This is a genomic window from Ursidibacter sp. B-7004-1, from assembly GCF_053654055.1.
In genome coordinates this window covers 1-57,671 of the sequence record NZ_JBSIUP010000007.1, presented here as the reverse complement: position 1 = coordinate 57,671, position 57,671 = coordinate 1, and the positions used below count along the sequence as shown (strand labels likewise).

60 protein-coding genes (1 of these 60 running past the window's edge) are annotated in these 57,671 nt (G+C 39.6%); 24 read left to right on the top strand and 36 right to left on the bottom strand.

The window, feature by feature from the left end; all coding sequences use genetic code 11:
• The 15 genes from ACWIW0_RS03710 to mpl form a co-directional block, all read right to left on the bottom strand.
• Positions 1–219, bottom strand: the beginning of a protein-coding gene (locus tag ACWIW0_RS03710) for a hypothetical protein (RefSeq protein WP_454452246.1). It extends 378 nt beyond the left edge of the window; only the first 219 of its 597 coding nucleotides appear in the window; it begins with the start codon at positions 217–219; the stop codon falls past the left edge of the window.
• A gap of 42 nt (positions 220–261) precedes the next feature.
• Positions 262–966, bottom strand: coding sequence for a hypothetical protein (locus tag ACWIW0_RS03705; RefSeq protein WP_454452245.1), 705 nt, complete (start codon positions 964–966; stop codon positions 262–264).
• A gap of 66 nt (positions 967–1,032) precedes the next feature.
• Entirely contained in the window at positions 1,033–1,605 is a 573-nt protein-coding gene (locus ACWIW0_RS03700) for a hypothetical protein (RefSeq protein ID WP_454452244.1), read from the bottom strand.
• A gap of 302 nt (positions 1,606–1,907) precedes the next feature.
• Positions 1,908–2,165: a 30S ribosomal protein S17 gene (gene rpsQ, locus ACWIW0_RS03695; RefSeq protein ID WP_157394311.1), complete on the bottom strand. Its 258-nt coding sequence runs from the start codon at positions 2,163–2,165 to the stop codon at positions 1,908–1,910.
• Positions 2,165–2,356 carry a 50S ribosomal protein L29 gene (gene rpmC, locus ACWIW0_RS03690; protein WP_157394310.1) on the bottom strand — a complete coding sequence of 64 codons (192 nt, stop codon included), beginning with the start codon at positions 2,354–2,356 and terminating at the stop codon, positions 2,165–2,167. Before rpmC ends, rpsQ begins: the two co-directional genes overlap by 1 nt.
• Positions 2,356–2,766 (bottom strand): 50S ribosomal protein L16, encoded by a 411-nt coding sequence (gene rplP / locus ACWIW0_RS03685; protein ID WP_157394309.1) that lies wholly within the window; start codon positions 2,764–2,766, stop codon positions 2,356–2,358. The genes rpmC and rplP overlap by 1 nt, the downstream gene beginning before the upstream one ends.
• A 12-nt stretch (positions 2,767–2,778) precedes the next feature.
• Positions 2,779–3,486, bottom strand: a complete 708-nt coding sequence (gene rpsC / locus ACWIW0_RS03680) for a 30S ribosomal protein S3 (protein ID WP_157394308.1) — start codon at positions 3,484–3,486, stop codon at positions 2,779–2,781.
• A gap of 18 nt (positions 3,487–3,504) precedes the next feature.
• Entirely contained in the window at positions 3,505–3,837 is a 333-nt protein-coding gene (gene rplV, locus ACWIW0_RS03675) for a 50S ribosomal protein L22 (protein WP_005599292.1), read from the bottom strand.
• Between the two features lie 10 nt (positions 3,838–3,847).
• Complete coding sequence (rpsS, locus tag ACWIW0_RS03670; RefSeq protein ID WP_005539416.1) at positions 3,848–4,123, bottom strand: 30S ribosomal protein S19; 276 nt, start codon at positions 4,121–4,123, stop codon at positions 3,848–3,850.
• A 26-nt stretch (positions 4,124–4,149) separates the two neighbouring features.
• On the bottom strand, positions 4,150–4,971 hold the full coding sequence (gene rplB / locus ACWIW0_RS03665; protein ID WP_157394307.1) for a 50S ribosomal protein L2: 822 nt from the start codon (positions 4,969–4,971) through the stop codon (positions 4,150–4,152).
• 19 nt (positions 4,972–4,990) lie between these two features.
• Positions 4,991–5,296 (bottom strand): 50S ribosomal protein L23, encoded by a 306-nt coding sequence (rplW, locus tag ACWIW0_RS03660; protein ID WP_005599290.1) that lies wholly within the window; start codon positions 5,294–5,296, stop codon positions 4,991–4,993.
• Entirely contained in the window at positions 5,293–5,895 is a 603-nt protein-coding gene (rplD, locus tag ACWIW0_RS03655) for a 50S ribosomal protein L4 (RefSeq protein WP_157394306.1), read from the bottom strand. Before rplD ends, rplW begins: the two co-directional genes overlap by 4 nt.
• Positions 5,896–5,910: 15 nt before the next feature.
• Positions 5,911–6,537: a 50S ribosomal protein L3 gene (gene rplC, locus ACWIW0_RS03650; RefSeq protein WP_157394305.1), complete on the bottom strand. Its 627-nt coding sequence runs from the start codon at positions 6,535–6,537 to the stop codon at positions 5,911–5,913.
• 16 nt (positions 6,538–6,553) lie between these two features.
• Positions 6,554–6,865 (bottom strand): 30S ribosomal protein S10, encoded by a 312-nt coding sequence (gene rpsJ / locus ACWIW0_RS03645; protein ID WP_001181005.1) that lies wholly within the window; start codon positions 6,863–6,865, stop codon positions 6,554–6,556.
• Positions 6,866–7,151: 286 nt separating this feature from the next.
• Positions 7,152–8,513: a UDP-N-acetylmuramate:L-alanyl-gamma-D-glutamyl-meso-diaminopimelate ligase gene (gene mpl / locus ACWIW0_RS03640; RefSeq protein WP_454452243.1), complete on the bottom strand. Its 1,362-nt coding sequence runs from the start codon at positions 8,511–8,513 to the stop codon at positions 7,152–7,154.
• Positions 8,514–8,633: 120 nt separating this feature from the next.
• Between mpl and fbp the strand changes: the two genes are divergently transcribed.
• A complete protein-coding gene (gene fbp / locus ACWIW0_RS03635; protein ID WP_454452242.1) occupies positions 8,634–9,638 on the top strand; it encodes a class 1 fructose-bisphosphatase in 1,005 nt (334 codons plus the stop codon).
• Positions 9,639–9,750: 112 nt separating this feature from the next.
• Here fbp and asnA read toward each other — a convergent pair whose 3' ends face one another.
• Entirely contained in the window at positions 9,751–10,743 is a 993-nt protein-coding gene (gene asnA / locus ACWIW0_RS03630) for an aspartate--ammonia ligase (RefSeq protein WP_454452241.1), read from the bottom strand.
• Positions 10,744–10,910: 167 nt separating this feature from the next.
• Here asnA and asnC point away from each other — a divergent pair, with 167 nt between their 5' ends.
• On the top strand, positions 10,911–11,384 hold the full coding sequence (gene asnC / locus ACWIW0_RS03625) for a transcriptional regulator AsnC (protein WP_454446177.1): 474 nt from the start codon (positions 10,911–10,913) through the stop codon (positions 11,382–11,384).
• Positions 11,385–11,507: 123 nt separating this feature from the next.
• Positions 11,508–12,272, top strand: coding sequence for a uridine phosphorylase (gene udp / locus ACWIW0_RS03620; protein ID WP_454446178.1), 765 nt, complete (start codon positions 11,508–11,510; stop codon positions 12,270–12,272).
• 57 nt (positions 12,273–12,329) lie between these two features.
• Here the strand turns inward: udp and ACWIW0_RS03615 are convergent, their stop codons facing one another.
• From ACWIW0_RS03615 to ACWIW0_RS03565, 11 genes are all read right to left on the bottom strand, one after another.
• Positions 12,330–12,620: a DUF5377 family protein gene (locus ACWIW0_RS03615; RefSeq protein WP_454452240.1), complete on the bottom strand. Its 291-nt coding sequence runs from the start codon at positions 12,618–12,620 to the stop codon at positions 12,330–12,332.
• Between the two features lie 84 nt (positions 12,621–12,704).
• A complete protein-coding gene (glyS, locus tag ACWIW0_RS03610) occupies positions 12,705–14,771 on the bottom strand; it encodes a glycine--tRNA ligase subunit beta (protein ID WP_454452239.1) in 2,067 nt (688 codons plus the stop codon).
• Between the two features lie 364 nt (positions 14,772–15,135).
• Positions 15,136–15,507: an endonuclease domain-containing protein gene (locus ACWIW0_RS03605; protein ID WP_454452238.1), complete on the bottom strand. Its 372-nt coding sequence runs from the start codon at positions 15,505–15,507 to the stop codon at positions 15,136–15,138.
• A gap of 50 nt (positions 15,508–15,557) precedes the next feature.
• Complete coding sequence (locus tag ACWIW0_RS03600; RefSeq protein ID WP_454452237.1) at positions 15,558–15,821, bottom strand: hypothetical protein; 264 nt, start codon at positions 15,819–15,821, stop codon at positions 15,558–15,560.
• A 124-nt stretch (positions 15,822–15,945) separates the two neighbouring features.
• A complete protein-coding gene (locus ACWIW0_RS03595) occupies positions 15,946–18,612 on the bottom strand; it encodes a DEAD/DEAH box helicase family protein (protein ID WP_454452236.1) in 2,667 nt (888 codons plus the stop codon).
• Complete coding sequence (locus ACWIW0_RS03590) at positions 18,609–19,652, bottom strand: virulence RhuM family protein (RefSeq protein ID WP_454452235.1); 1,044 nt, start codon at positions 19,650–19,652, stop codon at positions 18,609–18,611. Before ACWIW0_RS03590 ends, ACWIW0_RS03595 begins: the two co-directional genes overlap by 4 nt.
• On the bottom strand, positions 19,645–21,348 hold the full coding sequence (locus tag ACWIW0_RS03585; protein ID WP_454452234.1) for a site-specific DNA-methyltransferase: 1,704 nt from the start codon (positions 21,346–21,348) through the stop codon (positions 19,645–19,647). The genes ACWIW0_RS03590 and ACWIW0_RS03585 overlap by 8 nt, the downstream gene beginning before the upstream one ends.
• A 5-nt stretch (positions 21,349–21,353) precedes the next feature.
• Positions 21,354–23,366, bottom strand: a complete 2,013-nt coding sequence (locus ACWIW0_RS03580; protein WP_454452233.1) for an ATP-binding protein — start codon at positions 23,364–23,366, stop codon at positions 21,354–21,356.
• The gene (locus tag ACWIW0_RS03575) at positions 23,363–26,242 is read right to left on the bottom strand and encodes an SNF2-related protein (protein ID WP_454452232.1); all 2,880 of its coding nucleotides are present in this window, start codon (positions 26,240–26,242) and stop codon (positions 23,363–23,365) included. The genes ACWIW0_RS03580 and ACWIW0_RS03575 overlap by 4 nt, the downstream gene beginning before the upstream one ends.
• A 28-nt stretch (positions 26,243–26,270) precedes the next feature.
• Positions 26,271–27,179 carry a glycine--tRNA ligase subunit alpha gene (glyQ, locus tag ACWIW0_RS03570; protein ID WP_454452231.1) on the bottom strand — a complete coding sequence of 303 codons (909 nt, stop codon included), beginning with the start codon at positions 27,177–27,179 and terminating at the stop codon, positions 26,271–26,273.
• Between the two features lie 144 nt (positions 27,180–27,323).
• Positions 27,324–27,890 carry a biotin transporter BioY gene (locus ACWIW0_RS03565; RefSeq protein WP_454452230.1) on the bottom strand — a complete coding sequence of 189 codons (567 nt, stop codon included), beginning with the start codon at positions 27,888–27,890 and terminating at the stop codon, positions 27,324–27,326.
• A 77-nt stretch (positions 27,891–27,967) separates the two neighbouring features.
• Between ACWIW0_RS03565 and ACWIW0_RS03560 the strand changes: the two genes are divergently transcribed.
• On the top strand, positions 27,968–28,723 hold the full coding sequence (locus tag ACWIW0_RS03560; RefSeq protein WP_454452229.1) for a BPL-N domain-containing protein: 756 nt from the start codon (positions 27,968–27,970) through the stop codon (positions 28,721–28,723).
• Positions 28,724–28,767: 44 nt separating this feature from the next.
• On the opposite strand, the gene ACWIW0_RS03555 is transcribed toward ACWIW0_RS03560, so the two are convergent.
• Complete coding sequence (locus ACWIW0_RS03555) at positions 28,768–30,327, bottom strand: AbgT family transporter (protein ID WP_454452228.1); 1,560 nt, start codon at positions 30,325–30,327, stop codon at positions 28,768–28,770.
• 168 nt (positions 30,328–30,495) lie between these two features.
• On the opposite strand from ACWIW0_RS03555, the gene ACWIW0_RS03550 reads away from it, so the two are divergent.
• The 5 genes from ACWIW0_RS03550 to ACWIW0_RS03530 all read left to right on the top strand — a co-directional run bounded on the left by ACWIW0_RS03550 (position 30,496) and on the right by ACWIW0_RS03530 (position 36,186).
• On the top strand, positions 30,496–31,701 hold the full coding sequence (locus tag ACWIW0_RS03550; RefSeq protein WP_454452227.1) for a ribosomal protein uL16 3-hydroxylase: 1,206 nt from the start codon (positions 30,496–30,498) through the stop codon (positions 31,699–31,701).
• Positions 31,702–31,960: 259 nt separating this feature from the next.
• Positions 31,961–32,629: a 7-cyano-7-deazaguanine/7-aminomethyl-7-deazaguanine transporter gene (locus tag ACWIW0_RS03545; RefSeq protein ID WP_454452226.1), complete on the top strand. Its 669-nt coding sequence runs from the start codon at positions 31,961–31,963 to the stop codon at positions 32,627–32,629.
• Between the two features lie 280 nt (positions 32,630–32,909).
• Entirely contained in the window at positions 32,910–33,746 is an 837-nt protein-coding gene (locus ACWIW0_RS03540; protein ID WP_454452225.1) for a siderophore ABC transporter substrate-binding protein, read from the top strand.
• A gap of 11 nt (positions 33,747–33,757) precedes the next feature.
• Positions 33,758–34,078, top strand: coding sequence for a cupin domain-containing protein (locus ACWIW0_RS03535; protein WP_454452224.1), 321 nt, complete (start codon positions 33,758–33,760; stop codon positions 34,076–34,078).
• Positions 34,075–36,186: a TonB-dependent siderophore receptor gene (locus ACWIW0_RS03530; RefSeq protein WP_454452223.1), complete on the top strand. Its 2,112-nt coding sequence runs from the start codon at positions 34,075–34,077 to the stop codon at positions 36,184–36,186. The genes ACWIW0_RS03535 and ACWIW0_RS03530 overlap by 4 nt, the downstream gene beginning before the upstream one ends.
• 45 nt (positions 36,187–36,231) lie before the next feature.
• Here the strand turns inward: ACWIW0_RS03530 and ACWIW0_RS03525 are convergent, their stop codons facing one another.
• Genes ACWIW0_RS03525 through ftsY form a run of 4 tightly spaced genes read right to left on the bottom strand, consistent with a single transcriptional unit; the run spans position 36,232 to position 40,338 of the window.
• Complete coding sequence (locus ACWIW0_RS03525; protein WP_454452222.1) at positions 36,232–37,149, bottom strand: helix-turn-helix domain-containing protein; 918 nt, start codon at positions 37,147–37,149, stop codon at positions 36,232–36,234.
• A gap of 17 nt (positions 37,150–37,166) precedes the next feature.
• Entirely contained in the window at positions 37,167–38,096 is a 930-nt protein-coding gene (gene ftsX / locus ACWIW0_RS03520) for a permease-like cell division protein FtsX (protein WP_454447250.1), read from the bottom strand.
• A gap of 26 nt (positions 38,097–38,122) precedes the next feature.
• Complete coding sequence (gene ftsE / locus ACWIW0_RS03515) at positions 38,123–38,779, bottom strand: cell division ATP-binding protein FtsE (RefSeq protein WP_454447249.1); 657 nt, start codon at positions 38,777–38,779, stop codon at positions 38,123–38,125.
• Complete coding sequence (gene ftsY / locus ACWIW0_RS03510; RefSeq protein ID WP_454452221.1) at positions 38,779–40,338, bottom strand: signal recognition particle-docking protein FtsY; 1,560 nt, start codon at positions 40,336–40,338, stop codon at positions 38,779–38,781. Before ftsY ends, ftsE begins: the two co-directional genes overlap by 1 nt.
• 83 nt (positions 40,339–40,421) lie before the next feature.
• Here ftsY and rsmD point away from each other — a divergent pair, with 83 nt between their 5' ends.
• From rsmD to cgtA, 10 genes are all read left to right on the top strand, one after another.
• A complete protein-coding gene (rsmD, locus tag ACWIW0_RS03505; protein ID WP_454452220.1) occupies positions 40,422–41,018 on the top strand; it encodes a 16S rRNA (guanine(966)-N(2))-methyltransferase RsmD in 597 nt (198 codons plus the stop codon).
• A gap of 83 nt (positions 41,019–41,101) precedes the next feature.
• Entirely contained in the window at positions 41,102–41,275 is a 174-nt protein-coding gene (locus ACWIW0_RS03500; RefSeq protein ID WP_162853279.1) for a hypothetical protein, read from the top strand.
• On the top strand, positions 41,268–41,552 hold the full coding sequence (locus tag ACWIW0_RS03495; RefSeq protein WP_454452219.1) for a type II toxin-antitoxin system RelE/ParE family toxin: 285 nt from the start codon (positions 41,268–41,270) through the stop codon (positions 41,550–41,552). The genes ACWIW0_RS03500 and ACWIW0_RS03495 overlap by 8 nt, the downstream gene beginning before the upstream one ends.
• 269 nt (positions 41,553–41,821) lie before the next feature.
• Complete coding sequence (gene nagB / locus ACWIW0_RS03490) at positions 41,822–42,616, top strand: glucosamine-6-phosphate deaminase (RefSeq protein WP_454447245.1); 795 nt, start codon at positions 41,822–41,824, stop codon at positions 42,614–42,616.
• Between the two features lie 8 nt (positions 42,617–42,624).
• Positions 42,625–43,767, top strand: coding sequence for an N-acetylglucosamine-6-phosphate deacetylase (nagA, locus tag ACWIW0_RS03485; RefSeq protein WP_454452218.1), 1,143 nt, complete (start codon positions 42,625–42,627; stop codon positions 43,765–43,767).
• Positions 43,768–44,034: 267 nt separating this feature from the next.
• Complete coding sequence (gene rplU, locus ACWIW0_RS03480) at positions 44,035–44,346, top strand: 50S ribosomal protein L21 (RefSeq protein ID WP_157395256.1); 312 nt, start codon at positions 44,035–44,037, stop codon at positions 44,344–44,346.
• Between the two features lie 20 nt (positions 44,347–44,366).
• The gene (gene rpmA / locus ACWIW0_RS03475) at positions 44,367–44,624 is read left to right on the top strand and encodes a 50S ribosomal protein L27 (protein ID WP_157395255.1); all 258 of its coding nucleotides are present in this window, start codon (positions 44,367–44,369) and stop codon (positions 44,622–44,624) included.
• A gap of 63 nt (positions 44,625–44,687) precedes the next feature.
• The gene (locus tag ACWIW0_RS03470) at positions 44,688–45,626 is read left to right on the top strand and encodes a DMT family transporter (RefSeq protein ID WP_454452217.1); all 939 of its coding nucleotides are present in this window, start codon (positions 44,688–44,690) and stop codon (positions 45,624–45,626) included.
• Entirely contained in the window at positions 45,623–46,543 is a 921-nt protein-coding gene (locus ACWIW0_RS03465; RefSeq protein ID WP_454452216.1) for a DMT family transporter, read from the top strand. Before ACWIW0_RS03470 ends, ACWIW0_RS03465 begins: the two co-directional genes overlap by 4 nt.
• Before the next feature lie 58 nt (positions 46,544–46,601).
• The gene (cgtA, locus tag ACWIW0_RS03460) at positions 46,602–47,777 is read left to right on the top strand and encodes an Obg family GTPase CgtA (RefSeq protein WP_454452215.1); all 1,176 of its coding nucleotides are present in this window, start codon (positions 46,602–46,604) and stop codon (positions 47,775–47,777) included.
• A gap of 88 nt (positions 47,778–47,865) precedes the next feature.
• Here cgtA and xerC read toward each other — a convergent pair whose 3' ends face one another.
• The 4 genes from xerC to fhuF all read right to left on the bottom strand — a co-directional run bounded on the left by xerC (position 47,866) and on the right by fhuF (position 50,855).
• Positions 47,866–48,768 (bottom strand): tyrosine recombinase XerC, encoded by a 903-nt coding sequence (xerC, locus tag ACWIW0_RS03455; protein WP_454452214.1) that lies wholly within the window; start codon positions 48,766–48,768, stop codon positions 47,866–47,868.
• A 130-nt stretch (positions 48,769–48,898) separates the two neighbouring features.
• The gene (gene hutZ / locus ACWIW0_RS03450) at positions 48,899–49,429 is read right to left on the bottom strand and encodes a heme utilization protein HutZ (RefSeq protein WP_454452213.1); all 531 of its coding nucleotides are present in this window, start codon (positions 49,427–49,429) and stop codon (positions 48,899–48,901) included.
• An 11-nt stretch (positions 49,430–49,440) separates the two neighbouring features.
• Complete coding sequence (gene hutX / locus ACWIW0_RS03445; protein ID WP_157395078.1) at positions 49,441–49,935, bottom strand: heme utilization cystosolic carrier protein HutX; 495 nt, start codon at positions 49,933–49,935, stop codon at positions 49,441–49,443.
• Between the two features lie 125 nt (positions 49,936–50,060).
• A complete protein-coding gene (gene fhuF, locus ACWIW0_RS03440) occupies positions 50,061–50,855 on the bottom strand; it encodes a siderophore-iron reductase FhuF (protein WP_454452212.1) in 795 nt (264 codons plus the stop codon).
• An 88-nt stretch (positions 50,856–50,943) separates the two neighbouring features.
• Between fhuF and ACWIW0_RS03435 the strand changes: the two genes are divergently transcribed.
• From ACWIW0_RS03435 to ACWIW0_RS03415, 5 genes are all read left to right on the top strand, one after another.
• A complete protein-coding gene (locus ACWIW0_RS03435) occupies positions 50,944–51,708 on the top strand; it encodes an ABC transporter ATP-binding protein (RefSeq protein WP_454452211.1) in 765 nt (254 codons plus the stop codon).
• Between the two features lie 9 nt (positions 51,709–51,717).
• Positions 51,718–52,611, top strand: a complete 894-nt coding sequence (locus tag ACWIW0_RS03430) for an iron-siderophore ABC transporter substrate-binding protein (protein ID WP_454452210.1) — start codon at positions 51,718–51,720, stop codon at positions 52,609–52,611.
• Positions 52,605–54,566 (top strand): Fe(3+)-hydroxamate ABC transporter permease FhuB, encoded by a 1,962-nt coding sequence (gene fhuB / locus ACWIW0_RS03425; RefSeq protein ID WP_454452209.1) that lies wholly within the window; start codon positions 52,605–52,607, stop codon positions 54,564–54,566. Before ACWIW0_RS03430 ends, fhuB begins: the two co-directional genes overlap by 7 nt.
• 29 nt (positions 54,567–54,595) lie before the next feature.
• Entirely contained in the window at positions 54,596–56,707 is a 2,112-nt protein-coding gene (locus tag ACWIW0_RS03420; RefSeq protein ID WP_454452208.1) for a TonB-dependent siderophore receptor, read from the top strand.
• Between the two features lie 73 nt (positions 56,708–56,780).
• Positions 56,781–57,671, top strand: an 891-nt coding sequence (locus tag ACWIW0_RS03415) for an IS256 family transposase, variant Zn-binding type (RefSeq protein WP_454452272.1), incomplete at its 3' end; no start/stop codon positions are given.

Below are 57,671 nucleotides of genomic sequence, written 5' to 3'. Positions count from 1 at the left end.
CACAGAAAAAATGTTGGTGCTATAAAAGTCATTTAGCGTTGATGCTTTTAATAAAACATCGCTTAACAGCTCATTTTTAGGCATAAGCTGACCAAAAAGTTTATTTAACGCTTCCTCTTGGGCAGTATAATTTTCAAGTGTTTTCCAGTAGTTAAGATATTTTTCTACTTCCACGACACTTGGTTTAGGAAGATTTTTTTCGCTGGAAATGGTTTTCATATAGTACCTCTGATTTTTTGTACTCTAATCTGTTCCCCAAAATTAAACATTTGACTCTTCCTCATCATTAACCAAAACATCATTTTTCACCTGTTTTACTACTTTTGCTGGCATCGAAAAACCTGGATACTTAATACAAAATCTCATTAGGCCACAAATGACAAATATTGTACCGCCCACGGGTGCAATAGCCGTTCTAACTTGATTTCTTTTATGTGTTTCTCTACGCTGATATTTTTCTCTTTTCATCACCGTTGCGAGAGCAATAGCCAACATCGTTACTAATATACCGACAATTAAAATGACACCTAGAACAAATATGAACAATATTTTTCCTAAAAACATAAAAAATGTAGAAAAAAACTCTCCTCCATTAGCTCTATAGGTTATGACCCACATTAACAAAAATAATATCGTGAGTAATAAAATATTTAACCAAAACTGAACATCTGCACTGATATATTTTTTATCATTTAAAATATTAGTCACAATGGGAATAATAACTACCATTAAAGTAATTAACATATCCAAACTATTAAAAAAGAATGCTCTTTTTTCAGAGTTCACATTAACTACACCGCAAATAATAACATAGCTCAATGCGACACCCACAACAATATAAGGCATATTAGGGGTTAATAAATATGCTTTAACCTCTTCTACATACATAGAAGGAACATTAAGATAAGAAAATATATCCAAAATCAAAGATATATAATTTCTTAATGAATTTTCTAATTGAACCATGAAATTTAATTCCTTAACTTTACAAATCTAAATAAAATAATGACTTCTTATGCAATGCAAATAATACTACTCGCTAACTTTCTTATTAAACCGGCCTTCCTTATTGAGTTTTTCAAATCTAGGTGTCACATTCTCCATAAGGTGTTTTTGTATTTTAATAGGTCGAGAATCTTTAGGATCAACTACACTATTATGGTTACAAGCCATTATTTTAGGTGATATTCCTGCTATTATTGCCATTTGAGCAGCTTGAAATAATTTTAAAACTGACATAGGCTCTTCTAATTTTTCCATTGTTAAATTTTTGTCTTTTTCAAGAATATCCACGAGAAACTCAATCCCTAAAGCCTTATCTAAAAGTCCCCAAACTAAAATATAGTCCTCACAAACTGCATTTGGAATATCTAAGTCCAATTTAGCCATTTGTGTTTCATAACGATCCATAGTTATCTTGACATCCTTTTCTAAATCACGAGAAAGATAAGGAGCTATATGTACTTCTGCAATAGAATGCAAATAAGGAAGCAATTCTGCGTCTTTACTAAGCCTTTGATATGCATTAGCAGAGCTGCCAAATACACCTAGAATAATTGAACTAACAGCAAGTAAAGAAAATTTCATAGAGTTGAGTGATTTCATTTATTCTCCTAAGTAATATTATTTATCAAGTAGTTTCCATTAGATTATTCACCAAAATACTTTTACTTGTTATGTCAATAACAAGTAAAAGGAGTATACTCCTTTGAAAATTTAAAGACCGCTAAGATAGCCAAAGGATAAAAGACATTAAAAATGATAGGAAAAATAAAAATCGCTGACAATTGCTATAGCTAGCCCTAAATGAGATATAACTTTGAAAAATAAGCGGTGAGATTTTAGGAAAATTTTACAAAAAAATCCCTAACATTTCTGCTAGGGATTTCTTATTTGAACTGAGTTAATTAAGCAACGATTGCTTTTTCAACTACACGAACTAAAGTCCAAGATTTAGTTTTTGAAACAGGACGACATTCCTTAATTTCAACAACATCACCTAATTTAGCTTCGTTATTTTCATCGTGTACATGAAGTTTAGTAGTACGACGGATAAACTTACCATAGATTGGGTGTTTAACTGTACGTTCGATAGCAACTACGAAAGATTTTTCCATTTTGTCGCTAACTACTTTACCTTGTACTGTACGAATTTTATCAGTCATTACTCACCCGCCTTCTCGGTTAATACAGTTTTTACTTGTGCAATACTACGACGCACTTGTTTTAACTGATGGGTTTGTTGAAGCTGACCGGTGGCTGCTTGCATACGCAACTTGAACTGTTCACCTAAAAGGTTTACTAATTCACCATTCAGCTCTTCAATACTTTTTGCACGTAATTCTTGAGCTTTCATTACATCACCGTCTTAGTTACAAATGTGGTTTTAAACGGAAGTTTAGCTGCTGCTAATGCAAATGCATTGCGTGCAACTTCTTCTGAAACACCATCCATTTCATAGAGAACTTTACCCGGTTGGATTAAGGCTACCCAGTACTCAACGTTACCTTTACCTTTACCCATACGGACTTCTAATGGTTTTTCTGTGATTGGTTTGTCTGGGAATACACGAATCCAGATTTTACCTTGACGTTTTACCGCACGGCTCATCGCACGACGAGCAGCTTCAATTTGACGCGCAGTTAAACGGCCACGACCAACCGCTTTTAAACCGAATGAACCGAAGCTCACTTCTGTACCGCCAGCTAAACCGCGGTTACGACCTTTGTGAACTTTACGGAATTTTGTACGTTTTGGTTGTAACATTCAGTGATCTCCTTATTTACGACCTTTGCCACGTGGCGCCTTTTTAGGCTGTGCCGCTGGTTCTTTCTCAGATTCAATCACTGCAGCCATACCACCAAGAATTTCACCTTTGAAGATCCACACTTTAATACCGATTACACCGTATGTAGTGTGTGCTTCTGCAGTGTTATAATCGATGTCAGCACGAAGAGTATGTAGAGGTACACGACCTTCACGATACCATTCTGAACGTGCGATTTCTGCACCACCTAAACGACCGCTAACTTCAACTTTGATACCTTTAGCACCTAAACGCATTGCGTTTTGTACTGCACGTTTCATTGCGCGACGGAACATTACACGACGCTCAAGTTGAGACGCGATGCTATCTGCAACTAATTTTGCATCTAGCTCTGGTTTTTTCACTTCAGCAATGTTGATTTGAGCAGGAACACCAGCAATTTTAGATACTGCGTTTCTTAATTTTTCAACATCTTCGCCTTTTTTACCAATTACGATACCTGGACGAGCTGTGTGAATAGTTACACGAATACTTTTTGCTGGACGCTCAATAGTGATGCGCGAAACAGAAGCACTCGCTAACTCTTTGTTTAAAAATTGACGTACTTTGAAATCGCCTTCTAAATTGTCAGCGAAATCTTGTGTATTCGCGAACCAAGTAGAGCTCCAAGGCTTAACAATACCAAGGCGAATACCATGTGGATGTACTTTTTGACCCATTTGTTATTCTCCTACTGATTAACGATCTGACACAACCACTGTGATGTGGCTTGTACGTTTTAAAATACGATCTGCGCGACCTTTAGCACGTGGCATTACACGTTTCATGCTTGGACCTTCATCAACGAAAATCTTCGCAACTTTAAGATCATCGACATCTGCACCGTCATTGTGCTCTGCGTTTGCAATAGCTGACTCTAAAACTTTCTTAACTAAAGCTGCTGCTTTTTTGTTTGTAAAAGTTAAGATTTCTAATGCTTGCGCAACTTTTTTACCGCGAATTAAGTCAGCAACTAAGCGAGCCTTTTGTGCAGAAGTACGAGCGTAACGATGTTTTGCAATAGTTTCCATCTTTTACCTCTTATTTCTTAGCTTTCTTATCTGCGGCGTGACCGCGGTATGTACGAGTCGGTGCAAATTCACCTAATTTATGACCGATCATTTCATCAGAAACATAAACTGGAACATGCTGACGACCATTATGGACTGCGATGGTCAATCCGATCATTGATGGAATGATCATTGAACGACGGGACCAAGTTTTGATTGGTTTTTTATCCCCGCTTTCCACCGCCTTCTCTACCTTCTTCAACAAGTGTAGGTCAAGGAAAGGACCTTTCTTGAGAGAACGTGGCATGGCTTACCTCTTTTTAATGAATAAAATTATTTACCACGACGACGTACGATGAATTTATCAGTACGTTTGTTATGGCGAGTTTTCTTACCTTTGGTTTGAACGCCCCAAGGTGTAACAGGGTGTTTACCGAAGTTACGACCTTCACCACCACCGTGTGGGTGGTCAACTGGGTTCATCGCAGTACCACGAACAGTTGGACGAATACCTCTCCAACGGTTTGCACCTGCTTTACCAAGAACGCGAAGCATATGCTCTGAGTTACCTACTTCACCAATGGTTGCAGAACACTCAGCTAATACTTTACGCATTTCGCCTGAGCGAAGACGTAAAGTTACATAGTTACCTTCACGAGCAATAATTTGCACATATGCACCAGCAGAACGAGCGATTTGACCGCCTTTACCTGGTTTTAATTCAACGTTATGAATTGTTGAACCAACTGGGATATTGCGCATTGGTAATGAGTTACCTACTTTAATTGGAGATGAAGCACCTGCTTGAATTTGATCACCAACAGATAAACCTTTTGGTGCAAGAATGTAGCGACGCTCACCATCTTTATAAAGTACTAATGCAATGTTTGCAGAACGATTTGGATCGTATTCTAAACGCTCAACAACAGCTGGAATGTCTAATTTGTTACGTTTGAAATCAATTAAACGATAGTGTTGTTTATGACCGCCACCGATGTGACGAGTAGTAATACGACCTAAGTTGTTACGACCACCAGTTCTAGATTTAGTATCTAAAAGTGCTGCAAAAGGTTTACCTTTGTGAAGCTCTGGATTAACAACTTTAACTACATGACGACGACCAGCGGAGGTCGGCTTACATTTAACGATAGCCATAGTTTTCTATTCCTCCGAATTACTCTGCCGCACCTTCAACGAAGTCAAGAGATTGACCTTCTTGAAGTGTCACGTACGCTTTTTTCCAATCACTACGACGACCTGATTTAGCACCGTGACGTTTAGTTTTACCTTTAACAACCACTGTACGAACAGAATCTACTTTAACTTCGAAAAGTTGCTCTACCGCATTTGCAATTTCTACTTTATTTGCATCTAAAGCGACTTTGAAAACGATAGTATTGCCTTTTTCTGCGTTATTTGTTGCTTTCTCAGAGATATGAGGTGCTTTAAGCACTTTTAGCAAACGTTCTTGTTGAATCATGCTAACATCTCCTCAATTTGTTTTACTGCATCTACAGTAACAACCACTTTATCGAAAGCGATTAAACTTACTGGATCAATTCCTTGAACATCACGTACATCTACTTTGTATAAGTTACGTGCTGCTAAGAATAGATTTTCATCTAAGCTCGCAGTAATGATAAGTGCGTCAGTTAACGCCATATCTTTTAATTTTTGTACTAAAACTTTAGTTTTTGGTGCATCAATTTCAAATTTATCAACAACAACTAAACGATCTTGACGAACAAGCTCAGAAAGAATGCTTTTGATTGCACCACGGTACATTTTCTTGTTCACTTTTTGGCTGTGATCTTGTGGTTTAGCTGCGAAAGTTACACCACCAGAACGCCAGATTGGTGATTTAACATCACCTGAACGAGCACGACCAGTACCTTTTTGACGCCAAGGTTTTTTACCTGAACCAGACACTTCAGCACGAGTTTTTTGAGCACGACTTCCTTGACGAGCACCTGCTGCATACGCAACAACTACTTGGTGGATTAACGCTTCGTTAAACTCACGTCCGAAGGTAGTTTCAGAAACAGTTAGTGCGTTTGCACCTACAACTTGTAATTCCATCTCTATCTCCTAGACTTATGCTTTAACAGCTGGTTTTACGATAACATCACTATTAGTTGCACCAGGCACAGAACCTTTAACTAATAATAATTTACGCTCAGCATCTACACGAACAACTTCAAGTGATTGAACGGTTACACGCTCTGCACCTAAGTGTCCAGCCATTTTTTTACCTTTAAACACACGACCTGGAGTTTGGTTTTGACCAATAGAACCAAGTACACGGTGTGATAAAGAGTTACCGTGAGTAGCATCTTGAGTACGGAAGTTCCAGCGTTTAACACCGCCAGCAAAACCTTTACCTTTAGAAGTACCAGTAACATCTACTTTTTTAACATCTGTGAAGATGTCTACGTTGATTTCTTGACCTAAAGTGAATTCTTCACCTTCAGTACGAAATTCCCATAAACCGCGACCAGCTTCAACACCTGCTTTAACGAAATGACCTGCTTCAGGCTTAGTTACACGATTCGCTTTTTTCGAACCAGTTGTAACTTGAACTGCAGTATAGCCATCGTTTTCAAGAGTTTTAACTTGAGTCACACGGTTGGCTTCGATTTCGATTACGGTAACTGGAACTGACACGCCATCTTCTGTGAAGATACGGGTCATACCAACTTTACGACCGACTAAACCAATCATTGTAATAACCTCTTAATTAACCTAGGCTGATCTGCACGTCAACGCCGGCAGCCAAATCTAAACGCATTAATGCATCAACAGTTTTTTCTGTTGGCTCAACAATATCAACTAAACGTTTGTGAGTACGAATTTCATATTGGTCACGCGCATCTTTATTAACGTGTGGTGAAATCAATACTGTAAAACGCTCTTTACGCGTTGGTAAAGGAATTGGACCACGAACTTGTGCACCAGTACGTTTAGCTGTTTCTACGATCTCCGCAGTTGATTGATCGATCAAACGATGATCGAACGCTTTTAAGCGGATACGGATTCTTTGGTTCTGCATTAGACCAGAGCTCCATTAAAATTTAGCTAATAAAAAAACCGAACCACCAAACTTAATAAATTACATTAAGGGGGCACAGTCATACCTTGTTATAGTTTCCAAATCGGAAACATTTTATGTATTACAATATCTGCAATACCACCTAGTAAATGATTACACTAAGTGACGCTATCTATACATCAGTGAAAGCGTTTCGACATTATAAGAAAATTTGTAGCCAATAACAAGCTCTAAATTTAATATTTAGATAAATAATTTACTTAGATGAACGAATATAAAAGTGAATTTACTTCATCAATCTATCTAACAGCTTCTGGTGAATACCGCCAAAAGCACCATTACTCATCACTAAAATATGATCTGTAGGTTTAGCGTGTTTTACGATTTCATCGACTAAGTGATCCAAATCAGATGAATGGTAAGCTGGCTGATTTAATGCCTCAGTAATAACGCTAACTTGCCAAGGAATTGTCTCAGGTTGATAAACAAAGACACTATCTGCATTGTGTAATGACGGAGCAATATCATCTTTATGTACTCCCATTTTCATTGTATTTGAGCGAGGCTCAAGAACGGCTAAAATACGTTCAGTTCCAACTTTACTACGCAAAGCGTTGATGGTGGCATTGATGGCAGTTGGGTGGTGAGCAAAATCATCATAAACAGTTACTCCATTCACCGTTCCTTTAACTTCTAAACGGCGATTGGCATTAATGAATGAACCCAGAGCTTGGCACGCAGTAGCAATCTCTACACCTGCGTGATGTGCGGCCGCGATTGCCATTAAACCATTATGCATATTATGTTCGCCTAAAATTGCCCATTGTACTTCACCCGCTTTTTGTCCTTGATAATAGACTGCAAAATGTGAGCAATCTTGTGCAATCGCTTCGGCATACCACTCATTCTCTTTACCTATAAATTGTAAGGCACTGTAATACCCCATTGCTAAGGTTTGTTGTACATTATCATCAGCTTTGGCTGATAAAATACAACCGTTCTGTGGCATTGCTCGTACAAGGTGGTGGAATTGGCGTTGAATAGCTTTTAAGTCATCAAAAATATCTGCATGATCGAAATCAATATTGTTGATAATTAAGGTTTTTGGATTGTAATGTACAAACTTAGAGCGTTTGTCAAAGAAAGCAGAATCGTATTCATCAGCTTCAATGACAAAATAGCGGCTGCTACCTGCACGAGCAGAAATACCAAAATTGCCTGCTACGCCACCAATTAAAAAACCTGTATCAATACCCGCTTGTTCTAAAATCCAGGCTAACATTCCTGTGGTCGTGGTTTTACCGTGTGTGCCTGATACGGCTAATACCCAACGATCTTTGAGTAGATGATCGTGTAGCCATTGTGGGCCAGAGGTGAAATTTAATTGATTGTTTAATACATATTCGATACAAGGGTTACCGCGACTCATTGCATTACCAATAATAACCATATCAGGAGCGGGTTCTAACTGGGCAATATCATAATTCGGGATAATTTCAATACCGCTTTTTTCTAAAAAAGTACTCATCGGCGGATATACATTCGTATCCGACCCCGTTACTTTGTAGCCTAATTCGCGTGCGATAATCGCAACGCCTCCCATAAATGTGCCACAAATCCCTAAAATGTGGACGTGTTGTTGTTTCATTGGATTCCTTAATACGAAAAAGTGTGATTCAGCTCACAAAATAAGACTTTGTTTCCAAAGCAAAGTTTAATGAACGCTATAATAAAACAAAGCGTTATGAATAGCTAATAGGAGATGAAAATGAAAACGTTAGGGGAATTTATTGTAGAAAGACAAGCAGAATACCCAGGTGCAACGGGGGAATTAAGTGGTATTCTTTCATCTATTCGCTTGTCTGCCAAAATTATTCATCGAGATATTAACCGAGCAGGGCTAACTCAAGATATTTTAGGGGTATCGGGTGATGAAAACATTCAAGGCGAAACGCAGATGAAGTTAGATGTGTTTGCTAATGAAACAATGAAAAAGGCCTTAATTGCTCGTGGTGATGTGGCTGGTTTTGCTTCTGAAGAAGATGATACTTTTGTTGCTTTTGATACGGAACGAGGGCGTAATGCAAAATATATTTTAATGACCGATCCGCTAGATGGCTCATCAAATATTGATGTCAATGTTTCTGTTGGTACAATCTTCTCTATTTATAAACGTGTTTCACCTATTGGTACGCCTGTAACAATGGAAGATTTTCTTCAACCTGGGCGTAAACAAGTTGCCGCAGGTTATGTTACCTATGGTTCATCGACAATGTTGGTTTATACCACAGGAAATGGTGTGAATGGCTTTACTTATGATCCATCTTTAGGGTTATTTATTCTTTCTCACCCCAATATGAAAATGCCTTATGAGGGTAAATATTACTCAATTAACGAAGGACAATACCTTAAATTTCCAGATGGCGTGAAAAAATTTATTAAATTCTGCCAAGAAGAAGATAAACCAACAGGTCGTCCGTACTCTTCTCGTTATATCGGCTCTTTAGTGTCAGACTTTCACCGTAATTTACTCAAAGGCGGTATCTATATTTACCCAACAACCAAAAGCCACCCGAATGGCAAATTGCGTTTGCTTTATGAAGGAAATCCAATGGCATTTTTAGCAGAACAAGCGGGTGGAATGGCAACAGATGGTGTGAATACGATTTTGGATATAAAACCAACTGAATTGCATCAACGAGTGCCGTTCTTTGTGGGTTCAACAGCAATGGTGAAAAAAGCAGGGGAATTGATTGAGGCGTTTGGAGGGTGATTCGATATTATAAAAAAATACAACATCAGTATTCAAAACTAAAACTGATGTTGTATTTTTATAATGATTTGTCAGATCAAGTCTAATCTTCTACATTTTTATTAAAATTCCACTACAAAATATTCTCAAATTTCGCTAGCATCTCTTTTGGCCATACGCTTGATTGTACTTCACCGATATGTTTTTTGCGAAGTAAGAACATAGCAAGGCGAGATTGACCAATACCACCGCCAATTGAAAGTGGTAAACGGCCAGCTAATAAATCTTTATGCCAATCCATTTCTAAACGAGCTTCATCGCCTGTTAGTGCAACTTGTAAGCGTAATGCCTTCTCATCTACACGAATACCCATTGATGATAATTCAAATGCGGTACCAAGTTCTTCATTCCAAACTAAAATATCGCCATTTAAACCTTTATAACCATTTTCTGATTCTGTTGTCCAGTCATCGTAGTCTGGAGCACGTCCATCGTGAGCCTTTCCATCAGATAATTTACCGCCAATTCCGATTAAAAATACCGCTCCAAATTCTTTACAAATCGCATTTTCACGTTCTTTGCCTGTCATATTTGGATAACGTTGTACTAAATCTTCACTATGCACGAAAGTAATCTGTTTTGGCAAAATAGAAGGGATATCAAAACGAGCTTCCACCGCTAACTCAGTTAAACGAATTGCTTTATAAATTGAGCGAACAGTCTCTTTGAGATATTCAAAGTTGCGGCGACCTTCAGGAATGACCTTTTCCCAGTCCCATTGATCGACAAATACAGAGTGAGTTGGATCCAGTGAATCTTCATCTGGACGTAACGCTTTCATATGTACAAATAACCCTTCACCTTCTTGGAAACCAAAGCGAGCAAGCGTGTGGCGTTTCCACTTAGCAAGAGAGTGAACAACTTCATAAACCGCATTTGGAATACATTTCACATTAACTTGTACTGCTTTTTCAATACCCGATAAGTTATCTTGCATACCATTACCCACTTCACTTAGAATCGGTCCTTGCACTTCAATAATATCTAGTTGCTCAATTAAGTTTTGGGTAAACGTGTTTTTTACAAAGCTAATTTCTTGTTGCTGTAAGATAAATGACTTTTTCATATAATTTCCTTTATTTAAGAATTTCTCAAAGTTGATGAATGTAATTTAAATCAAATATCAAATAATTCAATACAAATCCAATAAAATACCTTTTGTGTTAGATAATTCATAAAAATATATGCTATATTTTATATAAATTCTAATGAAAGTTAAAAAAGGAGCAAATTTTGCATACGAATCATCATTCAACAATCCAAATCGATCAGCTTGATCAACAAATTTTGCGAGTATTAACCCAAGATGCACGCACACCTTATGCAGAAATGGCGAAAAATTTTGGGGTAAGCGCTGGGACTATTCATGTTCGTGTCGAGAAAATGCGTCAAGCAGGTATTATTGAAGGTACAAAAATTCGGATCAACGAACGTAAACTTGGCTACGATGTATGTTGTTTTATCGGTATTATTCTCAAAAGTGCAAAAGATTATGAAGCTGTTATTGCCAAATTAAAACAATTTGATGAAGTGGTTGAAGCTTATTACACTACGGGTAATTACTCTATTTTTCTTAAAGTGATGACCCATACTATTGAAGAATTACATCGAGTTTTGGCAACTAAAATCCAGCTAATTGATGAAATCCAATCCACAGAAACATTGATTTCAATGCAGAACCCAATTTTGCGAGATATAAAACCTTAGGCAAACGTTTCCCTTTGATCTTGTTCACATTTTTGCAAATAGATTTGCAAAAAATTTAGGGAAAGTAACCGCTTGCTTGGTAGAATGTTCCCGTTATTTAACCTTATTAGAAAGGAGAAAAGTATGTCAGAAGTTTTTCACTTAGGTTTAACAAAAGCAATGCTAAAAGGAGCGAAAGTGGCTATTGTTCCAGGCGATCCTGCTCGTAGTGAGCGAATTGCTACAAAAATGGATAACCCTGAATTTTTGGCTTCTACTCGTGAGTACACCTCTTGGCTTGGTTATGTAAACGGGCAACCAATTGTGGTTTGCTCAACAGGTATCGGTGGGCCATCAGTGTCGATTTGTGTGGAAGAATTAGCACAACTGGGTGTTCGTACCTTCCTACGCATTGGCACAACAGGGGCAATTCAACCTCATATCAATGTAGGTGATGTGCTTGTTACAACAGGAGCAGTACGTTTAGACGGAGCAAGTCGCCACTTTGCACCATTGGAATATCCCGCAGTTGCGGATTTCCGTTGTACTAATGAGCTTTATGCAGCAGCAAAAAATCAAGGCATTGAACCTTATGTAGGTATTACCGCATCATCAGATACATTCTACCCAGGACAAGAACGTTATGATACGTTTAGTGGTAAGATTTACCGCCATTTCCGCGGTTCATTACAACAATGGCAAGAATTGAATGTGATGAATTTTGAAATGGAATCTGGCACACTATTTACAATGTGTTCTGCTTTAGGTTTACGCTCAGGAATGGTATCTGGCGTAATTGTAAACCGTACTCAACAAGAAATTCCAAACGAATCAACCATCAAAGGCACTGAAAGTAAAGCGATTGATGTTGTTGTGGAAGCAGCAGGAAAATTAGCACTGGATTACTAGTTGCAAGTAATGAAAATGCACCAATAGCAAGGGTGCATTTTCTTTATTAGGCACTACTTATACTAATCTTAGCTTACCAATTTTAATTCCAATATTTCCCAAAGCCACAGGGCCGAGATATTCAGCAAGAAAACGGAATAACTCATCAACATCGTGGAAAATACAGTGAGTATGTACTTCTTTCTCAACGGTACGAGTAAATTCGTAAGATACCTTTTCACTTTCAATATGAGCTTCTAACTTTAAATAAACTGTTTCAAAATAGTGGCTCATCGCCCCTTCTAACCCTGGGTCACTAATACGCACGTCCCATTGATTACTAAATAAAAGTTCTGTTTTTCTCGACATATTTTCTTCCTGATTATCTCAAATAAGTAAAATTTCTTAAAAAAAGACCGCTTACGTTGCCATAAGCGGTCGGATTAACGGAAATTATTGCAATAACGAAATATCCGCAACTTGTAGGAACAAGTTTTGTAGCGTATTTAAAATCGCTAAACGATTTTGGCGAAGGGTTGGATCTTCTGCATTCACCATTACGTTACCAAAGAAATTATCTACTGGCTGACGTAAATTCGCCAATTTATCTAGCACTGCGGTGTAGTCGCTCTGTGCAATCAATGGCTGAACTTCTTTCTCTAACGCTAGCACGGCTTCTGCTAATGCCTTCTCTGCAGGCTCAATACAAGCGGTGAGATCAATCGCACCAATTGCAATATCTGCTTTCGCCAGAATGTTACTCACACGTTTATTCGCTACCGCTAAGGCTTCTGCTGCGTCTAGTGTGCGGAAATGGGATACCGCACGCACTCGTGCATCAAAATCAGATGGTTTAGTCGGACGGCGAGCCAGTACAGCCTGAATAACATCGACTGCAATGCCTTCATCTTGATACCACGCTCGGAAACGACCAAGCATAAAGTCCACTACGTCTTCAACCACATTGGTATTCGTAAGTTTATCGCCGAAAAGTGCGGTGGATTTTTTCACAATTTCAGCCAAATCAAGCGGTAAGTTTTTCTCTACGATAATGCGTAACGCACCCAATGCCGCACGGCGTAAAGCGAACGGATCGGCACTGCCTTTTGGTGCTTGACCGATACCGAAAATCCCTGTAAGCGTGTCAAATTTATCGGCTAAGGCTACGCTACTCGCTACCAACGATTTTGGTAACTCATCACCAGCAAAGCGTGGCATATATTGCTCATTTAACGCTACTGCCACTTCTTCATCTTCACCGTCGTGGCGAGCATAGTGCATTCCCATCACGCCTTGCGTATCGGTAAATTCAAACACCATATTCGTCATTAAATCGCATTTTGAGAGTAAACCTGCACGTTTAGCTTTGGCTTCGTCCGCCCCGATCTGTTTTGCAATCTCGCCTGCAAGCTGTTCAATACGAGCGGTTTTATCACGCAATGTGCCAAGCTGTTGTTGGAATAAAACGGTTTCTAAACGTGGCAATTGATCTTCTAAACGCTGTTTTAAGTCGGTTTTGAAGAAAAACTCCGCATCGGTTAAACGTGGGCGAACCACTTTTTCGTTCCCTTCAATGATTTTGCTTGGATCATCAGGATTGATGTTCGATACAAAGATAAAGTGTGGGAGAAGTTTTCCGTCTTTGTCATAAATCGGGAAGTATTTTTGGTCGCCTTTCATTGTGTAAACCAGAGCTTCCGCAGGAACAGCTAAGAAACGCTCTTCAAATTTTGCCGCAAGCACATTCGGATATTCAACAAGGGAGGTTACTTCATCAAGTAAGTCGTCTTCAATATCTGCTACACCACCTAAAGCGGTTGCTTTCGCTTGAGCTTTTGCAAAAATTTCAGAACGGCGTTCGTTGAAGTCTGCAATCACAGAGCCTTTTTCTCTCAGTAATTGTGGGTATTGTTCAGCGTGATCGATTTGGAATTGACGTTCGCCAAGGAAACGGTGTCCACGAATGGTGCGACCGCTTGCGACACCTAAAATCTCGCCTTCAATTAACTCATCGCCTAACAATAAAGTGACCGTATGCACTGGGCGAACAAATTGTTCGGTTTTATCGCCCCAACGCATTGTTTTTGGAATAGGCAACTTCGCAAGAGAATTACTGATTATGCCAACAAGTAAGTTTCGGGTCGGCTGACCTTCAATCACCGCACGATGAACTAGCCATTCGCCTTTGTCAGTAGCGATACGCTCTGCTTGCTCAACGGTAATACCACAGCCTTTCGCCCAGCCTTCAGCCGCTTTGGTCGGCTTGCCTTCTGCATCAAACGCCGCCGACACCGCAGGCCCACGTTTCTCGATTTCTTTACTCGGTTGAGCGGTTGCTAAACCTAGAACTTTCACCGCTAAACGACGTGGTGCTGCAAACCATTCTACTTTATCAAAAGCTAAACCTGCTTGGTTTAATTCTTGTTCTATATTCTCCGCAAATGCGGTCGCTAATTTTTTGAGTGCCTTCGGTGGCAGCTCTTCAGTGCCGATCTCGGCGAGGAAGTTTTGTGTTGTCATTTTGTTTTTCTCTATTTTGAATTATTTATTTTTCTATTAAATTCCCCGATAGCGCTCGTGTCCACACGAGTGCTTACTTTATTAGCACCCGTCCAAAGACGAGCACTATCTTATCTATACAAGCGGTAAATTTTTTGGAAAAATTTGCAAAAGTTGTTAGAAGTCCTACTGCTTATTTATTCTCTCACTTTGTTTTCACTTCTACCAAATCTCCCCTAGCCCCTCTTTGCTAAAGAGGGGGACTGGAATTGTGCAAAAATTACGTTCTGTGGGCTACTTTGCATTTTAAATTTTTCTATTGCTGATGAAGAACGCAATTCTCTAAATTCTTGGAGATCCGATCCCCCTCTTTAGTAAAGAGGGGTTAGGGGAGATTTGTCCTAACCTTCTCCAAAAACAAATAAATCTGCTCTACCACCGCTTCAATTTCAAAATAGATTTCATTATTGCTAAACCGCATTACGGTAAATCCTAGTGAGTTTAGTTCCGCATCACGCAAGCGGTCTTTTTCCTGATAATCCGGTTCGTAATGTTGGCTACCGTCTAATTCAATAATCAACTTTGCTTTCGGGCAGTAAAAATCCACAATGTAATTCAACAGTGGCTTTTGGCGGTTAAAACGAAAACCTAAAAGCTGATCTCGGTTTATCCGTTGCCATAATTTTCTTTCTGCATCTGTTTGTTCAATGCGAAGTTTCTGTGAAAGTGGTTTGAGGGATTTTGAGTAAGGTTGCATATTAAGTCTCCCTTAAATTTTACAAAACTCTCACAAGAAGCACCGTACTTTTATTTAAACATTGAACTTAACTCATCTTTATCCAAAACCACTCTCTCATCAGCTAATAACAAAGCGGGAATACCGATATAGCGGTTTTGTTTAGCGTGGTCGAAAGCGGAATGGCGATCTCGCAAGAACAGAAAACGTTTATAGTTTGCCATTGATTCCAGAATATTTACGCTTTCATAATCCACGTTTAACCGTGCCAACTCTGCCACAAAAGGCTCAGTATCGGGGCAGAGATGAGCAAAAAAGAGTATGGGTTTTGTCATAAGTCATTCCAAATGAGTTTTGAAGAGCATATTATTTTGATAATTTTACCAATTATTATGCCATAAAATGCCAATAGTAGAAAAAGTTATGTGCGATATTAATAATTCGCTAATAGCACCTCTTCTATCCTTTCTCAAATCTCAAAAAATCTACCAGTTTTTTAGATTCAATCACTTCGTTATGCGGTATTAACAAGTAATGCCACCTTTTTGAGTGATTTTTTAGTGCATAATCAGTGGCATATTTACACCATTCTCTTGCTGCCTCTGCTTTGGCTTGTACTTCTGAGGTCTCTAAATCTACACAAGCTTTAGTTTCCGCCATGAAAATACTGTTTTCTGTTTCTGCCACAAAATCGGGCAGATATTCGGCTTGCGCATTCCCCAGTTTGTAATAAATCTGAAACTGCCCCAAAGCCGGTTTGAACCATTTTTGCGCATCACGTTCCAGAATTACGGCAAAGCGGCGTTCGGTGTCGGAATCAAATTTTTGCAGCGGATACAGGCATTTTTGAAAGTTGCCGAACAGCATCTGTTTGATGCGGCTTTTATCGTCAAGCGTATCGCGCACCGAACGCACCGGCTCGTTTACCGAAGCGGTGTAGTGGCAGGGCTTGAGCGCAGTAAAACCACGGCTGACATGCGCTTCATAATGCGCAGCTTTTTCCCAGAAATGCGCCATCATCTGCGCATGGATTTCCCGTGCAATCAGGCGGCGGTTTTTATCCAGTACATCCAGCGTTTCCGGCTCGGAAAGATAACTGCGCAAATGCCGCACCATCTGTCCTGCCAGGTCATACAAAAGCGCGGACTGGGTGAAGTAATCAATATCGTCAAAATCAATCAGCGCATGCACGATATAGTCTTCGGGGCGTTTCTCGACCAGCCCCAATTCGGCAGACAGGCTGCTTTGCTCATCAGTATGCAGGTTGTGAATCAGAATTTCGCGCGCACCCGGCTGCAAGTGCAGATTGCCGACATCCAGAGTAAAAGGGTGGAACCCTGTGCTGACTTCCCCGCCCGGCATCACGGTGATGCGCGGAATATCAATGGTTTGTGCCACCAATACTTGCGTGGTTTTCGCCACAATTTCTGCGACATCGGGCAGCTCATCCGCCAATAATTCGCCTTGCGTACCTTGCAACTGCTGTTTCACTTCTTCGGTGATTTTTGCCTGAATATCTGCTTGCAATAAGGCTTGTGAAGTTGGTACCTGTTGTGGACGAGTTTCATATTGAGCAGCAATTTCCATCACCTTACGGGCAATTTGTTTTTCCGTCTCATTTTGGAATATGGGTAGGTCTCTTGCTGTGGTATGAGTATCTGCCAATCCTAAATGGCTTTCTGCACTACTAGGTACAATGACGCTCACCTTCTGTTCGTCCATATTTTCAGGTTCTAAAATGACTTGCTGTAGCCGTAATGCTGAATCGCCTTTGTTAGCTTCATCAATAATTTCCTGAAAACGGTCGTGCGCCACGATATTGAGCCTGTCCACCACTTCCGTGCCGGTGCGCTTGCCATAAGGCAAACGCAAGCCGCGACCGATGCTTTGCTCAATCAAGGTGCGGGCATTGGCGGCGCGTAGCGGCACAATGGTATAAAGATTGGTGACATCCCAGCCTTCTTTAAGCATATTGACGTGAATCACGATTTCAGTCGGCTCGTCCACGCTTTCCACCGCCAACAGCCGCGCAATCATCTCTTCTTCGTCTTTGCCCGATTTGCTGGAATCCACCTGAATCACCTTGCCCGCATAACGTCCACCATAAAAGGCATCGGATTCCAGCAATGCCAGCAACCCTGCCGCATGCGTGGTATCGCGGGCAATCACCAGCATAAAGGGTTTCACCGCCGCCACGCCGTTTTCCCGTGCAAAGGTTTGCAGCTCTACTTTGGTGTTCTCATGCAAACGCACGCCGTCTTCCAGCTTGATTTTTTCAATTTCCTCGGGCGTATAATTTTTCGCATCAAAATTACGCTGCGTTACCACCGCAGGCATTTTTACAAAACCATCTTCCATCGCCCGCGCCAAAGGATAATCCATCACCACATTTTTAAATGGAATGGGTGCTTTGGTTGATTCTACAAATGGCGTCGCTGTTAATTCCAAACCAAGCAGCGGATTTAATTCATTAATCGCCCGCATTCCCGCTTGCGCCCGATAGCGGTGCGATTCATCCATCAACAGCACCAAATCGGGCAAATTGGCCAGATAATTGAAATAACTGTCGCCCAATACCTCGCGCATCCGCTTGATACGCGGCTCCTTGCCGCCGCGCACTTCGGAATTGATTTTGGAAATATTGAAAATATTGATGCGCACTTCGGTAAAGAAATCCGCCATCCCAAGACTTTGCTGCTCATAGTTATCGCCGGTAATCACGCGCGGCGGGTTCACGGCAAACTCGCCAATGCCCTTGAACACATATTTCGGCGTATTGGGCGAAAAATCGCCGATCAGCTTGTTGTAAATAGTAAGATTCGGCGCCAGCACAAAAAAGTTGTTGATGCCGTGCGCCAAATGCAGATAGGCAATAAACGCCCCCATCAAGCGGGTTTTGCCCACCCCCGTTGCCAAGGCAAAACACAACGACGGAAAATCGCGTTCAAACTCCTGCAAGGTCGGAAATTCGGCTTTCAGGGTTTCAAGCACCGCCGCCACATCACGCCCGTGCTTGAGTATTTCCGGTGCGGCATCCAGCGCCTGTTTCAGTTTCGCCAGACTTTGTGCCTGCGGCGCGCGCAAAGACAAACGCCCGTTGATATGGTTTTGAATTCTTGTGGTCATGATCCGTTTTCCTTATCCGTTTGTTTTAACAGGCGGTCAAAATCACTTTCAAACAAGCGGTCTTGCACAATGCGGTATTTTTCAAATTCAGTTTCGGCGTGCAATTTTGCCTGTTCGTGTGAAATTTTTCCCGGTCCGGTCAGGATTTCATTGCCATTGAACTCAAGAAAACCATCCAACCGTTTTGCCCAATCCTGCATAGACATCGGGATTTTCCGCATCGCCTGAAGCTCGGCAAAATCCAGATAGAGCGAAACGATCCGTTCAAGATATGTCATTTCCGTTTCACTTAAATAATTTTTTGCAACAGATACATCAGAGCGGATGATTTTCCCATGCGGCGCAGCTTCCCAATGCGTCAGCCCCATATGCTGCCTATCGGCATTGGCGCGCTCGACGATCAATTCTGCCGCCGTATGGCGATGCACCGCCCAATGCAGTTTGTTTTGCACCAAAGCAAAAAACTCACGCGTAGTAGCCGCCTGTTTGTCATAATCAAAGGCCGTGGCATATAAATCGGTTACTTTCTGATAAAACTTGCGCTCAGACAGACGGATTTCTCGGATATATTCCAGCTGCCGCTCAAAATATTCATCCGTGAACATATGCCCTTTTTTCAAGCGCTCCACATCCATCGTCCAGCCTTGAATGGTATAGTCCTTAACGATACCGGTTGCCCATTTGCGAAATTGTACCGCCCTTTCATTATTCACCTTGAAACCGACAGCGATAATTGCCTGCAAATTATAATGTTTGGTGCGATATTGCTTGCCGTCATCGGCAGTTATTAAGTATTCCTTAATAACTGCGTCCGGCATCAGTTCGCCATCGTCAAAAACTCTTTTCAGATGCTGGTTGATGGCAGGAATAGAAACATCGTAGAGCGTCGCCATCATTTTTTGAGTGAGCCAAACATTCTCATGTTCATATCTCATTTCCACAGACTGGGAATTGCCACCCGTAGCCGCCACAAAAGTCAAATATTCCGCCGCCGATGAGCGGGTGATGGAAACATCTCGTTTTTTTACCGTTTTACTCACCGCCCGCTTCCCCCTCAAAAAAATCTTGCTGATTTTCGACCGCACTTTTGCCCTTCGCAGTCTTTGTTTTGGTGGCAGATGGTTTTTCAGACGGCATCGGTTCAGGCTCCGCCATCGGCAGATTGGCGACATTCAAACTGTAATCGTCATGCCCCCATTCGCAGCGCGCCAGCACCATTTTCGGGATTTTTTTCAAAGAAAGATTCGGGAAACGCTCCGCCGCCTGCGCCGACGTGATGCCGCGCCAAGCGGCGCAGCACACCAGCAGGCTTTGGTTTTCGCCCACTTCGTCCGACAACGCCTGTAACTGCTCGGCAGACAGGGTTTGCGTGGTGACATAAATAAAATCGCGCTCGCTGGAAAATCCATGCTGCCACCACAAAGTTTCAGACGGCCTGTAAGTAAAACCCTCCAGCTTGGCAAGCGCTTCGGCAAGCATTTCGGGGTTATAGTCGGGATTGATAATCGGATTGCCCCAAGCATCGTTCACAATCAAGGTCGGTGCCAAGCGGTAATAACGGAAACCGCCGCCGCCCTGCCAGTTCACCGCCTTGGAAATCCCGCCCTGATCGGAGCCGTCAATCACCTTTTGCAAACGCGGAATAATATGCGTGTGGCAATGCTCGCCCAACTCCACCATAATCCAACGCCGCCCCATTTTATGCGCGACTGCACCGGTGGTGCCGGAACCGGCGAAAGAGTCTAGGACTAGATCGCCGGGGTTGGTGGCTAGCTCTAAGATACGCTTCATTAGACGTTCTGGTTTAGGTGTATCAAATGGATTTTTTGCACCAAAAAGACCATTAATTTCTTTTTTTGCTTCTTGGTTATGTCCTACCTCATCATTACTCCACCAAGACCATGCATTTTGCCCTTCCATCTCGGACAAAAAGCGCTTTAGTCTAGGACGAGAGTTTCCATCTTTCCCAAACCAAACACGATTTTCATTTAACAGTTTTTCAAAAGTTGCTTCACTGATTGCCCAACACCTTCCTTCAGGAGGGGGATGTTGTTTCCCATTCGGTGCTGTAATTGTATAGAATTGAGATGCGGTAGCGTGCCCTGTCATTCCAGTAAAATCAGTTGAAGCCCATGCTCCTCGAGGATCATCATCAGGGTTTTTAAAATCTTTTTTCCTAGAATCATTTACTTCTAACTGATTGAATTTTTGGTGAATTAAAGGTTGTTTTCCATATACCAATATATGATCATGTGCATTACCTAGTCGTAGGCGATTATCAGGTGAAGTTCTTTTCTGCCAAACCACATTCGCTACAAAATTCCCCCGCCCAAACACTTCATCACACAACACCTTTAAATAATGCGCTTCATTGTCATCAATGGTAATCCACAGCGAACCGTCATCCGCCAGCAAGCGCTTGATAATCTCCAAACGGTCGCGCATCAGCCCCAGCCAAATCGAATGCTCCAGTCCGTCATCATAATGGGCAAACGCACTGCCGGTGTTATACGGCGGGTCGATAAACACACACTTCACCTTACCCGCAAACTCCTGCTCCAACGCCTTGAGCGCCAGCAGGTTATCACCAAAAATCAGCCGATTATCAAAAATCGCCTGCTCCGAACGGGTGGGCGCATGATACGACTTCTCCGCATCCTCCAACAAAATCCGCGCCTCCAACTTAGGGCGCTTGTCCTTACCTATCCAAGTGAGTTCTAGTTTTTGGTTTTTCATACTTCTTAGCCCTTATACAGCCCCAATTTATCAAACAGTATACGATTCCGACGCAAGGCATCTTTAACTAATTTGTCGTAAGAAATAATTTCAATATTTCCATTTCCTTCAGCCAAATTGTAGAAATATCCTTCATTATCGGCAGTCTTATGATATCTTCCAAAAACTTGATTTCTTAGTGATGGTGTTAAGTCTGCTATAAGATAGCCTGTATAACGTAAGTTTTGTGGGTTTACCATTCTGCCATCGATATCTTGCACATCACCTTCTGAAATTTCTCTAAACCTTTGAATAATTTGGTCTGCTGGATCTTTATCGTAATCATCACGACCGGGGCGTTTAAATTCAATAATAACTACCCCACCTCCCTGCAAATTATCAGGTTCAGACACACCTATAGGCGTGTCATAGAAAAAAGCAAATATATCAGGTTCTTTTAATGACGTATTTTCCAATCCTGATATGCTTTTTAACTTCTTATCAGAAGTTAAAAGTGTGTGATAACAAAGCCTTTCATCAATTAGCCAAAGATTTTGTTGCTCAAAGAAAATATCTTTTGAAGTTACACCCATAGGAAAAATCATTTTATGTAATACTTTTTCTAGAGGATATTTGTCATCTGAACGTTTCTTTTTAAGACTGCTACCCACCAAATCCAATATTGTTCTTCGATGAGCAATATACGCGGCAAGTTGTGCCTTACCAATTTCATTGGTCTTTTCTGCAAGCTCTTTAAATTTTTCTTGGTATTGTTCAAATGTTTCTGTTTCAAATAATGCGGCTATATGTCGGCTCTCTTTTTTTACCTCATCCTCGATCTCACGTTTAACATGAAGTAGTGCTTCATCTAATTTTTCATCAGATAATCCTGGTTGGATTTTTTGCTCCAGTTTCTCTTTATACCGAGGGTGCGTCAAAGCGCGGTATTCAGGAGCCTCAATAACAAATTCTTCGATTTTCGATAATTTTTCTTCATTAGTGGATTTAAGATCATCCGCCAATAAAGGTCTCAAGGTTTTTGCTATTTCTTTATATAAATCCTGTTTTGAAATCAGCTCTTCTTCATAGTCAAATTCATTATCTGATTGAAATACAATATGGGTACGTTCCTGATTGGTATTTTCATCAAGATATTCACCTGTTACTAATACAATCAAAGTGTAAGGATCTTGGTTATCATCTAAAAATTTATCGGGCAATTCGGGCAGCAAATCACGCAATTTTCCTGATACGACCTCTCGACCATTTGCACATAAATGAATAGCATGACGAGTGCGCCCATCTCTATTTCTATAGGTTTGCAATGAAAAAACTTTCTTCTTAACTTCAAATGATTGCTCTTGGATATGATTAACGATAGTTGAATCAAAAAGCTTGTTGAGGTTTATGGTTTCATGTCCATCAGCTTCAAGGAAAATTTTTGGGCATGATCGAGAAGCAAATCTTATTAAAAAATGTGCAATAATTCTCTCTGCAATGATTTTGGGATCTTGTGGCCAGCCTTTTTTATATTTTTCATCCATTAACCGCAGAGAAACTTTTGTTCCAATTTTCCGATCTGTTGATTTAATTTCATCTATACCCTGAAAATCATGTTTTATAGAAAAATCAAATTCGCGTAGATAATTTTTATTACTGTCTGTAAATACACTTTGAATTTTTGCAGAAGAAAATACTTTTAAAAATGTAAATCTACCCACTCCTTTCCCGCCTAGTTTAACTTTAGACAGAGTATACGCTTCCCTGAATGACGTTACATTTTCATCATTAAATCCGATACCATCATCAACAACATCAAAACCATCAACAATAAAATTATTATCTCCACTTTGATAAACAAGATCATTAGCTGATATTAATTTAATAAAAACGCTATGTTTTTGAAATCCATCATTAAGCTCTTGAATTGCATCAATAGCATTTGATATGGCTTCAAATAAAGGCATCATTGCCTTGGCTTGAGAAAGTTCCAAACGTTCTACCAAACCTTTAATATTAATACTGGCGCGTATCATCACTTCATCTCCCACTCAATAAAAAATAATTCTTCTTCATCAACCTGCTGCTTTAACTGCTCTTCCAAATCTTCAATCAACCGGTTGCGTTGGTTTTCAATTTCATCTTGTTTGTCAAACAGTTCCCGCCGCTGTTTGCTGCGTTTGTTTTCCAGCTCGCGCTGTTTTTTCTGCCAAACCAGCTTTTCTTCCAGCGTGGCGGTAGTGGCAGCGGTGCGGCGGGCTTCTTTGATTTCGCGGTCGGTTTCTTTGATGTCTTGTTCCAAGCCGTGTTTGAGATCGTCCATCCAGTCGTCGAGTTTTTGCACTTCTTGCTCAAAGTAGCCTAGATTGCGGTTTGTAGCGTCGTTTTGCAGTTGTTGGAGGCGGTTATCGATATCAGCGGTCAAGGCCGTCTGAATGCTTGTTTGTTCGGTTGCACCGAGTACACGGACGGGCAGTTTCAAGAGTTTTTCGGGGTCGTCGGCTGGCAAGGGTTCGCCGTTGTCGGTAACGGCGGCAATCAGCAGATGCTGTTCGGTGTCGTTTAATGCGCTGATGCTGATCAGCTTGGCGGCCAGTTGCCCGCTTTGGCTACGATAGGTTTCCAGCGTGCTGATGCGGCTGCCATGCGCCTGATAGTCAAATTGCAGGCGTACGGGCGGACAGACGCGGTTTTTGGCTTGTTTGATGATGGCTTGCGCCAAGGGGTGATTGATGCGGTAGAGATGGGCTTCGCCGCTTTTGCGCGGTAGTTCGTAACGCCCTAACGAAACAGTATTGAGGCCGTCTGAAAGGTTTTCAGGCAGGCTTTTGAGCGTAAACCCTTCTGTATCAAAATCGGCATGTTTTGCCAATTCGCTTTGGGTTAAATCCATTAAAATACGTTCGTATTTTTTGAGTGCATCGCGGCTTTCTTGGTTGCGGATACGCAGTTTGTCGCGCACTTCTTCATCGAAGTTTTCCAGCAGGGTTTGGCGGGCTTTAACCATGTTTTGGTTGATTTCGTCCGAAAGCTCGCGTTGCAGTTCATTAAAAGCGGCTTTGATGTCTTCGGGCTGGCGGCAACGGCGGTAAATGTCGGCAATGCGCCGTTCGATGTCCACTCCCGAACCAATCGCCCCCAAGACTTCATCGCTGGCACCGAATACGCCGTTAAACAGTTGGAATTTTTGTTCCAGCAATTCATATACGCGGGCGTCGGCTTCGTTGCTTTCATCCACAAAATTGACCACCACCACATCGTGCTTTTGCCCGTAACGGTGGCAACGACCTATGCGCTGTTCGATGCGTTGTGGGTTCCACGGCAGATCGTAGTTGATGATAAGCGAGCAAAATTGCAGGTTGATGCCTTCTGCGCCCGCTTCGGTGGCAATCATGATGGTGCCTTGCTCTTTGAAATATTCCACCAGTGCGGCGCGGGTGTCGGCAGTTTTGGATCCGGTGATCTTGTCGCTGCCTTCATGGCGTTTGAGCCAGTTTTTATAGATTTTTTTCGCCTTTTCGTCGTTATTGGTGCCGTTGAACAAAACAATGCCTTCGCCGTTTTCTCCTGCGTATTCACTTTCAGACAGGCATTGCAGCAGATAATCTTGCGTGCGTTTGGATTCGGTAAAAATAATGGCTTTTTGCGCAGCGCCCAGCTCTTTGAGTTTGGCAAAGGCGGTGGCAAGCGCTTTTATCAGCGCACGGCTTTTGGCGTCTTCGCGGATATTTTCAGCCAATATTTTGAAGTGTTTGAGTTCTTCGATTTCATCGGCAATGGCTTGGTATTCGTCTTTACTCAGAATATTCGGCTCGGTTTCTTCCTCCCATTCTTCGGCGGTTTCATCCAGGCTTTCATAGTCTTCATCGAGGATTTCCACCAAATCTTGCGGCTTGGACTGATCCAACACGCCTTGCAAACGCTTGCTCATGGTATCCAAGGCGCCTGCAATGGCGCGGCTGCTGGAAGCAAGCAGTTTCCAGAGCACCAAGGAAATCAGCTGCCGCTGGCCTTCGGGCATGGCTTGCAGATTCGGGCGACGCAGATAGTCGGCAACCAATGAAGAGAAGGCTTGCTCCTGCTCGGACGGGGTAAATTTCTGCACGATGGCAAGGCGCTGGGTATAGGGAACGTAGGCCTGAACCTGCCGGCGCAAGGTGCGTTTGCATACAGGGCTTAAACGCTGGCGCAGGCTTAATAAAGTCTTCTCGGTGGCTCTGGCACCGAACTGATCGCGAAAACTGTCCAAATCACCGAAAATGCGCTCATCAATCATGCTGACCAAGCCGTAAAGCTCCAGCAGGGAGTTTTGCAAAGGTGTCGCCGTCAGCAGCACTTTACTGGTAACGTTTGCCAACGCCTCTTTCAAGGTTTTGCCGATGACATTGCCTTTTTTGTAGACGTTGCGCAGACGGTGCGCTTCGTCCATTACAACCAGATCCCAGTCTATCTGCTTGATGTCTTCCGCCTTGGCTTTGGCAAACTGGTAGGAGCAGATAATCGGTACATCTTGGCGGAAAGGGTTGCCGCCTTCTTTTTTGGCGGCGTTATAGCTTTTGGCCTCTAAAATCATGCCTTGCAGACCAAATTTTTCCTGCAATTCCTGATGCCACTGTTTGCGCAGGTTGGCAGGAGTAATAATCAGAATATGGCGCTTACGCTCCGCCCAGCGCTGCAAAATCACCAAGCCGGCTTCAATGGTTTTACCCAAGCCAACTTCATCCGCCAAAATCACGCCGTGCGACAAGGGATTTTGGCAGGCAAACAAGGCGGCATCAACTTGGTGCGGATTTAAATCCACTTGAGAATCAACCAGAGTGGAAGCGAGAGATTCGATTGTACCATTTTGTGCTTGGCGTGTTAATTGCCAAGCAAAGTATTTGGCTTGGTGGGAGGACCATTTTACAATCTGCATATTTTAAACATCATAGTTGTGATTGTAGCTATTTCTTACACCCCGGAAACCCCAACGCTTCACGACTTGCATAGTAAGCTTCCGCCACGCCTTTAGTTAAGGCTCGAATGCGTAAAATATAACGTTGGCGTTCGGTCACAGAAATTGCTTTGCGAGCGTCTAATAAGTTAAAGCTGTGAGCAGCTTTTAAAATGCGTTCGTAAGCAGGTAAAGGGAGTGGTTTTTCGAGATCCAATAAATATTGCGCTTCTTTTTCGTACTGCTCAAAACATTTGAATAAAAAATCCACATCAGCATATTCAAAGTTGTAGGTGGACTGCTCGACTTCGTTTTGGTGGAATACATCGCCATAAGTAGTTTTACCTAGTGGCCCGTCTGACCAAACAAGATCATATACACTATCTACGCCTTGAATGTACATTGCCAAACGTTCTAAACCGTAGGTAATTTCACCTGTAACAGGTTTACATTCTAAACCGCCAACTTGTTGGAAATAGGTAAATTGAGTTACTTCCATTCCGTTGAGCCACACTTCCCAGCCTAAGCCCCACGCTCCTAATGTTGGGTTTTCCCAGTTATCTTCTACAAAACGAATATCGTTTTGAGTCGGGTCGAAGCCTAACATTTTTAAGCTATCGAGATAGAGTTCTTGAATGTTGTCTGGAGACGGTTTAATCACTACTTGGAATTGATAATAGTGCTGTAAACGGTTTGGATTTTCGCCGTAGCGACCGTCAGTCGGGCGGCGTGAAGGTTGTACATAAGCAAACGCCATCGGCTCAGGACCTAATGCACGCAAGCAAGTCATCGGATGTGATGTACCTGCACCCACTTCCATATCGAATGGTTGTACAACAGTACAACCTTGTTGCGCCCAGTAATCTTGTAATGCAAGGATCATTCCTTGAAAGGTTTTCACATTAAATTTTGCTGACATTGTGATTCCTATTGATAAATTCAGTTAAAAATGTCGGCTATTATAGCGGTAAGCGATGAGATCGTGGGAATTTTTTGCAAAATTTATTAAGAAAAGACCTTGCAAGCTACAAGGTCTAAAATAAGTTGATTTAAAATCAAACGACTATAATTTTGAGAAGAATTTATAAGATGGAATGACTAATAAGCTCGCAAGCACAGCTTTAATTACACCGCCAATGATAAACGGATATAAACCAAAGGCTAATACTTTATCCGCAGGCACAAATAACGATAATTGTGCAAGCCCAAATACAAAGGTAATTACTGTGGCAAGTAAGGCAACGGCAACACTTTTCCAGAATGAGTTTAATACACCTTTGTCGCTAAAATAGCCGAGTACATAAGCGGTTGGCACGAAACCAATTAAATAACCACCTGAAGGGCCTAATAAGGCTTGGAAACCAGAAGACGCATTAGCAAAAACAGGTAAGCCAATTGCACCTTCAAATAAGTAAAGTAATACTGCTGATACAGCGGCTTTTCGCCCTAATGCAAAACCAACAACGGTTAATGCAAGCGTTTGTCCCGTAATTGGTACAGGATACATAGGCACTGAAATTTGAGCAAAAATAGCAATTAAATTTGCACCGATTACAGTTTTCAGAATAAAAGCAAAAGCACGGTTAGCTTCTAACCATCTTTTAGTTTGGGTTAATTGTGCTGTGAACATAGGTTCTCCTTGGTTGAATAACGCAGGCAGATTATACTGAAAAGCATTTTATAAAGTAAAACAAAATAGGAATCATTGTGGTAAAACCAGTCTATATTTACGCTGATGAAGGCACGAGTGAAGTGGGTGTGAAATCACTACAACTTGCTATACCGCAGAAATTGGGGTATTCAGCTCATTTTATTAACACTGAACAACTACTTCAGCAAGGATTAGAAGATGCTGCTGCATTCATTATCCCAGGAGGAGCGGATCTGCCTTATTGTGCCAAATTAAATGGTGCGGGTAATCAGTTAATTCGGGCGTTTATTGAGAAGGGGGGATTATATATTGGTATCTGTGCAGGGGCATATTATGCCTGTAAGCAACTAGAATTTACAGGACAAGATTATAAGGTATTCGGTAAAAGAGAGCTGGCGTTATTTGATGGAGTAGCGATCGGCTCTTTGCCTGACTTAACCCAACAGCAGTACTATGATGAAAGTGTAGCATCTAAAGCGATTGTTGAAATCACCTTGGCTGATCAACAAAGTAAGCCATTCTACTATCACGGTGGGGCAACATTTGTAGCATCATCGGATTCCACTCATCAAATTCTTGGCTATTATTCCCAACAACGTCCAGCGATTATTTATGGCACATTAGGTAAAGGGTATTATTTATTATCGGGCGTGCATTTCGAGCTACAAGCAAGTATTTATCAAGAGTATGTGGTGGCTAATACAGAAAGTTTGCCTGAAAGGATCAAAGAACAGCACATTATGCAACAACTAACGTTTGATTATGGTGATACCATTTGGGAGAAAATAAGAGAAATATTGATGAGAAAATAAAAGTAGAGCAAGGTCAGTGCCTTGCTCTATCTATTTAGTTAAATTTAGGGTGCAGGGTAATAAGTGTGTGAACCTGGACCAACAGGTAAACCAAAGACAAAGACCCAAATGTAAAATAACATTGTCCAACCAACAATAAAGATGAACGAATAAGGGATCATCATTGCCATTAGTGTTCCAACACCTGTATCTTTTTTATAACGAACTGCCACAGCCATAATTAAGCCAAAATAGCTCATCATTGGTGTAATGATGTTGGTTGTTGAATCGCCGATACGATATGCCGTTTGAATAACTTCTGGAGCATAGCCCACTAACATTAACATTGGCACGAAAATAGGTGCAGTTAATGCCCACTGTGCAGATGCTGATGAAATCATCAGGTTAATAAAGGCACACACTAAAATAAATCCGATAAAGAGCGATGGCCCAGTTAAACCAAGTTTAGTCAGTAAGTTTGCACCTTCTACCGCTACGATAGATCCTAAGTTTGTCCAGCCAAAGAAAGCCACAAACTGTGCTGCAAAGAAGACAAGCACAATGTACATTCCCATTGAACTCATACTTGATGACATTGCTTTAACAACATCATTATTATTTTTCATTGAGCCTGTTATACGGCCATATACATAACCTGGGATACCAAAGAAAATAAAGATAAATACTACAATGCCGTGTAAGAATGGCGAGCCTGAAATTAACCCTGTTTTCGGATTACGCAAAATACCATCTTCAGGCACAATAGACCACGCTAATAGTAACGAGAAGACAAGAGCAACAACGCCAGCCCAAACTAAACCTTTTTTCTCTAATGGCGTTAATTTTTCTACTTTACTATTTAAAATTTCCGTATCAGACGCACTTGCAGGATCATATTTACCTAATTGTGGTTCAACAATTTTCTCAGTTACAAAATAACCTAAAATCGAAACAAGGAAAGTACTGATAAACATAAAATACCAGTTTGCTTCAGGGCCTACAACGTAATTTGGGTCAACCAATTTCGCAGCTTCTTGAGTAATACCTGAGAGCAATGGATCTACTGTACCTAAAAGCAAGTTAGCACTATAACCACCAGAAACCCCAGCAAATGCTGCAGCAAGACCAGCCAATGGGTGACGACCTAAAGCGTGGAAAATCATAGCTGCTAATGGAATTAACACCACATAGCCCAATTCTGCTGCAGTATTAGACATTACCCCTGCAAATACAACGGTAAATGTTACTAATTTTTTCGGTGCACCAATTACTAAACCACGCAACCCAGCAGAAATTAACCCAGATGCTTCTGCAATACCCACACCAAGCATTGCCACTAATACAGTGCCTAAAGGTGCAAACCCTGTGAAGTTTTTCACCAAGCTACTGACCATATAGCCAACACCTTCGGCACTTAATAAGTTTTTCACTTCAATTGTACCGTTAGCATTTGGACGTGGATCAGGCACACTTACTCCCATTGAAGATAAAATGGCGGATACCACAATCAAAATGACACACATCATCATAAATAAAATAATTGGATGTGGTAATAAGTTACCGAGCCACTCTACACCACGTAGAAAGCGTTGAATGGCACTATTTTTCTGCGGATTTTCTTGCATAAAATACTCCTTAGCGATAAAAGTTATAAAAATCGGCGGATTATCACACAATATGCTCAGAAACAAAATATCCTGTAACATTTTTTTTACATCAAAATCTATGAAAATTTAACCTTGTCATTAAAATACGCTACACTAGCAAGCAAAAATAAAGCCTAGGAGTTAAAAATGAATATCCCATTCTGCTTACCTGAAAACATTAGCCCAGAAGACTTTTTGCAAAACTATTGGCAAAAACGACCGCTTCTTATCCGTAACGGATTACCACAAATCGTGGGGTTATTTGAGCCACAAGATATTATTGAGTTATCCCAAGAAGAAGAGGTAATTTCTCGCTTAATTCAAACTCACCAAAAAGCGGAGGGCGAAAAATGGTCACTAAAACGCAGTCCACTTTCTGCGGAAGATTTTGAGAATTTACCAGAACAATGGTCTGTTCTCGTACAAAATTTGGAACAATGGTCGCCAGAATTAGGTGCATTATGGCAGGCATTCAATTACATTCCACAATGGCAACGTGATGATATTATGGTCTCTTATGCCCCTGCTGGTGGCTCAGTTGGCAGACATTACGATGAATACGATGTATTTTTAGTGCAAGGTTACGGACACCGCCGCTGGCAATTAGGTAAATGGTGTGATCCAAGTACTGAATTTAAACCTAATCAACCAATTCGTATCTTTGATGATATGGGCGAGATTATTTTTGATGAGATTTTAGCCCCTGGTGATGTGTTATATGTGCCATCTCGTTTATCTCACTACGGCGTTGCACAAGACGACTGTTTAACTTTCTCATTCGGATTACGCTATCCAAATGCAACCGATTTAATTGAAAATCTCTGTAAAACGATTGAGCATCAAGCAGAAACCTTACCAAGCTCACAATTTGCTATTCCATTCCGCTTATCGCCAAACGTCCAACCAAATGCGTTACTCGATCCAAAAATGGTAGCAACATTAAAAGCTCAGCTCATTGATTTATTAGCAAATTCAACACAATTCGATGCCTTATTTACTCATAGTGTAGCCACTGCGGTAAGCTCACGCCGTTATGAACAACTAACCGAAGATAACGAATTTTACCCTGATGAAGTACAAGAAGTGTTGGAAGCGGGGGGATTTATTCAACAAGATGCAAATGTAAAAATTCTTTATACCGAAAACCCATTGCGAGTTTATGTCAATGGTGAATGGATTGATGAATTAAATGATGCCGAAGCAAATTTACTGATCCGTATTGCTAACGGTGATGCGATTTCGTGGAATAAACTCGCTTCAAAAGTGGAAAACCAAGATCAACTTGAATTATTACTTGATAGTCTGTGTGACTGGTTAGATAGTGGCTGGGTGGTATTAGAAGATACTGAATAGGGATAATCAGATAAACCTAATGAAAATTGATAGTACTAGTACCTACGTTGACGTTTAATGTGGTGTAATGGGCAAAGATATGGGATTTTGTCAATTACACCACTCTTAGCTACTCTAAATCTTGTTGTAACTTTTATATTCCTTAGGAAAAGGTCGCATAGCACTAAATTTACTTGATTTTTCCGTTATGGCGAGTATCATTCCGCCCCTATTTTCATTTTGGGTTCCCTAACCCCAATTTTTAACAAAAAGGTACAATATGACTATTCTTAACTTTTCCGATGCACAAGTGCGTCGCTCTTTGTGTTTACTCTCGCTATTCCACATCTTTATTATCACGATTAGTAATTACCTTGTGCAAATTACTTTTGAAATAAAGCTGCCTTTCACAGAAAGCGTTATTCCAACAACTTGGGGAACGTTCAGCTTTCCATTTATCTTCCTTGCCACCGATTTAACCGTACGGGTTTTTGGTGCAGATTTAGCTCGCCGAATTATTTTTTTAGTAATGTTCCCAGCTTTGATCACAAGTTACATTATTTCAGTGATCTTCTTTGAAGGCACATTTCAAGGTTTGACAACTCTAACCGAATTTAACTTATTTGTATTTCGTATCGCATTGGCAAGTTTTGCAGGCTATGCAGTGGGGCAGTTAATGGATATTTTTGTATTTAACCGCTTACGTCAAGGCAAAAATTGGTGGTTAGCTCCAGCAAGTTCGACAACCATTGGGAGCTTAATTGATACCTTTGTATTCTTTGCTGTTGCTTTCTATCAAAGTAGCGATCCTTATATGGCAGAACATTGGTTTGCGATTGGTACTGTCGATTACGCTTTCAAACTGGTTGTAAGCCTTATCTTATTTTTACCACTATATGGCATCTTGCTTAATTTCATCATTAAAAAATTACACTTAGCAGTAAAATAATCATAAAAAATGGTGGGTAATTGATTGTATAATTGTTTTAGAAAAGTAGAAAACATATCTTACTCACCATCCTCCTTGTAATAAATACATTAGCACACAACGGAAAAAATCTAGCACTATCGGGAAATACTTTCATAGAAGGCTTACCCATAAAATCAATTTCTCCTAGAATAAATAAATGATAACAATTCTTAATTGTGTAATTGGAGGAATGATGAACTACTTCAAAAGATTTTATTGGTTTACTCTAATTTTCTTATCAACATTATCTGCTCTAGCTATGGATACTAAACATATTGAAACAGCAAGAGGACAAATAGAAATTAAATTACCGATACAGCGTATTGCAGTGTTTGATTGGGCTGTATTGGATTCATTAATGACATTAGGTGTGAATGTTGGAGCAACAACAGCCCCTGTGCAAATTGATTATTTACAACCAATTTTTCAACAAGCAGAAGTAGTCGGTACATTATTTGAACCTGATTATGAAAAACTTTATCAATATAAAGCAGATCTCATTATTACTGGAGGGCCAAATGCAGCCAATTTTGATGCCCTAGCTAAACTAGCTCCGACAATTGATCTTACTGTGGATAACCAGAATATTAGACAAACTGGATTACAGCATTTGGCTTCTCTAGGTATTCTCTTTGATAAGCAAGAGCAAAGCCAAAAACTGATAAAGAATATTAACTTATTATTTGATCAAACTCGTTCTCTTGCCAAAGGAAAGGGAAATGGATTAGTTATTTCCATTACGGGCAATAAAATTTCCGCCTTTGGCGAGAACTCTCGCCTAAGCAGTTGGATACATCAAGATATAGGTATTCCTGCAGTAAATAAAAATTTAAATAATTCAGGTCACGGAGAAATTATCTCTTTTGAGTATATCCAAAAATATAACCCTGATTGGTTATTCGTTTTAGATCGTACATCTTCTCTAGGACAACAAGGACTATCAGCTCAAGCCGTACTCGACAATCCATTGATAAGAACAACGAAAGCGTGGCGTAATAAACAAATTGTTTATATGCCCAATGCTAACTATATTGCGGCTGGTGGAGCAACTCAGTTACTTCAAGCTGTTCAGCAGCTAAAAGATGCATTTCAATAAATGGAGGTTATATGAAAACAGATAATGTTCTGAATTTAGAAAATATTTTTTCACAAATTAAGGAATACTGGCAACCTCATTTTATTTCTTCTCATCAGTTTGACTTTCGCTTTGTAAAAGTAAATGGTGATTATGGGTGGCATAATCATTTGGAAACAGACAAGGTTATTTTTGTTTTATATGGAAATTTACATATTGATTTCCGATCTCAAGAAAAAGTAAGTATTCACCAAGGGGAAATTTATGTTGTACCTAAGGGCATTGAACATAAGCCATATGCTTACTCAGAAAGTCATATTGTCATTATTGAAATATCTCAGGAGGAAAAATGAAATTATCTTTAAAATATAATGGGTTAATGCTGGCGTTATGTTCATTTTATGCTACTGCTGAAACAAGTAATCCAAGCCAATTAGAGCAAATCAGTGTTAATTCAGAAAGTGATAGTTACTCAGTATCCGGAACCTTCAGTTCTACAGGGCTACCAACGACACTTCGTCAATTCCCACAGAGTATTAGTGTAGTTACAGAAAAACAAATCAGCGATCAGAATATAACTAGTGTTGATCAGGCTATATTGCGTAGTGCTGGGGTCAGCCAACAAATCTGGGGTTCAAACCGTGCTGGGTATAATCATCTTTATGCTAGAGGCTATCAAATTTCTAACTATCAACTAGATGGCATACCCATTAGTGATGCTTTTAATGATACAGCAAATTTATCAAGTGCATTCTACGATCGAGTGGAGGTTGTTCGTGGTGTATCTGCACTATTAGATGGTTCAGGAGAACCCAGTGCAACAGTTAATTTAATACGCAAACGTCCTTTATCACATCCTCAGACATACCTAAAACTAGGTATGGGAAGTTGGAATTACTACAATGCTATCGTAGATAGCTCTTATCAAAACAATTCAATAGGTGGGCGAACAGTTGTTATTGCTGACACTCAGAAAACTTGGAGAGATAGAGAGAAAGCTCAAGAAATTGGGATATATTCAATATTTGAATACAATATTTCCCCACAGGCGACCTTTAGTTTAGGAGGAAGTTTCCAACAAAATAAAGAGAGTGCGAGTGCTTCTCATAGTATTGTTACTTATGATAGTGAAGGCTATTTAACTCACTTCTCTCCAAAGGTGAATCCAGCCCCACAATGGGCGTATAGTAAAGTAAAAACAATAAACCTATTTTCTACCTTTACTTACGCTTTTACACCAAAATGGTTAATTAAAACAGATTATAGCTATACCAAACGCATATGGGATCACCCTTATGGTGTTGCAGGTGTGCTAGGAATACAGCATTCTAGTGGTAGTACCGATATGATTACTGGATATTGGCGTTCTTCTCCTGATACGCATAGTTTAAGCTCAACATTATCTGGAGAATATGAATTTGCGGGTCGTTCACACAGTGTCGTATTAGGAATCAATGGCTATCGCTACGATAATACTAAAGCATTTGGTGAGCGTAATTTAGGAAAATTAGCTAACATTTATGATTTAGACAGTATTACAAATTATTTAAAGCCTAATAATTATATGCAGAAATTGCCAAGATCTTCAGCTAAATCTCAAATTGGTGGTTATATCGCTAATCAATTTAGTATCAATAATTATTTAAATTGGACAATAGGTGGCCGCTATAATTATTACAAAGATAAAAGTTTTAATCGCTCCACGCAAAATATGATTGTTGTTAAAAATCGTAAGTTTACGCCTTATACTGGAATAGTATTAAACCTTAGCGATAATCTATCTGCTTATATCTCCTATAGCCAATTGTTTGTACCACAATCACAAAAAGATCAGAATGGGCAATATTTAAAACCATCATCAGGCTATAATATTGAAGCAGGAATTAAGGGAGAATGGTTAAATGGTCTACTAAATACCTCTTTCTCTGTATTTAATGCTCGTAAAAAACATCTTGCAGTAGTAGCAGGAAAACATTCTGATGGAGAAGCGTATTATAAGGCGATAGATAGCACTAAAATTCAGGGCTGGGAAGCAGAAATTGCAGGAAAAATAAAAGATAATTGGTTTATTCAAGCAAGTTTTAGCCAAACGCTTGCTAGGGATAGTAAAGGGCAGCGAATTAATACTGAAAGTGTTCCACATTCAATGTTTAAGCTGTTTACAACATATAATGTAACACCTAATTGGACTATTGGTGGCGGCATTCGCTGGCAAAGTGAGACTTATTTGAATAACATTACTGGCAGGTTCTCTGAGCAGGCTAAGAGTAGAGCAATATCAAATGTACGTCAAAAGAATTACACTGTTGCTGATGTAATGACTCGATATCAAGTAAATAAAAATATTGAACTTAACTTACATATCAATAATATCTTTAATACTAAGTATCGCACACAACCTGATCGTCATAGTTATGGTGAATTGCGTAATATAAAAGCAAATATCACATATCGTTTTTAATTAATATCTTAGAGGGCACTCTATTTAGTGCCCTAGTAATTAGGTTTATTTAATAATATCGTTAGGAAAATAGCCAAATTTCTGTTTGAATATTTTATTAAAATAACCTATATGTGAGTAACCGACAAAATACATCACTTCTTTAATAGTTTTATTCTCATTGAGTAATAATTCCAATGCGGTATTTAAGCGTAATTGACGAATATAATCTCCAATAGATAATCCGAGTTGTGCTTTAAAATCACGTTTTAGATAACATTCATTTAAACCCACTCGACGAGATAATGAACCAATACTTAAAGAATGATGAAATTCGGTTTTAATAATATCAACGACATCGTCAATTTTTGTTTTCTGTTTAGGTGTAACTTTATTTAGTTCAAATAAATGAGAAAGTATATCCAGTGATAGAGATTCTAGTTTAAGTGCCTCTATATAATTAGGCTCTTGGGATTGCAGTAGTAGTAATTTCACTTTATTGAGTAGCGATTTATTTGGGCATAGTATTTTTTGTAATGCCCCATTCTGATGTATAACGCTTTTCAGTTCATCATTCCATTCTTCTATTCTGTGACGAGATAACTCTAAATGCATCATACTAGCTCTGTGATTTTCAGGGGTTGTTATCTTTCTGATATATTCAAATTCTCCCTGAATAAGCATTATATCCCCCCTATGAGTTTGTATATTGTGTTTTTTAGAAAATTCAAAGGAATCACGTCCTTCCATAATGATATACAAACCTAAATTATTGCTAAATCCATTTAATTGACTAGAAATATTTTCGTTACCTGAGTTGTAGATTCTCATCAGTAGCATAGAATCATTAAAGTTATTAATACATACCTTGGAGTGAGCATTTTTTTCTTTCAAACAAGCGGTAAGATTACCTTTATTTTTTACTAGATATTCCCAGTTTTGCAACATTGCTTGATATTGTTTGAAAATAGCTGCTGTACTCATCGGTATGTATCTCTTTTTTAATACTTCGCCCCAAGTTTTTGAATATGGCGGTTAGTAGCAAGTTGAGCGGAGAGCCAGCCGAGAAAAACAGTGCTAACAATGACAAGCAATATTTCACCGAAGCTGAAAGAATGTAGTTCAAACTTAACGGTAAACATATCAGCCACATAACGCACAACTCCCGTAAAGTAGCTGATTGTTAGCATACTAAATAGAATGGCTAATAAGCTACCCAATAAGCCGTAAAGCATTCCCATATAAATAAATGGACGAGAGATAAAATGCTCTGTTGCACCGAGCAACTGCATTACGGTAATGGATTGGCGGCTATTTGATACATCTGAACGCACACTATTACTGATAACTAAAAATACGGCAATAAACATTAGCAGAGTGCAAGTTACCGCGACACGAGCAATCATTTGAGTTAAAGCAGTCAGTTTTTCTAACCAACCGTTATCTAAACGAACTTCTTGCACGCCTTTTACTTTTTGTAATCCATCTCGCAAAGTGAGCATCTCTTCAGGTGATGTAAAGGCTTTTTTCGGTTTCAATACAACGACTGCAGGAAGTGGATTGTCATCTAAAATATCCAACGCACTACCAAAACCAGACCAAGTCCGAAATTCTTCTAAACTTTGCTGACGGGAAATGTAGTTTAAACTCTCAATTTTTTCCATATCAAATTGGCGGATACGCTCAACCACTGCATTCACATCGTGTTCAGCTAAATTTTTATGCAGATATACGGTTAATTCGGGTTCTGGATAAAATTGACTGGCTGCTTGGCTAGTATTTTTCCAGAGTAAATAGCTGACAGTAGGAATGGTCAGTGAGACTGCAATAACCAGTACAGTCATTAAAATACCAAATTTACGTTTAATCAGATCTTGCCAGATAGAACGTAAGATATAACGAGTTTGGGTATGATTAAAAATATGTCGCATTATTCTTTTCCTTTATTCTACCTTGATTAGCATTTTAAATGCCCTTCTTCTAACACCAAGCAAGGCTTTGGACGCTGGGCGATAATGTTAGTATCGTGGGTGGCAATTAAAACTGTAGTGCCTGATTTGTTAAACTCTTCAAATAAACGGAAAATTTCAAAGGAAAGTTTATCATCAAGGTTGCCCGTTGGTTCATCGGCAAGAAGTAGCTGTGGGCGATGCACAATCGCTCGAGCAATATCAACTCGCTGTTGTTCCCCACCTGAAAGGTGAAGCGGTAGGAAGTTGGCTTTATTTTGCAAACCAACTCGTTCTAATGCCATTCTTGCTTCACGTTCAACAATTGACTGTTCAACACCCATAATAATCAGCGGTAGTGCTACATTATCAAGAATGGAACGATCAGTCAGTAAGCTATAATTTTGATGCACCATTCCAATTTGACGGCGGAGAAAGGGTAATTCGTGTTCGGCAAGGCGAGTAATATCGTGTCCGTTAAAAATAACTTGTCCGCCATTGGCACGCTCAATCCCCATAATCAGTTTAAGTAGCGTAGTCTTCCCTGCCCCTGAATGCCCTGTAATATATGCCATTTCGCCCTGTTGCAGATGGAAGCTGATACCTTGTAGAGCAGGTCTGCCACCGCCTTTGTAGGCTTTGCTTACATTATGAAATCTGATCATTATTTTTCGTCCTCGTGTGCGAATAAGGCTTCAATAAATTCATCGGCATTGAACGGGCGTAAATCATCAATTTTCTCACCCACCCCGATAAAGCGAATAGGAATGTTAAACTGATCCGCAATCGCAAAAATCACACCGCCTTTAGCTGTGCCGTCTAGTTTAGTAATAGTGATCCCAGTTAAGCCAACCGCTTCATTAAACAGCTTAGCTTGGCTAATCGCATTTTGCCCTGTGCCTGCATCTAGGGTTAGCATAATTTCGTGCGGTGCAGTTTCATCATATTTCTTCATTACACGCACGATTTTTTTCAGCTCGTCCATTAAATTATTTTTGTTCTGTAAACGCCCAGCAGTGTCGGCAATTAACACATCAATACCTTTTGCAGCGGCAGATTGCATTGCATCAAAAATCACAGAAGCAGAATCCGCCCCAGTAGCTTGTGCGACAACTGGAATATGATTGCGTTCACCCCATACTTGTAATTGTTCAACTGCAGCCGCTCGGAACGTATCGCCAGCTGCCAACATTACCGATTTACCTTCCGCTTGGAATTTACGAGCTAATTTACCAATGGTAGTGGTTTTACCTACTCCATTTACGCCGACCATTAAAATCACATACGGTTTCTTCTCGCTAATTTCTAATGGTTTTGCAACGGGTTTTAAGACTTCGGCAAGCTCTAATTTTAATTGTTGATAGAGCAATTCGGCATCTCTTAGCTGTTGCTTTGTGGCGTGTTGCGTTAGGTTGTTAATAATTTTTGTCGTTGTTGGCATTCCTAAATCGGCAATCAATAGTTGCTCTTCCAATTCTTCAAAAAGCTCATCATCAATTTTCTTGCCACGAAAGAAATTGCGAAAGCCTGATCCAATGCTCTCTTTTGTTTTAATCAACCCTTTAATTAAACGGCTGAAAAAGCCACCTTCGCTACTTGGTTTCTCTTGATATTCATCAGAAGCGGTCTGTTCTTCTACAAAATTTGCATTTTTGCTCGTTTCCGTTTCATCAAGCACTGTGTGATTTTCAGCTTGTTCTTCTAGTTGTTCTTCTTTTACTTGCTCTTCGATAGTATCTATCACTTCATCAACAAGGTTTTCCACCTGTTGCTGAGCTGCTTCGATTTTCTCTTCAGCAACGTCTAGCACCGTTTCAATCTTTTCGGTAACTTGTTCACTGAATTGCTCAACGGTATCGCTCACTTGTTCAACTTTATCTGCGATCTTCTCTTGAGTTGTTTCAATAGTTTCTGCTATGGCATCTTCAATTTGCTCTGCAACATCAGCTAATTGCTCACCTTTTTCTTGTAAATACTCGACACTTTGAGTAAGTGCAGAAGGGGCAATATCTGAAGCGGTCGGTTCTTCACTCTTTTTTGCAATTTCGCTATCAGGTAATTCAGAAGACGAAGTGACTTCTTGCTGTTCGATTTGTGCTACTGGCTCTGTTTGTTCTGTTTGCTCAATGTCTGCTGTTGTCTCTGCTTCTTCTTTTTTACCGAAGCCTAACCACGACCAAAACCCTTTTTTCTTCTTTTCTTCTGCCATTTTTTGCTCTCTCATAAAATTAAAAAATCCATTTTGTTTAAAAATGGAATAAACTTGCGGTAGTTTATCATTTTTAATAACTATTTTTGTGATTGTGTATGAAAAAAGTTCGAAATTCTGGGCAAAACACGCCAATGGGAGAAGTGAGAGTAATTGCAGGCTTGTGGCGTGGGCGTAAATTGCCTGTTCTTAATGCGGAAGGCTTACGTCCAACCACCGATAGAATGAAAGAAACGCTGTTTAACTGGCTAATGATGGATATTGCGAATGCACGTTGTTTAGACTGCTTCGCAGGCAGTGGATCACTTGGTATTGAAGCCCTTTCACGTCAAGCACAAGCGGTGGTTTTCTTAGAAAAATTTGCAAATGCCACCCAGCAATTAAAGAAAAACTTGATTAGCTTAAAATGCGATAAAGGGACGGTTATTCATACGGATAGTTTGAACTATTTAGCACAAAAAAATACCGCTGAACCTTTTGATATTGTGTTTGTTGATCCGCCCTTTCATCAAGGATTCGTTCCCCAAGTATTAGCTCACCTAGCCAATAATGGCTGGTTAGCGAACAATAGCTTAATTTATATCGAAACCGAAAAAACACACCCTCCACTTAATTTGCCTGAAAACTGGCAAGTTATCAAAGAGAAAACTGCGGGGCAGGTGGTTTGTCGGTTGGTGAAAACTAACAATTTTTAGTTTATTAAGTATTAGCCTGATTTGACAACCCAATACTAAAAGCAGACAATACCCTAAATTGTCTGTTTTTATAGGAGCAACTTATGTTTAAAGAAAAAGGGTATGATGAGTTTTTGGCTCAAAAACTAAGGGAATCTCGTGAAGATATCAAAAATGGTAAAGTTTTAACATTTGAAGAATCAAGAGCAAAAACTCAAGCACTAGTGGAACGTAAAGCTAAGGAACTTTCCGAGATGGAAATGCGAGCATATGCCTAAAATTATCATCACACAAACAGCACAGAAACATATTGATGAGATTGTAAGTAATGTTATTGAATATACTTATTCGATAGAAAGTGGCATTAAATTAATGAATGATATATACGATAAAATCAATTTAATTGGTTTTATGCCGACAGCGATAGGAAGAGTGAGAGAAGATGGAAGTCGTGAAGCTTTTTGTAGAGGATATCGAATTGTTTATGAAATACTCGATGATACTATTTACATCAATTTTATTATCCACTCTCGCAGACTTTTCCCTCAACCTTAATCTACAAGTGGATTAGCTTGTGTTTTTTACTTTCTAAATACCTGTTCCGTCTATTCTTCATTCTCTATTCCCTATTCCCATTAGTTCTAAATGTAAAAAACAACATATCTTAAAAATAATGGTCTAGCTTTTTTTAAGCTGGGTAATCACAAATAAAATTGTGATCTTATTCAAATTTTAGGTGAAAATTATTACAAATGAAGTGTATTTTCTCTTATAATATAAAAATTGAAGTTTTATTTCAAAAATGGTTTGTTTAGGAGATTATTATGCGTTTAGTACCTTTGGAATGTGCAGACCAAGTAAGTCAATGGACTGCTCGTTATATCGTAAATAAGATCAATGCGTTTCAACCAACGGCAGAAAAGCCATTTGTGCTGGGCTTGCCAACAGGGGGAACGCCACAAAAAACCTATAAAGAGTTAATTAAGCTCTATCAAGCAGGAGAAGTAAGCTTTAAGAATGTGGTTACCTTCAATATGGACGAATATGTCGGCTTACCGAAAGATCACCCCGAAAGCTATCACACTTTTATGCACGAGAATTTGTTCAATCATATTGATATTCAACCACAAAATATCAACTTATTAGACGGTATGGCTGAAGATGTTGATGCAGAATGTGCTCGTTATGAAGAGAAGATCCGTTCTTATGGCAAGATTCACCTATTTATGGGTGGTGTTGGTGTTGATGGGCATATTGCATTTAATGAGCCAGCCTCATCGTTAAGTTCTCGTACTCGTATTAAAACCTTAACGGAAGATACTTTAATTGCCAATTCTCGTTTCTTTAATAATGATGTAAATCAAGTCCCAAAATTTGCTTTAACAGTGGGTGTTGGCACATTATTAGATGCAGAAGAAGTGTTAATTTTAGTTACAGGACATAATAAAGCACTTGCTCTGCAAGCTTGTGTGGAAGGCCCTGTCAATCATTTATGGACAATCAGTGCGTTACAATTACATCGTCGTGCAATCGTAGTATGTGATGAGCCTGCAACGCAAGAGCTTAAAGTTAAAACAGTTAAATATTTCAAACAGCTAGAGCAAAATGTTGCTCGCTAGGAGCGAAAATGAGTCATTATGCACTGACAAATTGTGTAATTTACACTGGCAATGATGTTCTTTATCAACACGCTGTGATTGTTAAAGATGATAAGATTGATGTTATTGTTCATCAGCAAGAGTTACCGAAAGAGCTTGATAAAATTGATCTTAACGGGGCAAATTTATCTGCTGGTTTTATTGATTTACAATTAAATGGCTGTGGTGGCGTGATGTTTAATGAGGATATTAGTGTTCGTACGCTTGAGATTATGCAAGAAACGAACCTAAAATCAGGAACAACAAGCTACTTACCAACCTTTATTACATCACCCGATGAAGGTATGAAACAAGCTGTACAAGTAATGCGTGATTATTTAGCAAAATATAAAAATCAGGCATTGGGTTTGCATTTAGAAGGGCCTTACTTAAGTGTAGCGAAAAAAGGAGTGCATCGCCCTGAATATATTCGTGAAGCAAGCGGTGAGATGATCGATTTTCTTTGCAATAACGGTGATGTGATTACTAAATTAACTTTAGCTGCAGAAAATGGTACTGCTGATCATATTCAGAAATTTGTAGATGCTGGGATTATCGTATCTATTGGGCATTCAAATGCTACTTATGAGCAAGCTAAACAGCGTATCGAACAAGGTATTTCATTTGCAACGCATTTACATAATGCAATGTCGCCTATTAGTTCTGGTCGTGAAGGTGGCGTTGTAGGGGCAGTGTTAGATAGCGATATTTATACAGGCATTATTGTTGATGGCTTACACGTTGATTGGAGTAATGTACGCATTGCGAAAAAAGCAAAAGGCGATAAGCTGATTATTGTTACTGATGCAGTTGCCCCAGCAGGAGCAAATATCGATCATTTCATTTTTGTCGGTAAAAAAGTGCTGTATAAAGATGGCAAATGTATTGATGAGTTTGGTAGCTTAGGCGGTGCCGCCATTACAATGATTGAGTCCATTCGTAATGTTATTCAACATACTGATATTTCACTTGAAGAAGCGATCCGTATGTGTACACTATATCCTGCTAAAGCGATCCACGTTGATGATCATTTAGGATCGATTGAAGTAGGTAAAATTGCTAACCTTGCAGTATTCGACAATCAATTCAATGTGTTAGGCACAGCTGTAAATGGAGAGTGGAAAGCTCATTAACGCTTTCTTTCATCTTTTCAAAAAAGAAATAAGAATAGAAGATCTAACGATCCTGATAAATTCAGGAGGTTAGATCTTTTTAATTTATTTATCTATTTATAAAAAACACTGTAACTTGGTGTTGAACAAAATTTTTACAAGAAAATCGGTTTTTTATGAAATTGATGCTTGCTCTATGATGAGTTTTTGCGTAGAATTGCAAACCTATTTTATATGAATTTGAGAGTGCTAAACGCAAAGCGAAAGGCACTATTTAGCGGAGTAAATATGTACGCAGTTTTCCAAAGTGGCGGCAAACAACACCGAGTAAGCGAAGGTCAAGTTGTTCGTTTAGAGAAACTTGAAGTTGCAACTGGTGAAAAAGTTGAGTTCGACTCAGTGTTAATGGTCGTTAACGGTGAAGATGTTAAAATTGGTACCCCAGTTGTTGCTGGTGGTAAAGTAGTAGCTGAAGTTGTTTCACACGGTCGTGGCGATAAAATCCGTATCGTTAAGTTCCGTCGTCGTAAACACAGCCGTAAACAACAAGGTCATCGTCAGTGGTTCACAGAAGTGAAAATCACTGGGATTCAAGCATAATTTCAGAGGAGATCAAGTAGATGGCAACTAAAAAAGCTGGTGGTTCAACTCGTAACGGTCGTGATTCTGAAGCTAAACGCCTTGGTGTTAAACGTTTCGGTGGCGAGTCTGTTTTAGCAGGTAGCATTATCGTTCGTCAACGTGGTACAAAATTCCACGCTGGTACGAATGTAGGTATCGGTAAAGACCATACTTTATTTGCAACTGCAGACGGTAAAGTTAAATTTGAAGTTAAAGGCGAAAAAAGCCGTAAATATGTAAGCATCGTTGCTGAATAATCTTCAAATGAGATTGATGAGAACCTCGCTATATTAGCGGGGTTTTTTATTAAGGGGGCAAAAGTGAATCAGCAACCTGTTTTTGGCTTTTTTTTAGCACTCACTGCAGCAATAATGTGGAGCATTCTACCTATCGCATTACAACCTGTACTGACTGCGATGAATGCTCAAACAATAGTTTGGTTTCGTTTTGTTGTAGCAATGTTTGGCGTATTCTTTATTTTGCTTTTTACAAAAAAATTGCCAAAACCGACCGCTTTTACTGCTAAATATCGCTGGTTTGTATTATTAGGGGTACTTGGGTTAGCCGCAAATTTCTATTTGTATAACCTTTCGCTAAAATATATTCCTGCAACAACTAGCCAAGTACTCAGCCCGCTTTCATCTTTCTCAATGTTATTGAGTAGCATATTCTTCTTTAAAGAACGCTTAGGTATTCATCAGAAACTAGGGTTAGGTTTATTGCTAATTGGTTTACCCCTCTTTTTTAATGACCGATTTGGCGATTTTGTAGAAATGAATAGCTTTTCTCTTGGGGTATTCATCGGTATTAGTGCAAGTTTAATCTGGGTTTGTTACGGACTTGCACAAAAAATGATGCTACAACGTTTTAACTCTCAGCAAATTCTCTTGGCTATTTATGCAGGCTGTACGTTAGTTTTTACCCCTTTTGCGAATGTAGCCCAAACACAGAATTTATCGACCTTTACACTAGGCTGTTTAATTTTTTGTTGCTTGAATACAATTATTGCCTATGGCTGTTATGCTGAAGCTCTAAACCGTTGGGAAGTCGCTAAGGTCAGTATGATAATGCCACAAATACCTATTTTAACGATTATATTTAGCGAAATGGCTTATTGGTTTGATCCTACCCATTTTGCAGAACCTTATTTAAATACACTAAGTTATATTGGAGCAATGTTTGTTGTGCTTGGTGCATTATCGGCGGCAGCTGGGCATAAACTGTTTTATCGCCGCCAGTTAAGGAGAAATTCAGTATGAGCCATAAACCTTTACTCGGTTTTAATCTTGCATTATTAGCGACTGCAACGTGGGGCGGATTACCCATTGCAGCCCAAAAAGCGATTTCTGTTATTGATGCTCAAACATTAGTTTGGTTTCGTTTTATTGTAGCAGCAGTTGGATTGATATTGATTTTAGGTTTTGCAAAAAAATTGCCTAAACTTACCGCTTTCACCCCTAAAATTTTACTGTTAATTATTTTAGGCGTAATTGGGTTAAGTTTATATTTCTTTGGTTCAAGCTACGCTTTACATTTTATTTCACCAACAACTAGCCAGGTTTTATGGCAATTATCCCCTTTTACAATGATGTTATGTAGCGTAGTGATTTTTAAAGAACAATTCGCAGCACATCAAAAAATAGGTTTAGTATTACTGTTAGTTGGGCTAGTCGCATTTTTTAATGATCGACTAGGTGAAATTCTTCAGCTCAACGCTTATGCGATTGGCGTATTGATTGGTGCAATTTCCTCAATGGTTTGGGTTGCCTATGGTATTGCACAAAAATTATTATCAGCAAATTTTAATTCACAACAAATTTTGTTGATGATCTATATCGGGTGTGGCTTGGTAATGACACCTTTTGCTAGCCCAACACAAGTAAATGAAATGAACGGCTGGGTGCTAGGCTGTTTTATTTTTTGTTGTTTAAATACCTTAATTGCCTATGGTGCTTATGCGGAAGCATTAAATCACTGGCAAGCATCGAAAGTTAGTGTGGTAACGGTGTTAATCCCCATTTTTACGATGCTATTTAGCCATTTAGCACATTGGTTATACCCTGATGTTTTTGAACCTCTTGAAATGAATTTATTAAGCTATATCGGTGCAATGATTGTCATTTTTGGAGCAATGTACTCAATTATCGGGCAAAAATTGATTAAAAAGAATAAATAAGCAGAAGACAAGCGGTTAGATACGACTAATCTTTTGCATTCTGTAATTAGGAGAAAAAATGAAGTTTATTGATGAAGCACTTATTCGTGTTGAAGCAGGTGATGGCGGAAATGGCTGTGTGAGCTTTCGCCGAGAAAAATTTATTCCAAAAGGTGGCCCTGATGGCGGTGATGGTGGCGATGGTGGTGATGTTTATCTTATTGCCGATGAAAACCTAAATACACTCATTGACTACCGTTTTGAAAAACGTTTTGCCGCAGGACGTGGCGAAAATGGACGTAGTGCAGGCTGTACTGGGCATCGTGGGAAAGATATTACTTTACGCGTTCCTGTTGGAACACGAGCCATTGATAATGACACACAAGAAGTTATTGGCGATTTAACCCGTCACGGAATGAAAATGTTAGTAGCAAAAGGCGGTTATCACGGTTTGGGAAATACCCGTTTTAAATCTTCTGTAAACCGAGCGCCACGTCAAAAAACGAATGGTACTACTGGTGAGAAACGAGATTTAATGCTTGAATTGATGCTACTTGCAGATGTTGGAATGCTTGGATTACCAAATGCAGGTAAATCAACCTTTATTCGTGCTGTTTCGGCAGCGAAGCCTAAAGTAGCGGATTATCCTTTCACTACCCTAGTACCAAGTTTAGGGGTTGCTCGTGTTGGAGCTGATCGTAGCTTTGTTGTTGCAGATATTCCAGGTTTGATTGAAGGAGCAGCGGAAGGTGCTGGTTTAGGTATTCGTTTCTTAAAACATTTAGAACGCTGTCGAGTGCTGATTCACTTAGTGGATATTATGCCAATTGATGAAAGCGATCCCGCACAAAATATCTCAATTATTGAATCAGAGCTTTATCAATACAGTGAGAAACTTGCGGATAAACCACAATGGTTGGTATTCAATAAAATTGATACCATTGGCGAAGAAGAAGCACGTGAACGAGCAGAAAAAATTGTCGAAGAAATTGGCTGGGAAGGAGATTACTATCTTATTTCTGCTGCAACAGGTGAGAATGTACAAGCCTTAACGCGTGATATTATGGACTTTATTGAAGCCAACCCTCGTATCGAAACAGAAGAAAAAGCACCGGAAGAAGTGGCATTCAAATGGGACGATTATCATCAACAAGCAATGCAAAACCCTATCACTGAAGATGATTGGGACGATTTAGATGATGATGGTTGGACAGAAGAAGATGATGAAGGCGTAGAGTTTATCTATAAACCGTAATTGTTTTGTTAATATGTAGAAGATCAAAGTCTGCTAAACATTTCTACATAAATAAGTAACAAAACCAATATTACAGTGAGTGATTCAATTATTTTTTACGCTTCGCTCTAGGGTGAGCGGAGTCGTAAATTTTAGCAAGATGTTGAAAATCTAAGTGAGTATAGATTTGGGTTGTAGATAAGTTGCTATGTCCGAGAAGTTCTTGAACTGCTCTGAGATCCGAGCTTGCTTCTAACATATGTGTCGCAAATGAATGGCGGAGTTTATGTGGGTGTAAATGAGTGGTTAGCCCTTGTTTCTTTCCCCATTTTTCCATTGCCAGTTGAATGGATCGATGAGATAAACGCCCACCACGTTGATTTAAGAAGACCGCATTATCTTTAGGTTGAAAAGTAATTCTCACCACAAGCCATTTTTGTATTGCTTCAATGGCTTTAGCTCCCATTGGCACAATTCGCTCTTTATTGCGTTTTCCTAACACTCTCACCTCACCGACTTGTAAATCCATATCACCTAAATTTAGCCCTTGTAGCTCAGATAGGCGTAAACCTGAGCTATACATCAGTTCCATCATTGCTAAATCCCGCAAATCAAGCGGTTCGTTACTGTCAATATTTAGCAACTGAGTGATTTGCTCAGCTTCTATATTTTTCGGCAAATGTTTACTAGTTTTCGGGGCTTTAATGCCAATCGCACTATTGCTTTTCAGTTCACCCTTATATACTAAAAAAGCAAGAAATTGTCGGAGTACTACTAGCCTTAGCCCAATACTTTTAGCACTTAACCCTTTTTTATGGCTCTCACTTAATACCCAACGAATAACCGAAACATCAACAGCCTGCCATTCCGTAATCTGTTGGCTAGCTAATAATTCACAAATAGCGGTCAGTTGGCGTTGGTAATTTGCTAATGTGTGTGGACTCGCTTGCTTTTCAATACGGAGAAAATCCCAGTAGGCTTGAGTATGTGTATAAAGTGAATGGCTAGACATTATAAAGAGATATAGTGAACAAAAAATAAGAATAAAATTAAATGGAAAGTAGATTATTGGCAAGTAAAAATGACGGAAAATCTCGCCTTAAAAATAGAATCTCAATATTTTAAGGCGAGTGGTTCAATAATTAACCGTGAGTGCTCTCTTGACGGTGTCCTTCATCTAAGTGAACAAAGCTTACTAAATCATCAGTGCTTACTTGGAAAGCTTTACCAAAACCTTTTACAAATAATCCTTGTTCAGGTTTAAAGCAAAATAGATTAAAGTCTTCCATTTTGGATAAATCAGCTACAATATCTCCGTGACGAGCTTGGAGAGCTGCAACTGCATTTTCCCATTCTGCAGAATGACGAGGTAAAACACGAGCTGTTGCATCAAAAGTTAAACGACGACGGGCATAAATTTCACGACTTTTACTTTCATCATCAATTAACATTAACGATACTTTTGGCACTTCTTGCAAATTACGAGCGTGGCGTGCAATCGTGGAGATTAACACCTGATATTCACCATTATTGATTACAAATGGTGCATAACTTACATTTGGTGTGCCGTCTTTATCTACGGTTGCAAGAACAATCGTTTTAGTTTGTTGTTTGAGTTCTTGGATTTCTGGACCTAAACGGTTTTGTAGTACTTCCTGACGATTGGTTGTCATATTGTCTCCTTTTATTTAAATGATTTGAATAATTCAACTTGTTCTGGGAAGAGTTGGCGTTTTTCATCTCTACCTAAGTAAATTTTAAAGATAGTTTGTCCACTATGTGCAATAAATGCAATGTTATAGCTTTCTTTACCACGGAATGGCAAACTCACGAAGGCAATTTGAGCAATATTATCTAGTTTTAAATGCCCGTGAATTGCTCCTTCATTATCTTTCATATTTAGGTTGTAATAACCACGCCCAATAATTCCACTTGGGAAACGATCTTTTATTTCAAAGATCGAACCTTCCTTTTCAATAATAGTAGTAAAAATTCCCCAATTACTTACCGCTTGTAGAATTTCTTCCGCTCGTTCTGCAGAAAAAACACGCACAAACTCTTCAGGTAATGCTACTAGTACATTACCTTCAGGCGTTTTTAATTTATCTGCAATTTCAAGGGTAATGAGATTTGGATCTTGAGCTAATAATTCAGCAACTTGTTGTTTGAGAGATGACATATATTGGCACTCTTAATGTGTTTGATAGTAATTATCAATTATATTTTTTTTGCCAGAGTATGCAAGAGAAATCCATATTTTGTCTATTAAGTAGGATAAAGAGAGTTATGTTTTGGTACAGTGAGTCATTTATTTAGCCATTTTCTGCACCACTCCGATAATTCTTCATCAGATAGCTTTCTTAGTTTAGGGCAATTTCCGCAATAATCGTTTTTGGGATCTAAATGTGCGTGACAACACACTTTGCGAAAACGCACTGGCTGAGGAAATGGTAGTTGCTGAAAATTTAAGTATTCGACGGCATTATAAAATGGCGACCATTCATATTCGTCCCATTTCTTATTTAAAAGTAATGTCTGATAGGTTGTTGAAATATCAATACCATCAGCTTCTAGCTCTTTTAGACTGAATTCAATCAAATTGGCACAATTATGCCAAAAAATAGATTCATTCAAGCCACTATATGCAGTTAGGCGATTAAAAATTGGCGAGAGAAACTGCTTTAATTGTCGATACGCATTTAGAATATCTTGCTCCGAGTGTATTTGACGTATTGGAGTGTAGCTTAAATTCACAATAAATCCCCGAATCTCACCGCTTTCACTCAAAGATAATGCCGTATGTTGCTCACTCAGTACCAAATGTAAACGATATTTATGTAACAGCCACACCCAATGCATAATGAAACTATTTAACCAGTAGCGTTGCCATATTGAAATGCTCGGCTTTCTAGGCTCTTTTAGGATGGCAGTATAATCAGCAGGTAAGGTATGATGATAAAGTAGCTGGAAAAAGAGAGAATTAGATAAATGTTGAGGTTTATCCGTAAATTCTAGCAATGTTCGACAATGTTGTAGGCGTTCAGAAAACAATTCTTCACGCAATCCATTCAATTCTGTGCAATTAAAAAGTCTGTTCATAAATTAAATAATCGTAAATCACATTCAAATGCTAATTGTTTTTAATTAGAATGGGAACGTTTTTTTATTTATTTTCTCGGAGTTTTTTGTGTTTATTGTTGAAAACGCAACCTTTTCTATACCCAATAGAACCTTGCTACACCCGATTTCATTGCAATTTGAACGTGGGAAAGTTTATGGATTAATTGGACACAATGGCTCAGGGAAATCAACCTTAATCAAGCTACTAGCCAAACAGCAACCTCTCTCCGCAGGTAAAATTCTGGTTGAACAGCAATCCATTGCAGACTACTCTGCCAGAGATTTTGCGAGGAAAGTAGCGTATCTGCCACAGCATTTGCCGAATGCGACTAATCTAACCGCTAAAGAACTCATTGCAATGGGACGTTATGCGTGGAATGGCTTATTTGGTCGTCAATCCGCCGAGGATAAAGCCGCTATTGCTCAAGCCCTAAAGCTCACCCATACAGAAAAATTTGCGGATCAACTTGTTGATGTGCTATCAGGAGGCGAGCGCTCTCGTATTTGGCTGGCGATGTTATTAGCTCAACAGAGCCAATTTTTGCTCCTTGATGAACCCCTTGCAGCACTGGATATTGCTCATCAAGTAGAAGTGATGGAGTTAGTGCATAAGTTAAGCCGAGAACTTAATTTAGGGGTGATTATTGTGATACACGACATTAACCTTGCTTCGCGTTATTGTGATCATCTCGTTGCATTGCATAGCGGTAAACTGCTAGCTCAAGGCAATGCACATCAAATTGTAAATAGTGACGCTTTAAAAGAGATTTATGGAATCCGCTTAAATGTCATTTCCCACCCTGACACCCAACGCCCAGTGAGTTTTTATTAGTATGATAAAATGAGAAAACAAGCGGGTATTTTCTGGCTATTTTTTGCAATATTCTTGAGTTGGAGCAAACCGCTTGTCGCAGACCTATCCACAAAAACCTTTGCGACACTCGATTGGACAGTGGCGGAAACGTTATTGGCTTTAGATACACCTCCAACAGCAATAGGAGACGTAGAAAGTTATAAAGTTTGGGCCGCTAAACCAGCTTTACCCGATAACACCATTGATTTAGGCATTCGCTTACAACCGAATCTTGAACAAATCTATTTACTGTCTAAAAACATTCAAGGGCAATCCTTGCACTTTATCAATAGTTCGTTTTACGCTCAAATGAGTGCAAAATTAGCTCCCTTTGCTCAGGTTAGTATGGTCGATTTCTATCGAGAGGGAAATGCGTGGCAAAACATTGTTCAAGCAACCCAACAAATTGCGGCGTTGATTGATAAACCCGAAAGTGCAGAGCAACTCTTATCTGGCTATTTGCAAAAAATTGAACAGATCAAACCGCTTGTAAAGCCTTTTACACAACGTCCTATTGCCTTAGTGCAATTTATAGATACACGCCATTTACGCATTTATGCCGAAAATAGTTTATTTGGTCAGGTCTTAAGCCAGTTAGGTTTTCAGAATGCGTGGCAAGGTGGGCATAATATTTGGGGATTTGAAGTCATTGAAGTAACACAGTTAGCCAAATTAGCTCAACATTTACGCTTTGTGGTTGTCAAGCCTTACCCAACAAACATTGAGAAATCGCTTGAATACAACACTCTATGGCAACATCTGCCAATGGCGAAAGACCCACTTATTCTGCCTGCTATTTGGACATTCGGTGCGATCCCTTCTGCACAACGATTTGCAGAATCGTTAGCTCACGCGTTGCAGTTTGGAGGGGAAAAATGGTAAATCGTCTTTCGCTCTTTTTTATTGGATTGTTTGTTGCCTTTATCTGCTTGAGTGCCGCCTTACTGCAACTCCAATTGCCAGAAAATCAAAGCCTGACTACGCTTTTCCAGTACAGTGAATCACTCGATATTTTACTGATTCAAAGTTATACCTTGCCTCGCCTAAGTATTGCATTACTTGCAGGTGGTATTCTCGGCTTTGCAAGTTTATTGCTCCAACAGGTGATGAATAATCCATTAGCTTCGGATAATACTCTAGGTATCAGTGCAGGCTCGCAGTTTGCCTTATTCCTAACCGCGATTTTTTTACCTGATCTAGCCATTGGTACTAGCGTAATCGCTTTATTAGGTGCTGGGCTAAGTCTGTTGTTGGTATTAACCTTGGCAATGCGAAAACGCATTTCCCCGTTATTACTTATTTTGGCTGGTCTGGTGGTTAATCTTTATTTTGGATCATTCTCAACTCTAATAATGCTCTTTTTCCCAGAAGAGTCGCGAGGATTAGCCTTATGGAGTGCCGGTTCACTAGTACAGGAAAGCTGGCGAGATTGCTATTATCTCGCATTGCAAGCGGCGCCTTGTTTCATATTTATTGCAATGTTACAGCGTCCATTATCCACACTTTCGTTGAATGAAAGTAATGCACAAAGTCTAGGTGTGCCTGTTGCTCGTTTGCGTTTGATTGGCGTGTTAATTAGTGCTTACTTAATTGCTTGTGTAGTTAGTGCCGTTGGAATGCTTGGCTTTATCGGATTGGCATCGGCTACCTTGGTTCGTCAATTAGGTGTGAGAACATTGAAATATCAGCTTCTCTGTGCAACATTAACAGGAGCTTTGTTACTTTGTGTTACCGATCTGTTACTGCAATTCCTCACTTATTTCAGTGGAATCAATTTGCCAACAGGGGCAGTTACCGCTCTGTTAGGCACTCCGCTGTTACTTTGGTTAATGTTCCGTGCATTGCCAACTGGTCGATTAACTGACCAACAAGAGATAATTTCTCGCACCTTTAAACCAAGCTACTATGGGATATTAAGCTTCGCTTTGATCTTGATGATCGTGATCTCTTTAACTTTAGGTAAGCATTATGCAAGCGGTTGGATTTGGCTAGAATTTAGCAATTTACATCAACCTATTTTTGAGCTTCGTTTACCTCGTATTTTAGTTGCTCTCTCCGTTGGGATATTACTTGCTATTGCAGGTGTATTACTACAACGTTTAACTTTAAATCCAATGGCAAGCCCTGAATTGCTTGGTGTTTCATCAGGTACTTGTATGGGGATTTTGTTGGTGCTTTTCTTATTACCATCTGCAAATACCACACTATTTTGGCTTGTGGGCGTTCTGGGGGCATTATTCGCACTCTTTGTACTGATGGGCATCAACCAACGTAATGGAATGTTACCTGAAAAAATCTTACTGACTGGGATCAGTTTATCTGCTTTGTTTGATAGCTTACAGCGTATCGCCATTGCCAGCGGTAATCCTAAAGCCTTACAACTTATCACACTGACTTCAGGCTCAACACAACAAGCTGAATTAGTATATGCCTTACCCTTATTGCTAGTGACATTAGTGCTACTTACAATCAGTCTATTATTTAGCCGTTGGCTAACATTATTAGGCTTGCAAGCACCAATGGCTCAGGCATTAGGTTTAAATATCACTCGCACGCGTTGGATAATTATTCTATTTAGTGCATTACTTACTGCACTAGCTACATTATTGATTGGTCCACTTAGCTTTATTGGGCTACTTGTGCCACATATCAGCCGTTTTTTAGGGGCAACCAAACCCCAGCAACAAATTATAAGCTCTGCACTACTTGGGGGCTTAATAATGCTGTTTGCTGACTGGCTCGGCAGACAGATCTTATTTCCGAATGAAGTGCCTGCAGGCTTAGTCGCAACACTCATTGGGGGAAGCTATTTCTTATTGATGATAAGAAAAGTGTAAAACAGTAACCGTCTATTAAGGACTTTAAAATGAAAAAAACATTTATCTACTCGGGGATTGCAACGGCTGTTATTTTTGCAATCAATAGTGCTAATGCAAATCAGGCTGCAAATGATACCGCTCAATTAGATGAAGTGAGTGTCGTTGGTGGTTCAATGTACAGAATGGGTGATGTGCCTGTTCATCAAGCTAAATCTGCTGTTGCACTCAATAGAGCAGATCTTGATAAGCAAGATGTGCGTAAAGCGGATGAACTAGGTCGCTATCAAGCTGGTTTTATTAACCAAGCATTTGGTAATGATACCAATACTAACTGGTTCCGTGTACGAGGTGCAGAAGTGAGCCAAGCTGTAGATGGTTTACCTACGTTCAGCTACGGTTTCTTTACCCCTTATGTGGATACTTTCGGTTTAGAAGCCGTTGAGATTACTAAAGGGGCAGATGCAATGACCTTTGGTGCTGCACAGTCTGGTGGTTTAATTAACTACGTTTCAAAACGTCCACATAAAGATCAAGTTGGACAGGGTGAATTTAAAGTAAATATGGGAAATAAAACCCAGTATGGCTTTGGTGCAGACTATACGGGCTCACTCACTTCAGATAATAACTTACGTTATCGCATCGTCACCGCTTATAGTGGCAAAGATGGTGAGTGGGATAATACTAAAAATGAGACATTATATGTTGCTCCAAGTATCGAGTGGGATATTAGCGATAAAACACGTTTGACCCTTTTAACTAACTACCAACACGATAAAGGTGTGCCAAGTTCTAATTTCTTACCACAGGAAGGAACCTTGGTAAAATCGCCAAATGGTTATATTAGCCGTTCAACCAACTTAGGCGATCCAGTAAACGATAAAGAGCGTAACCGTCAATATAGCTTAGGTTATGAATTCCAGCACGATTTCAGCAATGGTTTAATGTTAAATAGTAGCTATCGTTATCACAAAGCGGATAATTTCCATCGTGGATCTTATGCCTACCCATCTGCATACAATGCTGATTGGTCTCCGCGTGCACCAAGTCAAGTAGGATATAGTCTTGCTCGTGGTGTTGTATATAATGATGGTAAATCCATTTCCCATACGTTAGATAATCATATCACTTGGAAATTCGATCAGGCATGGTTCAAAAATACATTAGTAGCAGGAACAGACTATCGCCATCAAAAAGTAGATGCTCGTTATAGTCTATTCGCAACGACAGCAGCAACGAATGTCTTTACCCCAACAGTAGGATATAACCAAGCCCAAGACATCAGTGCCGTACCAAACACCCATATTAAAGCTCGTCAGTTAGGTTTCTACTTACAAAATCAGAGCCGTTTTGCAGATCAACTCGTATTAGGTTTAGGTGTTCGCCACGACCGAGCGAAACAAGATGAGCATACTCGCACACAAAGTGTAAAGAAAAACCATACTTCTTATTCAGCTTCTTTAATGTATGAGGCACCATTTGGAATTAACCCTTACTTTGCATATAGCGAATCTTTCCGTTTGCCAGTAGGATTAAGCGGCGATCAGAAATTATATGATCCAAATACTACTCGCCAATATGAAGTTGGGGTGAAATATCTCCCAACTTGGTTAGATGGGGTAATTAGTGTTGCAGGGTTCCAAGCTAAAGATAAAGGTGCATTGATTGCGAAATTATCTACTACAAATGGGGTATTAACCGAACAAGTAAGCAGTGCAGATCCTATTAGACGTAAAGGTGTGGAAGTACAAGCAGATGTGAATCTAACTCCAAACTGGAATTTGGCAGTTGCCTATACTTACCTTAAAGCTTACACTCAAACAGCTCAAGAAGATGTTCGTTTACCGTTAATGCCGAAAAATACCATTGCAGCTAAAACTGCGTATCGCTTCGAACAAGGAGCATTAAATGGCTTAACCCTTGGAGCAGGTATTCGCTATATTGGTAGTAGCGTAACGTCAAAAGGTTCACTTTACTCTCAAGCGAAAGTGCCATCAGCAACTGTGGTTGATTTAATGGCACAGTACCAATTTAACCAAAACTGGGTAACACAAATTAACGTTGATAATGTTGCAAATCGCCGTTATGTGTCTGGCTGTGATTATTACTGCTATTACGGTGCTGGTAGAAATATCAATGCGTCTGTAAGTTATAAATTCTAAAATAGTAGGTGTAATGGACAAAAATGTGGGAAAAAAGTGTAGTTAGACCTTATACTACAAGCCTTTAACCCACATTTTTGAAAATGAACCAAAAAATTGCCCTTACTGCCAAAATACCGTTATCCATAAACACGGATTGAAAAATAATATTCAACGCTATAAATGTCCTTCCTGTAATAAAACATTTACCCTCCAAAAGAAATTAAATTATAGCGATATTTGGCAAGATTATTCGCAAGGAAAACAAACTTATAAAGAACTCGCCATTAAATATAAATGCTCCGTTAAAACTATTCAGCGATATATTGATAAATCCCCTAAAACAGCCTTAAAACCGCCTATTTCCAGCCATCTAAACATTATTATGGATACCACTTTCTTTGGGCGAGAGTTTGGCGTTTTGGTCATAATGGATAGCTCAAGTGCGAAGGTTGTTTATCATCAAATTGTGAGTACAGAACTCGATGAATATTATCAAAATGCACTGAATAGATTGAGAGAAAAAGGCTATATTATTCAATCAATTACTTGTAATGGTCGTAGAGGATTGCTAAAGGATTTATTCGATACCCCCACTCAAATGTGCCATTTTCATATGGTTGCTATCGTGATGCGGAAATTAAGAAAAAAGCATAAATCCATTGCAGGAAAAGCACTCAAAATACTTGTTAAAACACTGAAAGATAGCCCAAAAAACGAATTTTGTCGCCATTTACATTATTGGTATTTAAAGCACCAAGATTATTTAAATGAACGGTCAGATAAATGTAATGATAGGGGGTATTTTCCTTATAAACATAAAGGTTTAAGAGAGGCTTTATCTAGCCTAAAATATTATGAGAAATATTTATTTACCTTCGAAAAGTATCCTGAGTTAAATATAGAAAAAACGACAAATAGGCTTGAAGGATTATTTAGTGAACTAAAACGAAAATTAAATAATCACAATGGATTAAGCAAAAAA

Coding starts and splice junctions, on each gene's coding strand:
- glyS (WP_454452239.1), bottom strand. CDS start 14,771: ATGACAACACAAAACTTCCTCGCCGAGATCGGCACTGAAGAGCTGCCA.
- ACWIW0_RS03705 (WP_454452245.1), bottom strand. CDS start 966: ATGGTTCAATTAGAAAATTCATTAAGAAATTATATATCTTTGATTTTG.
- rpsC (WP_157394308.1), bottom strand. CDS start 3,486: ATGGGTCAAAAAGTACATCCACATGGTATTCGCCTTGGTATTGTTAAG.
- ACWIW0_RS03535 (WP_454452224.1), top strand. CDS start 33,758: ATGAAAACAGATAATGTTCTGAATTTAGAAAATATTTTTTCACAAATT.
- nagB (WP_454447245.1), top strand. CDS start 41,822: ATGCGTTTAGTACCTTTGGAATGTGCAGACCAAGTAAGTCAATGGACT.
- rpmC (WP_157394310.1), bottom strand. CDS start 2,356: ATGAAAGCTCAAGAATTACGTGCAAAAAGTATTGAAGAGCTGAATGGT.
- ACWIW0_RS03420 (WP_454452208.1), top strand. CDS start 54,596: ATGAAAAAAACATTTATCTACTCGGGGATTGCAACGGCTGTTATTTTT.
- cgtA (WP_454452215.1), top strand. CDS start 46,602: ATGAAGTTTATTGATGAAGCACTTATTCGTGTTGAAGCAGGTGATGGC.
- hutZ (WP_454452213.1), bottom strand. CDS start 49,429: ATGACAACCAATCGTCAGGAAGTACTACAAAACCGTTTAGGTCCAGAA.
- rplP (WP_157394309.1), bottom strand. CDS start 2,766: ATGTTACAACCAAAACGTACAAAATTCCGTAAAGTTCACAAAGGTCGT.
- ACWIW0_RS03465 (WP_454452216.1), top strand. CDS start 45,623: ATGAGCCATAAACCTTTACTCGGTTTTAATCTTGCATTATTAGCGACT.
- glyQ (WP_454452231.1), bottom strand. CDS start 27,179: ATGTCAGCAAAATTTAATGTGAAAACCTTTCAAGGAATGATCCTTGCA.
- rpmA (WP_157395255.1), top strand. CDS start 44,367: ATGGCAACTAAAAAAGCTGGTGGTTCAACTCGTAACGGTCGTGATTCT.
- ACWIW0_RS03585 (WP_454452234.1), bottom strand. CDS start 21,348: ATGAAAAACCAAAAACTAGAACTCACTTGGATAGGTAAGGACAAGCGC.
- fhuF (WP_454452212.1), bottom strand. CDS start 50,855: ATGAACAGACTTTTTAATTGCACAGAATTGAATGGATTGCGTGAAGAA.
- rplD (WP_157394306.1), bottom strand. CDS start 5,895: ATGGAATTACAAGTTGTAGGTGCAAACGCACTAACTGTTTCTGAAACT.
- ACWIW0_RS03565 (WP_454452230.1), bottom strand. CDS start 27,890: ATGTTCACAGCACAATTAACCCAAACTAAAAGATGGTTAGAAGCTAAC.
- ACWIW0_RS03605 (WP_454452238.1), bottom strand. CDS start 15,507: ATGCAACCTTACTCAAAATCCCTCAAACCACTTTCACAGAAACTTCGC.
- rsmD (WP_454452220.1), top strand. CDS start 40,422: ATGAAAAAAGTTCGAAATTCTGGGCAAAACACGCCAATGGGAGAAGTG.
- ftsE (WP_454447249.1), bottom strand. CDS start 38,779: ATGATCAGATTTCATAATGTAAGCAAAGCCTACAAAGGCGGTGGCAGA.
- fbp (WP_454452242.1), top strand. CDS start 8,634: ATGAAAACGTTAGGGGAATTTATTGTAGAAAGACAAGCAGAATACCCA.
- hutX (WP_157395078.1), bottom strand. CDS start 49,935: ATGTCATCTCTCAAACAACAAGTTGCTGAATTATTAGCTCAAGATCCA.
- rpsQ (WP_157394311.1), bottom strand. CDS start 2,165: ATGACTGATAAAATTCGTACAGTACAAGGTAAAGTAGTTAGCGACAAA.
- ACWIW0_RS03615 (WP_454452240.1), bottom strand. CDS start 12,620: ATGTCGAGAAAAACAGAACTTTTATTTAGTAATCAATGGGACGTGCGT.
- ftsX (WP_454447250.1), bottom strand. CDS start 38,096: ATGCGACATATTTTTAATCATACCCAAACTCGTTATATCTTACGTTCT.
- ACWIW0_RS03525 (WP_454452222.1), bottom strand. CDS start 37,149: ATGAGTACAGCAGCTATTTTCAAACAATATCAAGCAATGTTGCAAAAC.
- ACWIW0_RS03575 (WP_454452232.1), bottom strand. CDS start 26,242: ATGCAGATTGTAAAATGGTCCTCCCACCAAGCCAAATACTTTGCTTGG.
- rpsJ (WP_001181005.1), bottom strand. CDS start 6,865: ATGCAGAACCAAAGAATCCGTATCCGCTTAAAAGCGTTCGATCATCGT.
- rplU (WP_157395256.1), top strand. CDS start 44,035: ATGTACGCAGTTTTCCAAAGTGGCGGCAAACAACACCGAGTAAGCGAA.
- asnA (WP_454452241.1), bottom strand. CDS start 10,743: ATGAAAAAGTCATTTATCTTACAGCAACAAGAAATTAGCTTTGTAAAA.
- rplB (WP_157394307.1), bottom strand. CDS start 4,971: ATGGCTATCGTTAAATGTAAGCCGACCTCCGCTGGTCGTCGTCATGTA.
- ACWIW0_RS03550 (WP_454452227.1), top strand. CDS start 30,496: ATGAATATCCCATTCTGCTTACCTGAAAACATTAGCCCAGAAGACTTT.
- ACWIW0_RS03600 (WP_454452237.1), bottom strand. CDS start 15,821: ATGACAAAACCCATACTCTTTTTTGCTCATCTCTGCCCCGATACTGAG.
- ACWIW0_RS03700 (WP_454452244.1), bottom strand. CDS start 1,605: ATGAAATCACTCAACTCTATGAAATTTTCTTTACTTGCTGTTAGTTCA.
- rpsS (WP_005539416.1), bottom strand. CDS start 4,123: ATGCCACGTTCTCTCAAGAAAGGTCCTTTCCTTGACCTACACTTGTTG.
- rplV (WP_005599292.1), bottom strand. CDS start 3,837: ATGGAAACTATTGCAAAACATCGTTACGCTCGTACTTCTGCACAAAAG.
- ACWIW0_RS03540 (WP_454452225.1), top strand. CDS start 32,910: ATGGATACTAAACATATTGAAACAGCAAGAGGACAAATAGAAATTAAA.
- udp (WP_454446178.1), top strand. CDS start 11,508: ATGTCAGAAGTTTTTCACTTAGGTTTAACAAAAGCAATGCTAAAAGGA.
- ACWIW0_RS03430 (WP_454452210.1), top strand. CDS start 51,718: ATGAGAAAACAAGCGGGTATTTTCTGGCTATTTTTTGCAATATTCTTG.
- fhuB (WP_454452209.1), top strand. CDS start 52,605: ATGGTAAATCGTCTTTCGCTCTTTTTTATTGGATTGTTTGTTGCCTTT.
- ACWIW0_RS03545 (WP_454452226.1), top strand. CDS start 31,961: ATGACTATTCTTAACTTTTCCGATGCACAAGTGCGTCGCTCTTTGTGT.
- ACWIW0_RS03495 (WP_454452219.1), top strand. CDS start 41,268: ATGCCTAAAATTATCATCACACAAACAGCACAGAAACATATTGATGAG.
- rplW (WP_005599290.1), bottom strand. CDS start 5,296: ATGATTCAACAAGAACGTTTGCTAAAAGTGCTTAAAGCACCTCATATC.
- rplC (WP_157394305.1), bottom strand. CDS start 6,537: ATGATTGGTTTAGTCGGTCGTAAAGTTGGTATGACCCGTATCTTCACA.
- ACWIW0_RS03555 (WP_454452228.1), bottom strand. CDS start 30,327: ATGCAAGAAAATCCGCAGAAAAATAGTGCCATTCAACGCTTTCTACGT.
- ftsY (WP_454452221.1), bottom strand. CDS start 40,338: ATGAGAGAGCAAAAAATGGCAGAAGAAAAGAAGAAAAAAGGGTTTTGG.
- nagA (WP_454452218.1), top strand. CDS start 42,625: ATGAGTCATTATGCACTGACAAATTGTGTAATTTACACTGGCAATGAT.
- ACWIW0_RS03595 (WP_454452236.1), bottom strand. CDS start 18,612: ATGACCACAAGAATTCAAAACCATATCAACGGGCGTTTGTCTTTGCGC.
- xerC (WP_454452214.1), bottom strand. CDS start 48,768: ATGTCTAGCCATTCACTTTATACACATACTCAAGCCTACTGGGATTTT.
- mpl (WP_454452243.1), bottom strand. CDS start 8,513: ATGAAACAACAACACGTCCACATTTTAGGGATTTGTGGCACATTTATG.
- ACWIW0_RS03500 (WP_162853279.1), top strand. CDS start 41,102: ATGTTTAAAGAAAAAGGGTATGATGAGTTTTTGGCTCAAAAACTAAGG.
- ACWIW0_RS03530 (WP_454452223.1), top strand. CDS start 34,075: ATGAAATTATCTTTAAAATATAATGGGTTAATGCTGGCGTTATGTTCA.